The sequence below is a fragment of the Buttiauxella izardii genome, from assembly GCF_003601925.1.
GTDB classification, from domain to species: Bacteria; Pseudomonadota; Gammaproteobacteria; order Enterobacterales; family Enterobacteriaceae; genus Buttiauxella; species Buttiauxella izardii.
Genome location: NZ_QZWH01000042.1, coordinates 1 through 45,816, shown reverse-complemented (window position 1 = coordinate 45,816; position 45,816 = coordinate 1). Strand labels below are relative to the sequence as shown.

42 protein-coding genes and 6 tRNA genes are annotated in these 45,816 nt (G+C 51.3%); 16 read left to right on the top strand and 32 right to left on the bottom strand.

Going from position 1 to position 45,816, the window contains the following annotated elements; genetic code table 11:
• Positions 1–13: 13 nt before the first annotated feature.
• Both D6029_RS17220 and D6029_RS17215 read right to left on the bottom strand, forming a co-directional pair.
• Positions 14–89, bottom strand: a tRNA-Ala gene (locus tag D6029_RS17220).
• A gap of 44 nt (positions 90–133) precedes the next feature.
• Positions 134–209: transfer RNA gene (locus D6029_RS17215), tRNA-Ala, on the bottom strand.
• 221 nt (positions 210–430) lie between these two features.
• Here D6029_RS17215 and D6029_RS17210 point away from each other — a divergent pair.
• A complete protein-coding gene (locus D6029_RS17210; RefSeq protein ID WP_120065964.1) occupies positions 431–784 on the top strand; it encodes a YfeC-like transcriptional regulator in 354 nt (117 codons plus the stop codon).
• Positions 785–835: 51 nt separating this feature from the next.
• Here the strand turns inward: D6029_RS17210 and gltX are convergent, their stop codons facing one another.
• On the bottom strand, positions 836–2,251 hold the full coding sequence (gene gltX, locus D6029_RS17205; RefSeq protein WP_120065963.1) for a glutamate--tRNA ligase: 1,416 nt from the start codon (positions 2,249–2,251) through the stop codon (positions 836–838).
• 261 nt (positions 2,252–2,512) lie between these two features.
• On the opposite strand from gltX, the gene D6029_RS17200 reads away from it, so the two are divergent.
• The 5 genes from D6029_RS17200 (at position 2,513) to D6029_RS17180 (ending at position 3,355) form a co-directional block, all read left to right on the top strand.
• A tRNA-Val gene (locus D6029_RS17200) sits at positions 2,513–2,588 on the top strand.
• 43 nt (positions 2,589–2,631) lie between these two features.
• Positions 2,632–2,707 (top strand) — tRNA-Val (locus D6029_RS17195).
• Positions 2,708–2,740: 33 nt separating this feature from the next.
• A tRNA-Val gene (locus D6029_RS17190) sits at positions 2,741–2,816 on the top strand.
• 3 nt (positions 2,817–2,819) lie between these two features.
• Positions 2,820–2,895, top strand: a tRNA-Lys gene (locus D6029_RS17185).
• A gap of 115 nt (positions 2,896–3,010) precedes the next feature.
• Positions 3,011–3,355: a FlxA-like family protein gene (locus D6029_RS17180; RefSeq protein WP_120065962.1), complete on the top strand. Its 345-nt coding sequence runs from the start codon at positions 3,011–3,013 to the stop codon at positions 3,353–3,355.
• Here D6029_RS17180 and D6029_RS17175 read toward each other — a convergent pair.
• Positions 3,346–4,281 (bottom strand): LysR family transcriptional regulator, encoded by a 936-nt coding sequence (locus D6029_RS17175; RefSeq protein ID WP_120065961.1) that lies wholly within the window; start codon positions 4,279–4,281, stop codon positions 3,346–3,348. The genes D6029_RS17180 and D6029_RS17175 overlap by 10 nt on opposite strands.
• Positions 4,282–4,371: 90 nt before the next feature.
• On the opposite strand from D6029_RS17175, the gene D6029_RS17170 reads away from it, so the two are divergent.
• Positions 4,372–5,361 (top strand): bile acid:sodium symporter family protein, encoded by a 990-nt coding sequence (locus D6029_RS17170; protein ID WP_120065960.1) that lies wholly within the window; start codon positions 4,372–4,374, stop codon positions 5,359–5,361.
• Between the two features lie 132 nt (positions 5,362–5,493).
• Here D6029_RS17170 and D6029_RS17165 read toward each other — a convergent pair whose 3' ends face one another.
• From D6029_RS17165 to zipA, 3 genes are all read right to left on the bottom strand, one after another.
• A complete protein-coding gene (locus D6029_RS17165) occupies positions 5,494–5,709 on the bottom strand; it encodes a DUF3820 family protein (protein ID WP_120065959.1) in 216 nt (71 codons plus the stop codon).
• 1 nt (position 5,710) lies between these two features.
• Positions 5,711–7,729, bottom strand: coding sequence for an NAD-dependent DNA ligase LigA (gene ligA, locus D6029_RS17160; protein WP_120065958.1), 2,019 nt, complete (start codon positions 7,727–7,729; stop codon positions 5,711–5,713).
• A 69-nt stretch (positions 7,730–7,798) separates the two neighbouring features.
• Positions 7,799–8,791 (bottom strand): cell division protein ZipA, encoded by a 993-nt coding sequence (zipA, locus tag D6029_RS17155; protein WP_208642695.1) that lies wholly within the window; start codon positions 8,789–8,791, stop codon positions 7,799–7,801.
• A 230-nt stretch (positions 8,792–9,021) separates the two neighbouring features.
• Here zipA and cysZ point away from each other — a divergent pair, with 230 nt between their 5' ends.
• The 5 genes from cysZ to crr all read left to right on the top strand — a co-directional run bounded on the left by cysZ (position 9,022) and on the right by crr (position 13,878).
• A complete protein-coding gene (cysZ, locus tag D6029_RS17150; RefSeq protein ID WP_120065956.1) occupies positions 9,022–9,783 on the top strand; it encodes a sulfate transporter CysZ in 762 nt (253 codons plus the stop codon).
• A 153-nt stretch (positions 9,784–9,936) separates the two neighbouring features.
• Positions 9,937–10,908 carry a cysteine synthase A gene (gene cysK, locus D6029_RS17140; RefSeq protein ID WP_120065954.1) on the top strand — a complete coding sequence of 324 codons (972 nt, stop codon included), beginning with the start codon at positions 9,937–9,939 and terminating at the stop codon, positions 10,906–10,908.
• A 390-nt stretch (positions 10,909–11,298) separates the two neighbouring features.
• The gene (ptsH, locus tag D6029_RS17135) at positions 11,299–11,556 is read left to right on the top strand and encodes a phosphocarrier protein Hpr (RefSeq protein WP_034459025.1); all 258 of its coding nucleotides are present in this window, start codon (positions 11,299–11,301) and stop codon (positions 11,554–11,556) included.
• Positions 11,557–11,600: 44 nt separating this feature from the next.
• The gene (gene ptsI / locus D6029_RS17130; protein ID WP_120065953.1) at positions 11,601–13,328 is read left to right on the top strand and encodes a phosphoenolpyruvate-protein phosphotransferase PtsI; all 1,728 of its coding nucleotides are present in this window, start codon (positions 11,601–11,603) and stop codon (positions 13,326–13,328) included.
• Positions 13,329–13,368: 40 nt separating this feature from the next.
• Positions 13,369–13,878 carry a PTS glucose transporter subunit IIA gene (crr, locus tag D6029_RS17125; RefSeq protein ID WP_034459029.1) on the top strand — a complete coding sequence of 170 codons (510 nt, stop codon included), beginning with the start codon at positions 13,369–13,371 and terminating at the stop codon, positions 13,876–13,878.
• Positions 13,879–13,956: 78 nt separating this feature from the next.
• Here crr and D6029_RS17120 read toward each other — a convergent pair whose 3' ends face one another.
• The 12 genes from D6029_RS17120 to D6029_RS17065 all read right to left on the bottom strand — a co-directional run bounded on the left by D6029_RS17120 (position 13,957) and on the right by D6029_RS17065 (position 26,664).
• Positions 13,957–16,623: an alpha-L-rhamnosidase gene (locus tag D6029_RS17120; RefSeq protein ID WP_120065952.1), complete on the bottom strand. Its 2,667-nt coding sequence runs from the start codon at positions 16,621–16,623 to the stop codon at positions 13,957–13,959.
• A 26-nt stretch (positions 16,624–16,649) separates the two neighbouring features.
• Positions 16,650–17,954, bottom strand: coding sequence for an MFS transporter (locus tag D6029_RS17115; protein WP_120065951.1), 1,305 nt, complete (start codon positions 17,952–17,954; stop codon positions 16,650–16,652).
• 96 nt (positions 17,955–18,050) lie between these two features.
• Positions 18,051–18,905, bottom strand: coding sequence for a helix-turn-helix domain-containing protein (locus D6029_RS17110; RefSeq protein WP_120065950.1), 855 nt, complete (start codon positions 18,903–18,905; stop codon positions 18,051–18,053).
• A gap of 209 nt (positions 18,906–19,114) precedes the next feature.
• Complete coding sequence (gene cysM, locus D6029_RS17105; protein WP_120065965.1) at positions 19,115–20,026, bottom strand: cysteine synthase CysM; 912 nt, start codon at positions 20,024–20,026, stop codon at positions 19,115–19,117.
• A gap of 81 nt (positions 20,027–20,107) precedes the next feature.
• On the bottom strand, positions 20,108–21,208 hold the full coding sequence (gene cysA, locus D6029_RS17100) for a sulfate/thiosulfate ABC transporter ATP-binding protein CysA (RefSeq protein ID WP_120065949.1): 1,101 nt from the start codon (positions 21,206–21,208) through the stop codon (positions 20,108–20,110).
• Positions 21,198–22,073 carry a sulfate/thiosulfate ABC transporter permease CysW gene (cysW, locus tag D6029_RS17095; protein WP_120065948.1) on the bottom strand — a complete coding sequence of 292 codons (876 nt, stop codon included), beginning with the start codon at positions 22,071–22,073 and terminating at the stop codon, positions 21,198–21,200. Before cysW ends, cysA begins: the two co-directional genes overlap by 11 nt.
• Complete coding sequence (cysT, locus tag D6029_RS17090; protein WP_034497495.1) at positions 22,073–22,906, bottom strand: sulfate/thiosulfate ABC transporter permease CysT; 834 nt, start codon at positions 22,904–22,906, stop codon at positions 22,073–22,075. Before cysT ends, cysW begins: the two co-directional genes overlap by 1 nt.
• On the bottom strand, positions 22,906–23,922 hold the full coding sequence (locus D6029_RS17085; protein WP_120065947.1) for a sulfate ABC transporter substrate-binding protein: 1,017 nt from the start codon (positions 23,920–23,922) through the stop codon (positions 22,906–22,908). Before D6029_RS17085 ends, cysT begins: the two co-directional genes overlap by 1 nt.
• Before the next feature lie 225 nt (positions 23,923–24,147).
• Positions 24,148–25,047: a Dyp-type peroxidase gene (locus D6029_RS17080; RefSeq protein WP_120065946.1), complete on the bottom strand. Its 900-nt coding sequence runs from the start codon at positions 25,045–25,047 to the stop codon at positions 24,148–24,150.
• A gap of 105 nt (positions 25,048–25,152) precedes the next feature.
• Positions 25,153–25,728, bottom strand: a complete 576-nt coding sequence (locus D6029_RS17075) for an RpoE-regulated lipoprotein (RefSeq protein ID WP_120065945.1) — start codon at positions 25,726–25,728, stop codon at positions 25,153–25,155.
• A gap of 64 nt (positions 25,729–25,792) precedes the next feature.
• Entirely contained in the window at positions 25,793–26,239 is a 447-nt protein-coding gene (locus tag D6029_RS17070) for a DUF2919 domain-containing protein (RefSeq protein ID WP_418230273.1), read from the bottom strand.
• Positions 26,239–26,664: a GNAT family acetyltransferase gene (locus D6029_RS17065; RefSeq protein WP_064560191.1), complete on the bottom strand. Its 426-nt coding sequence runs from the start codon at positions 26,662–26,664 to the stop codon at positions 26,239–26,241. The genes D6029_RS17070 and D6029_RS17065 overlap by 1 nt, the downstream gene beginning before the upstream one ends.
• Before the next feature lie 216 nt (positions 26,665–26,880).
• Here D6029_RS17065 and amiA point away from each other — a divergent pair, with 216 nt between their 5' ends.
• Positions 26,881–27,753, top strand: coding sequence for an N-acetylmuramoyl-L-alanine amidase AmiA (gene amiA / locus D6029_RS17060; RefSeq protein ID WP_120065943.1), 873 nt, complete (start codon positions 26,881–26,883; stop codon positions 27,751–27,753).
• Positions 27,754–27,758: 5 nt separating this feature from the next.
• Positions 27,759–28,664 carry an oxygen-dependent coproporphyrinogen oxidase gene (hemF, locus tag D6029_RS17055; RefSeq protein ID WP_120065942.1) on the top strand — a complete coding sequence of 302 codons (906 nt, stop codon included), beginning with the start codon at positions 27,759–27,761 and terminating at the stop codon, positions 28,662–28,664.
• Between the two features lie 100 nt (positions 28,665–28,764).
• Here hemF and maeB read toward each other — a convergent pair whose 3' ends face one another.
• The gene (gene maeB, locus D6029_RS17050) at positions 28,765–31,044 is read right to left on the bottom strand and encodes an NADP-dependent oxaloacetate-decarboxylating malate dehydrogenase (RefSeq protein WP_120065941.1); all 2,280 of its coding nucleotides are present in this window, start codon (positions 31,042–31,044) and stop codon (positions 28,765–28,767) included.
• A 257-nt stretch (positions 31,045–31,301) separates the two neighbouring features.
• Between maeB and tal the strand changes: the two genes are divergently transcribed.
• Both tal and tkt read left to right on the top strand, forming a co-directional pair.
• Positions 31,302–32,252, top strand: a complete 951-nt coding sequence (gene tal, locus D6029_RS17045) for a transaldolase (protein WP_120065940.1) — start codon at positions 31,302–31,304, stop codon at positions 32,250–32,252.
• Positions 32,253–32,272: 20 nt separating this feature from the next.
• Positions 32,273–34,270 carry a transketolase gene (gene tkt / locus D6029_RS17040; RefSeq protein ID WP_120065939.1) on the top strand — a complete coding sequence of 666 codons (1,998 nt, stop codon included), beginning with the start codon at positions 32,273–32,275 and terminating at the stop codon, positions 34,268–34,270.
• 131 nt (positions 34,271–34,401) lie between these two features.
• On the opposite strand, the gene D6029_RS17035 is transcribed toward tkt, so the two are convergent.
• The 12 genes from D6029_RS17035 to D6029_RS16980 all read right to left on the bottom strand — a co-directional run.
• The gene (locus D6029_RS17035; RefSeq protein ID WP_120065938.1) at positions 34,402–35,445 is read right to left on the bottom strand and encodes a DUF1176 domain-containing protein; all 1,044 of its coding nucleotides are present in this window, start codon (positions 35,443–35,445) and stop codon (positions 34,402–34,404) included.
• Positions 35,446–35,592: 147 nt separating this feature from the next.
• Positions 35,593–36,168, bottom strand: a complete 576-nt coding sequence (gene nudK, locus D6029_RS17030) for a GDP-mannose pyrophosphatase NudK (protein ID WP_120065937.1) — start codon at positions 36,166–36,168, stop codon at positions 35,593–35,595.
• Between the two features lie 168 nt (positions 36,169–36,336).
• The gene (napC, locus tag D6029_RS17025) at positions 36,337–36,939 is read right to left on the bottom strand and encodes a cytochrome c-type protein NapC (protein ID WP_120065936.1); all 603 of its coding nucleotides are present in this window, start codon (positions 36,937–36,939) and stop codon (positions 36,337–36,339) included.
• An 8-nt stretch (positions 36,940–36,947) separates the two neighbouring features.
• Positions 36,948–37,385 carry a nitrate reductase cytochrome c-type subunit gene (gene napB, locus D6029_RS17020; RefSeq protein ID WP_120065935.1) on the bottom strand — a complete coding sequence of 146 codons (438 nt, stop codon included), beginning with the start codon at positions 37,383–37,385 and terminating at the stop codon, positions 36,948–36,950.
• A 10-nt stretch (positions 37,386–37,395) separates the two neighbouring features.
• A complete protein-coding gene (napA, locus tag D6029_RS17015; RefSeq protein ID WP_120065934.1) occupies positions 37,396–39,882 on the bottom strand; it encodes a nitrate reductase catalytic subunit NapA in 2,487 nt (828 codons plus the stop codon).
• On the bottom strand, positions 39,879–40,142 hold the full coding sequence (gene napD / locus D6029_RS17010; protein WP_120065933.1) for a chaperone NapD: 264 nt from the start codon (positions 40,140–40,142) through the stop codon (positions 39,879–39,881). The genes napA and napD overlap by 4 nt, the downstream gene beginning before the upstream one ends.
• Entirely contained in the window at positions 40,132–40,623 is a 492-nt protein-coding gene (gene napF / locus D6029_RS17005; RefSeq protein ID WP_120065932.1) for a ferredoxin-type protein NapF, read from the bottom strand. The genes napD and napF overlap by 11 nt, the downstream gene beginning before the upstream one ends.
• Before the next feature lie 961 nt (positions 40,624–41,584).
• On the bottom strand, positions 41,585–41,920 hold the full coding sequence (locus D6029_RS17000) for a YbbD-related protein (RefSeq protein ID WP_147365245.1): 336 nt from the start codon (positions 41,918–41,920) through the stop codon (positions 41,585–41,587).
• 190 nt (positions 41,921–42,110) lie between these two features.
• A complete protein-coding gene (locus D6029_RS22875) occupies positions 42,111–42,233 on the bottom strand; it encodes an RHS repeat-associated core domain-containing protein (RefSeq protein ID WP_418230274.1) in 123 nt (40 codons plus the stop codon).
• 93 nt (positions 42,234–42,326) lie between these two features.
• Positions 42,327–42,485 (bottom strand): hypothetical protein, encoded by a 159-nt coding sequence (locus tag D6029_RS22605; protein ID WP_208642693.1) that lies wholly within the window; start codon positions 42,483–42,485, stop codon positions 42,327–42,329.
• Between the two features lie 360 nt (positions 42,486–42,845).
• Positions 42,846–43,232 (bottom strand): DUF6258 family protein, encoded by a 387-nt coding sequence (locus tag D6029_RS16985; RefSeq protein WP_120065929.1) that lies wholly within the window; start codon positions 43,230–43,232, stop codon positions 42,846–42,848.
• Positions 43,233–43,247: 15 nt separating this feature from the next.
• On the bottom strand, positions 43,248–45,816 hold a 2,569-nt coding region (locus D6029_RS16980; RefSeq protein ID WP_147365244.1), incomplete at its 5' end, for an RHS repeat domain-containing protein.

Below are 45,816 nucleotides of genomic sequence, written 5' to 3'. Positions count from 1 at the left end.
GGGTTTCGAATTTTGGTGGAGCTAAGCGGGATCGAACCGCTGACCTCTTGCATGCCATGCAAGCGCTCTCCCAGCTGAGCTATAGCCCCACGAATGGGTTGTGTTAATCGGTCAAATCTTGCTGGTAAAGATTTGGTGGAGCTAAGCGGGATCGAACCGCTGACCTCTTGCATGCCATGCAAGCGCTCTCCCAGCTGAGCTATAGCCCCGTACCGTAAACACCTTGTCGTATCGACGGGCGGCATCATATGAAACCCATTGAATAGTGTCAACGGCAAATTCTTCTTCTGCGACCAATCGCCGAAAAAGCAAACAATCCGGGAGATCTCAATTGCTTCTCGTCCTGCGGTAGTTAATCCTGTCACAGTTTCCAGTAAAATGATCCCCTAAAATGAACCCCTAATAACCCTTTTGGAACTAAGGAAAAACTGTGCTCAAGGAACGTATGACCCCGGAAGAGCTGGCGATGATTACTGGTTATAGTCGCCAAACAATCAACAAATGGGTACGAAAGGAAAGCTGGTTAACAACTCAAAAGCCCGGAGTTCAAGGTGGCAAGGCTCGCCTGATTCACGTGGACGAGCGTGTTCGCGAATTTATTAATAGTGCGAAACGCATTTCAGAAAAGCTCGGAAACTACCAGGTAAACGACAATTCACTCGAAGGCCTTCTGCTGAAATCAATGAAACAGATGTCGATTAGCGAGCAGGAAAAGATGTCAGCACTGATACTTCGGGAAGGTATTGCTGGGGTTTTGAAACGATTAGGTATTCGCGACGAGTAAGATGATTGTAAAAAAGCCGGCATCAGCCGGCTTAATTTTTAGCTTTAGTTTTTACTGTTGCGCTTCGCGTGCAGCAATAAATTCCAGAGCCTGGTTGATACGTGCAATCGAGCGCTGTTTGCCAATAGCATGCACAGTCACATCAAGGCCCGGTGACTGTCCTGCCCCAGTTACCGCGACGCGCAGTGGCATACCCACTTTACCCATCCCGATTTCCAGCTCATCCGCTGTTGCCTGAATCGCGTTATGAACATTCTCCGCAGTCCAGTCAGTTAACGCAGCCAGTTTGTCGCGCACCACTTCCAGCGGCTGACGAGCAACCGGGCGCAGGTGTTTCTTCGCCGCGTCTGCATCAAACTCGCTGAAGTCTTCATAGAAGTAGCGGCAAGTTTCGGCCATCTCTTTCAGAGTTTTGCAACGATCGCCCAGCAGTTTCACCAGTTCAGCCAGTTGCGGGCCATTACGGGTATCAATGTTTTGCTGCTCAATATGCCATTGCAGATGCGTTGCAACATATTCAGGAGCCAGATGGTTAATGTAATGGTGGTTCAGCCACTGAAGTTTTTCAGTGTTGAATGCGCTGGCCGATTTGCTGACTGAATCGAGCGTGAACAGTTTGATCATCTCTTCGCGAGTAAAGATCTCCTGGTCGCCATGGGACCAGCCCAGACGCACGAGGTAGTTCAACAGTGCTTCTGGCAGATAACCATCATCACGATACTGCATTACGCTGACCGCACCGTGGCGTTTAGACAGTTTTTTACCGTCGTCACCGTTAATCATAGAAACGTGCGCATAAACTGGAACGGGCGCGTTCAATGCTTTCAGGATGTTGATCTGGCGCGGAGTGTTGTTGATATGGTCTTCACCACGAACAACGTGGGTGATTTCCATATCCCAGTCATCCACAACAACACAGAAGTTGTAAGTTGGAGAACCATCGGTACGGCGAATGATCAGATCGTCGAGTTCCTGGTTGCTGAATTCGATTGGGCCACGAATCTGGTCATCAAAAATCACTGAACCTTCTTGCGGGTTAGCAAAACGCACCACGCAAGGCTCGTCGGCTTCATGATGCTCATGACCGTGGCGGCAGCGGCCGTCATAACGTGGCTTGTCGCCGTTAGCCATTTGTTCTTCGCGCAGCGCTTCAAGGCGTTCTTTAGAGCAGTAGCATTTAAACGCCGTACCCGCTTCCAGCATTTCGTCGATAACCGCGTTGTAACGATCAAAGCGCTTGGTCTGGTAGTACGGGCCTTCGTCCCACTCAAGGCTCAACCAATTCATGCCATCCATAATAGCTTCGATAGCTTCTGGAGTTGAACGCTCGAGGTCAGTGTCTTCTATACGCAACACGAATTCGCCATCGTGGTTACGAGCAAAAAGCCATGAGTAAAGAGCGGTACGAGCACCACCAACGTGCAAATAGCCTGTTGGGCTTGGCGCAAAGCGAGTTTTGATTTTCATTGAACGGCCTTAATTACGCAAAAGTACCGGGAAACCGGCAAATGCCAGGGAATATTGAGTCGGGCAACATTCTACCACTGTGCGCTAATTCCTCAATGACGTTACCTTGAGTTATCAGGAATCCACATATTCTGGTGGCAAATCAATCACCCATGGACATTTACCGATCGCATTGTTTATTTTTACGACGAACGAACAAAATCTTTAGAAAAGGCGTTGACTCATTTTCAACTCTCCCTATAATGCGACTCCACACAGCGGGGGTGATTAGCTCAGTTGGTAGAGCACCTCCTTTACACGGAGGGGGTCGGCGGTTCGAGCCCGTCATCACCCACCATTCATTAGTGAGTGATTCCGCAGTGTAGCAAGAGATAAGATTTGGGTGATTAGCTCAGTTGGTAGAGCACCTCCTTTACACGGAGGGGGTCGGCGGTTCGAGCCCGTCATCACCCACCATTATCGCCTCTTGCAATAGCAGTACCGAAGTTTGGGTGATTAGCTCAGTTGGTAGAGCACCTCCTTTACACGGAGGGGGTCGGCGGTTCGAGCCCGTCATCACCCACCATTCGGGGCGTTAGCTCAGTTGGTAGAGCAGTTGACTTTTAATCAATTGGTCGCAGGTTCGAATCCTGCACGCCCCACCAAATTTAGAAAAAAGCGCCTTTAGGCGCTTTTTTCGTTTCTGACTCACCACTTTCCATTCAAGATTTACCCCTGCCTGGCCGATAACAGCTCTAATCAATCCCTCGAGGAATAATTATGAGCACCACTATCAACACGTCCACACCGTCACCTCAGGCAAGCAGTGCTTCTTCAAAAAGCTCCGGCGGCAACGATCTGGCGTCGCAAATCACCCGCATCACGCAGCAAATCACCAAACTGACTCAACAAGCGAAAGATATTGCTAACGGCAGCGGGACAACCGAAGAAAAGCAGAAGCAACAAGAGCTGATTCAAGCGCAAATTAAGATGTTGCAGGCGCAACTGGCCCAACTCCAGCGCGAGCAAGCTGAACAGGCCCAGCAAAAGCAGGAACAGCAGCAAGCGAGAGTCGAAGGGGTGAATAAACCTTCCGATGAACACCAGATTGATATCTACATCTGATCGTGATTAAACAGTGGATCGCCCAGACGAGCCGCGGTTAACTGCTGCGCCTGCTGGCGAACCACCTGCCAGATGGCTTCTGCCGCACGCGAAAGTGAGCGGTTTTTGCGCCGCACCAACATTAACTGCCGGTCAACAACGGGAATCAGCGGCCTGACAACCAGCGGCCGCCCCTGTGGCAAAGGCAATGCCAGCGCGGGAAGTACGCTGATGCCGATTCCCGCTTCCACCATCGGGAAAAGCGTCGCCGGGTGGCCAATCTGCTGCACAATGTTTGTCTCAATTCCCTGACGAAGCAATGCATCATCAATCAGCGGACGGCTTCCCGACGCGTAATCCTGCAAAACCAGATTTGCCCCTTGCAATGCTTGCCACGGAACCTGTTCCTGAGCTGCTAATGGATGATCATTGCGGCACAGTAATAAGAACGGCTCGGAAAGGACGGCCTCGCAATCCAGGTCACTTGCCTGAATCGGGTCGATAACCATGCCAAAATCCACTTCTCCTTGCCGAATGCTTTGCAGCACCCACTGTTGCGGGCGGTCATGAAGCACAAATCGAATTGCGGGAAATTCCAGCGCGGCTGCGGCAATGGACTGCGGCATTAAATGAGCGGAGATAGTCTGGCTGGCGGCGACGCGCACTGTTCCGCTTAACTGATGCCCAACGCTTCGCGTGTCCAGCAGTGTGCTGGTCAACTCTTCCAACAGGCGTTCGAGACGCGCCGCCAGTTGCTGGCCCGCTTCCGTTAACACCACTTCTCGCGTGGTGCGATCCAAGAGTTTGACACCGATTTCGCTCTCAAGCTCTTTCACGCTGTGACTGACCGCCGACTGGCTCAAGCCAATTTGCTCCCCTGCCCGGCTAAAACTTCCGGCATGAGCGACTGCGACGAAGACTTTTAACTGACGTAACGAATAATTCATTTAATAAATTCATTAATGCATTCAATAAATCAATTTTATTTCTAAAACCAATAAAAGCACAATGACTCATCAAAAGTTTGAGGAATGATGATGAAACTCTTTCGCGTACTCGACCCGTTCACACTGACGTTAATTGTGACTGTATTGCTGGCGTCTTTCTTCCCCGCTCAAGGCAGTTTTGTAGGCTTTTTTGAAGGGCTGACGACGGCTGCCATCGCGCTATTATTCTTTATGCACGGCGCAAAGCTTTCGCGTGAAGCGATAATCGCCGGCAGCAGTCATTGGCGTTTGCATTTGTGGGTGATGTGCAGCACGTTTGTATTATTCCCGGTTCTGGGCGTGCTGTTTGCCTGGTGGGCACCGGTCAAAGTCAGCCCCGAAATTTATACCGGCTTTTTATACCTGTGTATTTTGCCTGCAACGGTGCAGTCGGCCATCGCGTTTACCTCCCTTGCGGGTGGCAATGTTGCGGCTGCGGTATGTTCCGCATCGGCTTCCAGCCTGCTCGGCATTTTCCTCTCGCCATTGTTAGTCGGCATGGTGATGCACGTTCATGGCGCAAGTGGCAGTTTGCAGCAGGTTGGCAGCATTATGTTGCAGTTGCTGGTGCCGTTCGTGGTGGGCCATCTTTCACGTCCGTTGATTGGCGAGTGGGTCGCACGACACAAAAAGTGGATTGGTAAAACTGACCAAACCTCCATTCTGTTGGTTATCTACACGGCGTTTAGCGAAGCGGTAAGGCATGGGATTTGGCACAAAGTCGGCATCGGTTCACTGCTGTTTATTGTGGTCGTAAGCCTGGTTCTGCTGGCGATTGTTATCAGCGTTAATATGTTTGTCGCCAGACGTCTGGGCTTTAGCAAAGCGGATGAGATTACGATTGTGTTCTGCGGCTCGAAAAAGAGCCTGGCGAATGGTATTCCCATGGCGAATATTTTATTCCCGGTCGCCACCGTCGGGATGATGGTGCTACCGCTGATGATCTTCCACCAGTTACAGTTGATGATTTGCGCGGTTCTGGCTCGCCGTTATCAGCATGAAACGAAAGTGGCAGCCGAAGCCGCCACTGAAAACGCATAATAACATCTACCCTAAATAATTCGAGTTGCTGGAAGGCGGCAACGCAGTGAATCCCCAGGAGCTTACTAAAGTAAGTGACTGGGGTGAACGAGGAAAGCCAACGCATCAGCAACTTGAAGTATGACGGGTAAATTAGTGACGTTTTAGGGGTTTGACCAACCCCTCCAACCCTTCAGTTTTAATCAGCAAAGTGAGCCGCATTAAGTCACCAAGATGGCCCTGTGGAAACTCGTCTTTGCGTGCGAACCACAGGAAATATTCTTCCGGCACATCAATCAGCACGCGGCCTTTATACTTGCCGAAAGGCATTACAGTATTGGCAATTTCAATCAGCTGTTCTTTATCCATTTCATTCACCTAATAAGCGAATCATTTCAGCTTCATCAATCACATCAATACCCAGTTCCTGGGCCTTCACAAGCTTAGAACCGGCCGCTTCGCCCGCAATCACTAAGTCGGTTTTCTTCGACACGCTGCCCGCAACTTTCGCCCCTAAAGCGACCAGCCGAGCTTTGGCATCATCACGCGACATAATGCTTAGCGACCCCGTCAGGACAACGGTTTTACCCGCAAACGGGCTGTCGATTTCTTCTGCTTTGATAACGACAGGAGCGGGCCAGTGAACGCCTGCTTCTTCGGTTAACTGGCGGATAACTTCGCGGTTACTTTCTTCAGAGAAGAAGTTAAATACATGCGTGGCAACCACGATGCCCACATCAGGCACTTTTTGCAGTTCTTCAATAGAGGCCGCAGCAAGAGCATCCAGCGTGCCAAAATACGCCGCTAATCCTGCCGCTGTCGCCTCGCCCACTTCACGAATACCCAGCGCATAGAGGAAGCGGGCGAACGTGGTTTCTTTCGACTTCGCCAACGCATCGACAACGTTTTGCGCCGACTTCGGCCCCATGCGATCCAGGCCAGTCAGTTTGCCTGCGGTCAGATTGAAAAGATCCGCAGCGGTATGGACGTATTCCTTCTCGACCAGTTGATCGATGATCTTGTCGCCCATGCCATCGACATCCAGCGCGCGACGCGAGACAAAATGCTTGAGTGCTTCTTTGCGCTGCGCACCGCAAATCAAACCACCGGTACAACGCGCAACGGCTTCGCCTTCGACTCGTTCAACATCAGAACCGCAAACCGGGCAATGCGTCGGGAAGACGATTTCTGTGGTGTTTTCCGGGCGCTCAGACTCCACCACGCCAACGACTTGTGGAATCACATCACCCGCACGACGAATAACAACGCGGTCGCCAATTCTTAAACCCAGGCGCTCGATTTCATCGGCGTTATGCAGTGTGGCATTGCTGACTAGCACACCCGCAACCTGCACCGGCTCAAGACGGGCAACGGGCGTGATCGCACCGGTACGCCCTACCTGAAATTCCACGTCACGAACAAAGGTCATTTGTTCCTGCGCCGGGAATTTAAATGCCACCGCCCAACGCGGCGCACGGGCAACAAAGCCAAGAGTCTCTTGCAGAGCAAGCGAATCCACTTTGATCACCACCCCGTCGATATCAAAACCTAAAGTCGGGCGATCTGCCTCAACCTGGTGATAAAACGCCAGCACTTCTTCTGCTGTGTTGCACAGGCGAATGCGATCGCTAACCGGCAATCCCCACTCTTTGAACTGCTGTAAACGCCCGTGATGACTGGCAGGTAATTCACCACCTTCAAGCAAACCGACGCCGTAGCAGAAGAAGGTCAATGGGCGTTTTGCGGTAATGCGTGGATCGAGCTGACGCAAAGATCCCGCCGCAGCGTTACGTGGGTTAGCAAAAATTTTGCCGCCGGTGCGACGAGCTTCTTCGTTGATCTTCTCAAAACTCGCTTGTGGCAGGAAAACTTCACCTCGCACTTCGAGGCGACGGGGAATATTTTCACCACGCAATTTCAGAGGAATAGCGCGAATGGTACGCACGTTAGCGGTGATATTTTCCCCGGTAGTGCCATCGCCACGCGTCGCAGCGCGGATTAGGACGCCGTCTTCATAAAGCAAGCTAACCGCCAGGCCATCTAACTTTAACTCACAGCAAAAAGTCACCGCTTCGGTGCTTTTTAAGCGGTCTTGTACACGCTTGTTAAAGGCGAGATAGCTCGCCTCATCAAACACGTTATCGAGCGAAAGCATCGGTACTTCGTGGCGAATCTGAGTAAATTCGCTTAGCGGTGCCGCACCCACTCGCTGAGTCGGTGAATCTGGGGTGATTAATTCAGGATGCGCTTCTTCTAAAGAGCGCAACTCTCCCATCAGGCGGTCGTATTCCGCATCAGGGACTTCTGGGTTATCAAGCACATGATAGAGATATTCATGATGGCGAAGCGTGGTTCGCAGTTGAGTAATTTGTTGTTCGATTGTGTCCATATCGCACCATCAATAATATAAAAAACCCCCGACATGCGGGGGTTTGGGGAAACATGTTCAGGACAAATTCTAGTGGCAAGCGTTAGCTTCTACCACTTCGCGGATGCGGTCCTGATACTCACGCATTTTCTGCGGTGTCATCATACGGCGTTGGTCGTCAAGCACCACACCACCGACTTCATCAGCAATATGCTGAGCTGACTGCAGCATCAACTTAAAGTTCTGGGTCGGATCGCCATAAGACGGCACCTGCATGAAGATTGTCACACCCGGTGTGGCAAAATTCGTCATGCTCTCGGGGTCAAACGAACCAGGCTTAACCATATTGGCGAGGCTAAACAGCACCGGGCCGCTACCATCAGGACTGAGGTGACGGTGGAAAATGTTCATTTCGCCAAAGATAAAGCCCGCTTGCTGAATACTGTTTAACAGCACGTCGCCGTTAATCATGCTGCCAGCGTGCGCCGAAACGTTCAGTACAATCACCGTCTCTTTAAGACGAGCCGGAGCTTGCGGTGCCGGAGCAGGCTGTGCTGCAATTGGCTCTGGCTCAGCAATTGGCTGCTGTACCGGAGCTGGCGGAACCGCTGGCTGCGGTTGCTGTGCAATCGGTTGTTGAACAGGCTGCTGCACCGGTTGAGCAACAACAGGCTGCTGTGGCACAGGCTGATGTACTGGCGCTACAGGTGCTTCCTGGCGCGGTGCAACCGGTTCAGGTTGACGCACAGGGGCACTTTGACGCGGCTCAGCAGAAGCGTATGGCGGCTCGTATTGATGTTGAGGCGATTGTGGTTGACGAGGCATTTCTGTCTCGCGACTCACGCTTTCTGGCGCAGGGTTAGCCCGACGCACACGCACCTCACCTACTCCATCATCTTGCTCATCGTCAGCCTCGTCGCCATCCGACTCGTATTCGTCACGCTTAGACTTCATGCGCTTCATTGGACGATCACGAAAAACGGATGAACGCTCCTTACGACTCGTCCACAGGCCGTGAACCAGTAAGGCTATTATGGCGATCGCGCCAACAATGATTAATATCAGACGCAAATCCTGCATCATTATATTCTCTGTTGTTCTAACACCTTGCCACCGCGGCAAACATTTACTCACTAAGAGTATTTGCCCATCTGCTCAAGTGCAAGTGCGCACACGGTTTTCTCGGCAGAAAGATGCTCCTAAATCGATTTTTTGCTGTTTTTTCGACCATTTCCTAATAAGTTTTTCTCCTGACACTCAGTTATGATAGCCATGCACGTCAAAGCCAAGCCTAAAAAGGAGTTCGATCAGATATGGTTTCACTTTCAGGAACCGTGCCACGCAGTGGCGTTTATTATTTTTCGCAAGGCTGGAAGCTGGTACGCGAGCCTGGAATCAAACGATTCGTGCTCATGCCGCTCCTGGTGAATATCTTATTGATGGGCGGCGCATTTTGGTGGCTGTTTACCCGCCTGGATGTTTGGGTTCCGACGCTGCTTTCATACGTGCCAGACTGGTTGCAGTGGCTGAGCTATATTATTTGGCCGCTGGCGGTGATCTCTATCTTGCTGGTGTTTGGCTATTTATTTTCAACCCTCGCCAACTGGATTGCTGCCCCGTTTAACGGTTTGTTAGCTGAACAGCTAGAAGCTCGTCTGACTGGCGCAACTCCGCCAGATACGGGCCTGGTTGGCATAATGAAAGACATTCCACGCATTATGAAACGCGAATGGCAAAAGCTGGCCTGGTATCTGCCGCGTGCGCTGTTGTTACTGCTGCTTTATTTCATTCCGGGTATCGGGCAAACCGTTGCGCCAGTTTTATGGTTTTTGTTTAGCGCATGGATGCTGGCGATTCAGTATTGCGACTATCCATTTGATAACCATAAAGTGCCCTTTAAAGAGATGCGCATTTCGTTGCGTGAAAAGAAAGTTATCAATATGCAGTTTGGCTCGCTGGTCAGCCTGTTTACGCTCATTCCTTTCCTGAATTTAGTCATCATGCCGGTTGCTGTGTGCGGCGCGACGGCGATGTGGGTGGATTGCTATCGCCCAAAACACGCCATGTGGAAGTAATCTCAACAGGAGCGGCTTATGTCGCTCCTTATTCCTTCTCGCTCCTGCTTATTTCCCTTATACATATAGATATGCGATTTCCTTACTTCCGCATAACTTCTAAGCAGGTATGCTGGGCTGGTTTCCCAAATTTCATACAGTTAAGGACGGGTTATGAGCAAGATCTATGAAGACAACTCTCTGACTATCGGTCATACGCCGCTGGTTCGACTGAACCGCATCGGTAATGGACGCATCCTGGCGAAGGTAGAGTCCCGTAACCCGAGCTTTAGCGTTAAATGCCGTATCGGAGCCAATATGATTTGGGATGCCGAAAAACGCGGTGTGCTCAAACCTGGCGTTGAGTTAGTCGAACCGACCAGTGGTAACACCGGTATCGCACTGGCCTACGTTGCCGCAGCGCGTGGTTACAAGCTGACGTTAACCATGCCAGAAACCATGAGCATCGAACGCCGCAAACTGCTGAAAGCGCTGGGTGCCAACCTGGTACTGACAGAAGGCGCGAAAGGCATGAAAGGCGCGATTCAGAAAGCTGAAGAAATCGTTGCCAGCGATCCAGAAAAATTCCTGCTTCTGCAACAGTTTAGCAACCCGGCAAACCCGGAAATCCACGAGAAAACCACTGGCCCGGAAATCTGGGAAGATACCGATGGTGAAGTGGACGTATTCATTGCCGGTGTGGGTACAGGCGGTACGCTGACAGGCGTGAGCCGTTACATCAAAAACACCAAGGGTAAAACTGACCTTATCAGCGTTGCCGTTGAACCAACCGATTCTCCGGTCATTGCTCAGGCGCTGGCGGGTGAGGAACTCAAGCCAGGCCCACATAAAATTCAGGGCATCGGCGCAGGTTTCATTCCAGGGAACCTCGATCTGAAGCTTATCGACAGAGTTATCGCCATCACTAACGATGAAGCTATTTCTACAGCTCGTCTTTTGATGGAAGAAGAAGGTATTTTGGCGGGTATTTCATCCGGTGCCGCAGTGGCTGCTGCATTAAAACTTCAAGAAGATGAAGCATTTGCCAATAAAAACATTGTGGTTATACTGCCATCCTCTGGGGAGCGTTACCTGAGTACTGCCCTGTTCGCCGATCTTTTCACGGAAAAAGAACTGCAACAGTGATGCCAGGCAGGTAAGAATGTGTAAAAAAGCACCCAAATGGGTGCTTTTTTGTGGCCTTCATCAAACTTTTGGCTACCCCGGCATTGCGTAGCCCCGTCAGGTCTGGTATCTATCCAGCAAATTATTTTGATGCGCGAAATTAATCGGAATGTGAGGTAGATCTGCTGAATCGATTTAACGATTTGGTGCAAAATCACATTTCACGGCATAATGATTAATGACGAGCGAGCCGCTAAGCGCACGGTTTCATGCCAGAGCACATTTCGCGGTTCCCGAAAGCATCCTGTGTCGCGTACAGTGTAACGTCGACGCTAACTATACAGGCTAAAGTTTTGCCACCAGGCTAGACTTTAGTTCCACAACACTAAACCTATAAGTTGGGGAAATACAATGTTCCAGCAAGAAGTTACCATCACCGCTCCAAACGGTCTGCATACCCGCCCTGCTGCTCAGTTTGTTAAAGAAGCTAAAGGCTTCACTTCTGAGATCACTGTGACCTCCAACGGCAAAAGCGCTAGCGCAAAAAGCCTGTTCAAACTGCAAACTCTGGGCCTGACTCAAGGTACAGTAGTGACCATCTCCGCTGAAGGCGAAGACGATCAGAAAGCAGTTGAGCATCTGGTAAAACTGATGGCTGAACTCGAGTAAGTTCTGGGTTCTTCGTAAATATCAGTCACAAGTAAGGTAGGGTTATGATTTCAGGCATTTTAGCATCCCCGGGTATCGCTTTCGGCAAGGCACTTTTGCTGAAGGAAGATGAAATTGTCATCGACCGGAAGAAAATTTCTGCCGACAAAGTTGCGCAGGAAGTTGAACGTTTCTTAAGTGGACGCGCGAAAGCGTCTTCGCAATTAGAAGCGATCAAAATTAAAGCTGGCGAGACCTTCGGTGAAGAAAAGGAAGCTATCTTCGAAGGCCACATTATGTTGCTGGAAGACGAAGAGCTTGAGCAGGAAATCATAGCCCTTATCAAAGATAAGTTAGTGACTGCTGATGCAGCGGCTCACGAAATTATCGAAGGCCAGGCTATTGCTCTGGAAGAGTTAGACGATGAATACCTGAAAGAACGTGCGGCTGACGTGCGTGACATCGGTAAACGTCTGCTACAAAACATTCTGGGTCTGGCAATTATCGACCTGAGCGCTATTCAGGATGAAGTTATCCTGGTCGCTAAAGATTTGACTCCGTCTGAAACCGCTCAGCTCAACCTGCAAAAGGTTCTGGGTTTCATCACTGATATCGGTGGCCGCACCTCCCACACCTCAATCATGGCGCGTTCTCTTGAACTGCCAGCGATCGTCGGTACGGGCAGCGTTACCAACCAGGTGAAGAACGGCGATTACCTGATCCTCGATGCGGTTAACAATAAAGTTTACGTTAATCCAACCAACGACGAGATCGAAGCTCTGCGCGCTGTACAGCAGCAGGTTGCTTCTGAGAAAGCTGAACTGGCAAAACTGAAAGACCTGCCAGCAATCACTCTCGATGGTCATCAGGTAGAAGTATGCGCAAACATCGGTACTGTTCGTGATATCGACGGTGCAGAGCGCAATGGTGCAGAAGGTGTAGGTCTGTATCGTACTGAATTCCTGTTCATGGACCGCGATTCACTGCCAACTGAAGATGAGCAGTTCGCGGCGTACAAAGCTGTTGCTGAAGCCTGTGGCTCACAAGCAGTTATCGTACGTACCATGGATATCGGTGGCGACAAAGAGCTGCCGTACATGAACTTCCCGAAAGAAGAGAACCCGTTCCTGGGCTGGCGTGCAGTGCGTATCGCAATGGATCGTAAAGAGATCCTGCATGATCAGGTACGCGCTATTCTGCGTGCTTCTGCTTTCGGTAAATTACGCATCATGTTCCCAATGATCATCTCTGTTGAAGAAGTGCGTGCACTGAAAGCAGAAATCGAAATCATGAAGGCGCAGCTGCGTGAAGAAGGCAAAGCGTTTGACGAAACTATCGAAGTTGGCGTGATGGTTGAGACTCCGGCTGCGGCCACGATTGCTCGCCACCTGGCTAAAGAAGTCGACTTCTTCAGTATCGGTACTAATGATCTGACGCAGTACACCCTGGCAGTTGACCGTGGTAATGATATGATTTCACATCTTTACCAGCCAATGTCACCGTCCGTACTGACTCTGATTAAGCAAGTTATTGATGCTTCTCATGCTGAAGGTAAATGGACCGGTATGTGTGGTGAGCTTGCAGGCGACGAACGTGCTACACTTCTGTTGCTGGGTATGGGTCTGGACGAATTTAGTATGAGTGCCATTTCTATCCCGCGCATTAAGAAGATTATTCGTAACACGAACTTCGAAGATGCGAAGGTGTTAGCAGAGCAAGCTCTTGCTCAACCGACAACGGACGAGTTAATGATGCTGGTTAACAAGTTCATTGAAGAAAAAACAATCTGCTAATCCACCGGATGCGGCCCAATTTACTGCTTAGGAGAAGATCATGGGTTTGTTTGATAAACTGAAATCTCTGGTTTCTGATGATAAAAAAGACACCGGAACCATTGAGATTGTTGCCCCACTTTCTGGCGAAATCGTCAATATTGAAGATGTACCAGATGTGGTTTTCGCCGAGAAGATCGTTGGTGATGGTATTGCAATTAAACCGACTGGCAACAAAATGGTTGCTCCGGTTGACGGCACCATCGGTAAAATCTTCGAAACTAACCATGCTTTCTCTATCGAATCTGATAGCGGCATCGAACTGTTCGTTCACTTCGGTATCGACACCGTTGAACTGAAAGGCGAAGGCTTCAAGCGTATCGCTGAAGAAGGCCAGCGCGTTAAGAAAGGCGACGTAGTTATCGAGTTCGATTTGGCCCTGCTGGAAGAGAAAGCGAAGTCTACCCTGACTCCGGTTGTTATCTCCAACATGGACGAAATCAAAGAGCTGATCAAACTGACTGGTAGCGTGACAGTGGGCGAAACCCCAGTAATCCGCATCAAGAAGTAAGATTTAAGCGGCAGGTCATCTCCCTGCAATGAATATAAAAAACCGGAAATATTTATTTCCGGTTTTTTTTTGCCTGTATTAGTCGCGTAAATACTCCAGTTGGTATTCTCCTGAACCGACTTTTACCACACCATTATTCCCCTGTTTTTCAATCTGCAAATCATCAGCTGAAATGACATCCCGTAATGCAGCAAGTTTGAGGGTGGCATGAGTATTATGTGGAACCTTAATATTTAGCCTCACTCTTTGGCCGCTATTGCTCTCTTGCACCTGCCAATGCACGGCAATTTCACCATAGTTTGTATGTACGGCTGCCTTTACCCAGGAAAGCCCGCCGCCAATCACCGGTGAGATAATCACATGCTTAAAGCCCGGCTCGTTCTCATCAGCTTCAATTCCCGCCACCGCCCGATACAACCACTCCCCCACCGCGCCATAGGCGTAATGGTTAAATGAGTTCATATCGGCGCTCCACATCGAACCATCGGGCTTAACGCCATCCCAGTGCTCCCAGATAGTCGTCGCCCCCGCTTTAACCTGATACAGCCATGACGGGAAATCTTCTTTTAGCAGCAGTTCCCAGGCCTCTTTCTCGCGGCCGTTTTGACTCAGCGCGTGGCAAAAATAAGGCGTCCCTACAAACCCGGTCACCAGATGGCCATCATGCTCCTTTAGAAGTTCAACCAGCGTGTTCACAGTGCGTTCCTTAAACGCCGCTGGCACAAGGTTGAAATAGAGCGCAAGGATATGAGCGGTCTGGGTTCTTGCCGCAAGCCTGCCGGATGGCGTAAAGAATTCGAACTGAAAACGTTCAACGATTTGCTGATGCAGATCGCGGTATTTCTGGTGATCGTCCTCCCGCCCTAACGCTTTGGCGGCTTTGCTAAACAGCTCCGTCGAATAGGCAAAATACGCGGTACAAACGAGGTCTGAAGGCGTGGCACCAAAATAGCTCCCCTCTTTTGCATCCAGCGCCACCCAGTCGCCAAACTGCAATTTGTAGCCCCAAATCAGGTTCTGCGAGTGGACGAGCATAAATTCAATCCAGGCTTTCATGCTGTCATACTGGTTTTCCAGCACTCGGGTATCGCCATACATCAGATACAACGTCCACGGATTAATCACCGCCGCATCAGCCCAGGCCGCCGCCGAATGCGTTCCCCCCTCAGCAAGATTGATATCGTTCGCGCAATGCCCGGCGAGAATATCAGGCACCACGTGTGGCACTCCGCCCTCAGGCGTCTGGTCGTATTTCAGGTCGGTTAGCCATTTAGAGAAGAAACTGCTGGTTTGCATCAGGTAGCTGGCGGTGCGGCAAAAAATTTGTGCGTCACCCGTCCAGCCCAGCCGTTCGTCACGCTGCGGGCAGTCAGTAGGGACATCGACAAAATTCCCTTTCAGACCCCAGAGAATATTGTGATGCAGCTGGTTTAAATCGTTGTTTGAGCATTTAAAGTGCCCAACCTGCGCCATTTCCGAATGAATGACGATTGCATTAAAGTTCTCAAGCAACAGCTCGCCGGGATATGCTTCAACTTTCACATAGCGGAAACCGTGATAAGTGAAGCGGGGATGATAAACCTCCTGCTCGCCGCCATTTAAAATATACTCGACGCGCTGTTTCGCAGAACGCAGGTTATCCAGATAGACATTGCCGTCAGCATCCAGCACTTCAAAATGCCGCAGTATCACTTTCTCGCCGCGCTGGCCGCGAACTTTAAACTCAACCCAGCCACTAAGGTTTTGCCCGAAATCAATTACCGAATCGCCCTGTGGCGTGGTCATCAGACGCAGTGGCTGGAGCACTTCAATCTGTTTGACCTTGCAGGCTCCCTGCGCGGTAAGCGTTTTCTTATCATGCGCAACAATTTCCACAGGCCGCCAGTGCGACGCATCAAAATCTGTTTTATTCCAGCCGCTACGCTGCTGGCCTGCATCGTAAATTTCGCCATCATAAATTTCAGCAAATAAAACCGGCGAATCTTCGGCGCGCCAGGAGTCATCGGTTACGACAGTTTGTGTCGTGCCATCTTCATAATTGATCACCAACTGGCCGATAAACGCAGTTTGTTCCCCGTAATAATTTCTGTCACGGGTAAACCCCATATCGCCTTTATACCAACCGGCTCCAACTTCTGCGCCAATCACATTTCCGCTGGACTGGAGTTGCTCCGTCACATCGTAGGTTTGATAAAGCAAATGATGATGATAGCTACTCCAGCCAGGGGTTAATTCATCGCTCCCCACTTTGTTGCCGTTAAGGAAAAGCTGATAAATCCCTAACCCAGACGAATGTACAAAAGCAGATTTTATTGCGACGTTATTTTTTAGCGCGAACTCTTTTCTTAATAAAGTCACTTTGGAGTTAGCTTTATCCTGAACACTTTCCCCAGAAATAAAATCAGCCTGCCATGAGTTATCAACCAGGCCACTTACAAACTTAGCGACTGAACTCCATTCACTTTTCTCACCGTAATTATCAATAACTCTGCCCCGAACAAAATAAAGCGTGGAAGGATGCAAAGAAATATCATTGAGGATAATATTAGCGGAAGCATTACTGATAACCACACCGCTATCAAACAAGACTTCAGTAAAGCTTTCATCGTAACTACATTGCAATTGGTAAGAAACCTGTTCGACACATTGATGGTTGCTGTTAATCTCCCAACCTAAAACCGGAAATTGATCAACGCCACAGAGCGACAGCTCATGGTCAAGCGTAATTTTATTAACTGCCAGCATGATTTATAGTCCTTAATAAAAACCAGTTAATGAGGAGTTACCGGTGCTGCCCGAAGTTCAGATGCATCAGAATGAATATCGATAATGGTTTCACTTTCGCTGGAAAACTCATTGCGCTGCTGGCGATGGAAACACAGCCAACCAATAAACATGCCTAAAGCAATAATTGAAGAAAGAATGGTATATAAAGCAACAGGCCCGGCATCTAATAATACGGGAGTAACAAAGGCCAATAATGCACAGGATAATCGAGCCACGCCGACAATGGCACCCTGTGCCGTGGAGCGCAGCATGGTGGGGAATGATTCCTGCGACCAGACTTTCATAATGCCTTCAAACGCCATCCCGCTGCCCACTGCGGTAAATGAAATAAAGCAGAACCACGATAGCGGAGAGAAATTAAGTAATACCGGCATAAAGAAACCGCCCGCAAAAAAGAATGCGCCAATCACAAAAACCAGCATTCTTCTCGACGTATCAACCATTTTCATAAATAACAGCCCAGACAACACGCCCACCGGCATCAGCAAAAAATTCCACAGGGAATTTTTCTCTACCGAAATCCCGACCACATTCACAGCAACATAAGTCCCGAACTGCCCGCCGGTATTAGCGGCAAGATTCACCAGGGTATAGAAAAGGCACAGCGCGATAAACGGCCATAAATATTTGCCGCGTAACAGATCTTTAAACGAAGCCTTTTGTGCGCGAACAGTTGTAGCGCCCCGACGCCGTTCATCGCGAGCCACCAGCCACATGGGTGATTCAGGGATTTGCCAGCGCAACAGTAACAACACAACGGCCACGAAGCCGACATGAAGATACATAACCTGTGCGCCTAATTGCCCCCATCCTCCGACCACAGCGGAAATAGCCATCGTCGCACTGATGCCCAGCAACCACAGCAGATTGGATAAGCCAATAATCTTGCCGCGATTTTTATCGCTGGCTGCTTCAGCAATAGTGGCTAATGAAACCGGAAGATCGGCTCCGGTCGCCAGCCCAACAAATGCCGTGCCAAGCAGTAAAACCACAAACAACTTGCCGAACGTTAACATCAGCGCGCCCACAGCAATCATCGCCATGGTGACAATAAAAACTTTACGCCGGCCAAAACAGTCACCCAACCTGCCGCCGACAAGAGCACCCACCGCGATACATAACGTTAATACGCCGGAAAGAATGCCGATTTCAGCCGAAGTTACGCCAATGGCTTTCTGATAAATCACTAATGCCGTACCGTTAGAAACAATAGCCGCTGAATCAATATAAGAGGCCATACCCGAAACCACCCCGATATACCAGGGGTTAATAACTTTGACTTTATCCATAAAGTTGACTCCATTAATCACTACGTTAATTTCATTAACCACTTACCTTTCTTTAAAGAAAAAATAATGCACAGTAATGAACTAGCAGCAGAACGATTAACAAGAAATTGACTGACTTAAATGTCGTTCCTGAGAGGGCGTCCGATAAAAACGTTTCTTATAACTTTCGGTTAAGCGTGAAGCAGTCACAAAACCACATGCCAATGCAATTTCATTAACCTGCCGATCGGTAGTGCGTAATAACTCTTGCGCCTTTAACAATCGATATATCTGCTGGAACTTTTCCGGAGTTGTCCCGGTCATTTGTTTAAAAAAACGAAACATCGTGCGTTTCGCCATTCCACTATCTTCACATAAATTGTCCCAGTTAATATTTTGCGTATAGTTCTTGCGTACATAGCTGAACATTTTTTGCCGACAATTATCGGCTGTGCGATCCCTGTCTACTTTTCTGCCGAGACAACAGCAAAGCAGTGACATTATTTCCAGGATAGCGGCTTCAGCGGCAGAAAAATAAACGGCATCATAATTATCATCGCGCCGTGCGCTTAGTTCATCGGTCAATTTCACAATTCTCGCCAGTTCGCTCTCTGACAAGCAAACGTTATGATGAGTAAAATTCTTTCTGTGCAGCCTGACGACACCCAGTAATTCATCGATACTTTGTATAAACCGAAAATGCCGCTGCTTATGGAATAATAGATTTATTAGCGATAGGTTATTAGTAGATTCGTAATAGTGAATATCATTTGCCGAGACAAAGAAGAAGTCGCCCTGGCCGATTAACTGCACCTGGTCGTTAATAATATGAAAGCCACTGCCACTACGTACGATCACCAATTCATCAAAATCATGGCCATGCATATCCGCCATTTCTTGTTTATCTAACATAAACAAACAGAAAGCATGTTCTTGAGTGAGAAAGAAATCCTCCGGCTGTTTTATTTCCATCTTTTCACCTGCCTGTTATTTATTTTCGGGGTGAGGCAAATATTAAACCCCATTATTAATGTCAAGTCATTATAGGGAGATGGCAGTACACCGTAAGTCAGCGTGACATTACTATCATTTTATCTAATCAATGTGTTCCATAACTCAGACGCAAAAAAAACGGCACCTTCAAGGCACCGTCATTATGTGGCTGTAAAACTGATTTAGATTTAAATACCGGAGCCTTGCGAATAACTCTCTTCGCCAAACACACCGGTCGATAAATAACGGTCGCCGCGATCGCAGATAATCGCCACCACCACCGCACCTGGGTTTGCCTGCGCCACGCGTAATGCGCCAGCCACCGCACCGCCGGAACTCACGCCGCAAAAAATACCCTCTTCACGCGCGAGTTTGCGCATGGTTCTTTCGGCGTCGACCTGCGACATATCAATCACTTCATCAACCAGACTCGGGTTGAAGATCTTCGGCAGCCATTCTTCGGGCCAGCGGCGAATGCCTGGAATACTGCTGCCATCTTCCGGCTGTAGGCCGACGATTTTGACGGTTTTTTCTTGCTCGCGCATAAACTGGCTGACGCCGGTTACTGTTCCGGTCGTGCCCATGCTGGAAACGAAGTGCGTGATTCGCCCCTGGGTTTGCTGCCAGATTTCTGGCCCGGTGGTGCTGTAGTGCGCATAGGGATTATCAGGATTGTTAAACTGGTCGAGGACTTTTCCTTCGCCACGTTCATCCATCAAACGCGCCATTTCACGCGCGCCTTCCATGCCCTGCTCTTTGGTCACCAGAATCAGTTCTGCGCCATAAGCCTGCATCGCCGCTTTGCGTTCCATACTCATGTTATCGGGCATTAACAGCTTCATGCGATAACCTTTGAGCGCGGCAATCATCGCCAGCGCAATCCCGGTATTGCCGCTGGTCGCTTCTATGAGCGTATCGCCAGGGGAGATTTCACCACGCGCTTCTGCGCGCACAATCATCGAAAGTGCCGCTCTGTCTTTTACCGAACCTGCGGGATTATTCCCCTCAAGTTTCACCCAAATTTCACTGCCGTTATCCAGGCCGGTGCGCTGCAATTTAACCAGAGGCGTATTGCCAATTGTGCTTTCTAATGTGTTCACTTGCCTGTCCACATACTTGCCAAAAATAAGAAAAGCGGCCACGTGGGCCGCTTTTGCGTGTCGTGTTGTTCGGTAAACTTATCAGGCAGTCTGCGCCAGGTCTAGTTGGCTATTATAAGTATGCTGAATACGGTCGTTGCCATCATATAAGCGAGCATGTTGCAGGCCGACAAACAAACGCTCGCCACGCACGGGAACATGATCTTCGCGCAGAACCACGGTTAACGGTTCGTCATACCAGCCCAACGGCTGCACAACTAGCTGCATGTAATGGCCGCGCGGGCTGATTTCCAGCACCTGCACCGGCAACGGAGAATCCAGATTTGTACGGCGACTGACGTCCACTTCCCACGGGCGCAGGAATAAATCCACTGGCCCCTGGTGCGCAGGAGTAAAGCCCAGCGGCCAGCGGTGTGCGCCGACATGGAACTGGCTGCCGCGCACAACCCCTTTCATGCGGTTCACTTCACCGAGGAATTCCAGCACGAAGCGGGTCGCCGGGTCGCGCCATACCGCTTCTGGTGTATCAACTTGTTCGATGTTGCCCTGGCTCATGACCACCACGCGATCGGCGACTTCCATCGCTTCTTCCTGGTCGTGAGTCACGAACACGCTGGTGAATTTCAGTTCTTCATGTAACTGGCGCAACCAGCGGCGCAGTTCTTTACGCACCTGCGCATCCAGCGCACCAAACGGCTCATCGAGCAGCAGAATCTGCGGCTCAACGGCTAACGCACGGGCCAGCGCGACACGCTGTTTCTGCCCGCCAGAAAGCTGCGCGGGGAAGCGATCCGCCAGATGGGAAAGCTGCACCATCTCCAGCAAACGGGTGACTTTCTGTTTAATCACCGCCGCCGACGGGCGCTCGCGGCGCGGTAATACCGTCAGGCCAAACGCAATATTGTCGAACACCGTCATATGGCGGAACAGCGCGTAATGCTGGAACACAAATCCCACTTTACGTTCACGCGCGTGAATGCGGCTGACATCGGTGCCATGGAAACTAATCCGCCCGCTGTTCTGGTGCTCAAGCCCGGCAATAATACGCAGCAGCGTGGTTTTGCCAGAACCCGATGGGCCTAACAGCGCCACCATTTGACCAGAAGGGATATCCAGAGAGATATCATTCAGCACCTGGGTGCGACCAAAAGATTTCTTAATATTGGTAATATCAATGCTCATGATTCCCCTCCTGTTGCAGGCGTTTTTCCTGGCTATTCAAACGCCACTGCACCGCACTCTTTAAGAACAACGTAACGATTGCCATCAGGGTCAATAACGCCGCTGCGGTAAACGAACCGACGGTGTTGTAGTCCTGCTGCAATAATTCAATCTGTAACGGTAGCGAGAATGTCTCGCCGCGAATAGAACCGGAAACCACTGATACCGCACCAAACTCGCCAATGGCGCGGGCGTTGGTCAACACCACGCCGTAGAGCAGCGCCCAGCGAATGTTCGGTAACGTAACGCGGCGGAACATCTGCCATCCTGACGCGCCCAGCAAAATAGCCGCTTCATCTTCCTGGCTGCCCTGGCTCAACATCACCGGCACCAGTTCACGCACCACAAAAGGACACGTCACGAAAATCGTCACCAAAACCATACCCGGCCACGCGAACATAATCTGAATGTTATGCTCGTCCATAAAGCCCGCCAGCGGGCCGTTGGAACCGTAGAACAGCAGGTAAACCAAACCGGCGACAACCGGCGACACCGCAAACGGGATATCCAGCAGCGTCAGTAACAACTGGCGGCCAGGGAAGTCAAAACGCGTCACCAGCCAGGCCAGTAAAATCCCGAACACCAGGTTTACCGGCACGGTAATCAACGCGATCATCACCGTCAGCCAGATGGCGTGCAGCATGTCCGGGTCAACAATGTTTTGCAGCGCAGGCATCAACCCTTTCGAGAAGGCCTGAGCAAAAATTGAGGCCACCGGCACCACCAGCAGCAAGAATGAAATCAGCACGCCGATACCAATCAGCGCCCATTTGCCCCAGTTAAAACCGGTACGGCGATAGCTTTTCAATTCAGTTACATCCGTCATCAGTGACCTACCACGCGCCGACCAAAGCGACTTTGCAACGTGTTAATCGTGAACAGCAGCAGCAATGAAGCCGCGAGGATCACCGAAGCAATCGCGCTGGCTGCCGGATAGTCGAACTCCTGCAAACGCACGAAAATCATCAGTGAAGTGACTTCCGTTTTCCAGGCGATGTTCCCGGCGATGAAAATCACCGCGCCAAATTCACCGAGGCTGCGAGTGAATGACAGCGCCACGCCTGCCATTAATGCTGGTGAAAGCTCCGGTAAAATCACACGACGGAAACTCTGCCAGCGCGTCGCACCGAGCGTTTCCGCCGCTTCTTCGTATTCCGGGCCGAGTTCTTCAAGCACTGGCTGGATGGTGCGCACCACAAACGGAATGCTGGTGAATGCCATCGCCACCGCGATACCCAACCAGGTGTAAGTCACTTTAATGCCAAACTGCGCCAGCCATTCGCCGTACCAGCCGTTAACGGAAAACAGCCCGGCAAGGGTTAAACCCGCCACCGCCGTTGGCAACGCAAATGGCAAATCCATCAAAGCGTCGAGCAGGCTGCGGCCCGGGAATTGATAACGCGTTAAAATCCACGCCATCAACATGCCAAACGCGCCATTAAAAATGGAAGCCACACCCGCCGACAGCAGCGTGACTTTGTACGCTGCCACGACTTGCGGGTTAGTGATCACTTCCCAGTACTGCGCCAGCGTCATTTCTGAAAGCTGCATCACTAGCGCGCTAAGCGGCAGCAGTAAAATCAGGCAAACAAACAGCAAACTGGTGCCGAGGCTTAAGGTAAAGCCCGGCAACACACGCTTTGAAGCAACAGCAAACATTACTCACGCCCCTTGCCGAGCAATTTGTCGAACTCACCGCCGCTGGCAAAGTGGGTTTTCATCGCTTCCGGCCAGCCGCCAAATTCATCTTCTACGCGGAAGAGTTCGGTCTGCGGGAATTTGTCTTTCAGTTTCGCCATCACTTCCGGGTTGTTCACGCGGTAGTAATAGTCGGTGATGATGGTTTGCGCCGCCGGGCTGTAGAGGAAGTTCAGATACTCTTTCGCCGCTTTTTCAGTGCCGTTGGCTTTAACGTTTTTATCCACCCAGGCCACCGGGAACTCAGCCAGAATGTTGACCTTCGGCACCACCACTTCGTAGCCGTCTTTCTCGTACTGCTTACTGATGTTATTCACTTCGGACTCAAAGCTAATCAGCACGTCGCCGAGGTTACGCTCAACAAATGTCGTGGTTGCGCCACGGCCACCGGTATCAAACACTTCGACGTTTTTCAGGAACTGCGTCATGTACTGTTCGGTTTTGGCTTTATCGCCGCCATCGGCTTTGTTCGCCGCGCCCCAGGCACCTAAATAGGTGTAACGCGCGTTACCGGAAGTTTTTGGATTCGGGAAAATCAATTTCACGTCCGGGCGCACTAAATCGCTCCAGTCGTGGATGTTTTTCGGGTTCCCTTTGCGCACCAGGAACGCCATGGTGGAGTAAAACGGTGAACTGTTATTGGGCAGGCGGGCTTGCCAGTCGGCCGGAATCAGGTTGCCTTTGTCATGCAAAATCTGCACATCAGAAACCTGGTTATAAGTTACAACGTCTGCTTTTAAACCCTGCAAAATCGCCAGCGCCTGTTTTGATGACCCGGCATGAGATTGTTTAATCACCAGCTTGTCGCCTTTGTTTTCCGCATCCCACTGCTTCTGGAAAGCAGGATTGAGCGCGGCAAACAGTTCGCGAGACACATCATAAGAGCTGTTCAGCAGTTCTGTGGCATGGGCTGAACCCGCCAATAACGCAGAAACAACCAGCGCACTCCAGACTTTTTTAACCGACGTTATTGCCATTGGGCACCCTTATAAATGTGATAGCCATCGAACTTTATGGTTACCAGTGTATTTATAACGAGTGGCAAAGCTGTAACGGTTTTATATATCGTTTGGTGATTTGCAATAAGAAAGGGGTATAAGGTTTTTAGGCGGGATTTGTCGGGTGACGCTAACGCTTACCCGACCTACGTTAAACATGGTTTTGTAGGGTGGATAAGCGCAAGCGTCATCCACCATTTAATTCTACAAGTTCAAAAGCTTATCTAAAGACGGCGCGAAATAATAACCGCCCGTCACTGGCTTAGTGAAACGCAACATGCCATCACGCTTGCCGTCGGTTTCGCCAAACATGCTCAACAACTGCTGTTCGATGTTATGCAAACGCGCACAATAAGCGATGAAGTACAGGCCGTGCGGGCCGCTGGCGGTGCCGTATGGCAGGCTCTGGCGCACAATCTTCAACCCTTTGCCGTTTTCTTTTAAATCGACGCGAGTTAAGTGCGAAGTCTCCGGGCGCTCGTCGCCGTCGATCTCTTCATTGGCATCTTTGGTACGGCCAATAATCATTTCCTGGTCGTGAACGCTCATGCGGTTTAACTGCTTGAGGTTATGTTCCCAACGCTGCACGAACACGTAGCTGCCGCCCGCATCCACACCATCGTTGATCACCGCCACTTCACGGCGAGTTTCTTCGCCCTGCGGGTTTTCGGTGCCATCAACAAAACCGCTCAGGTCGCGTTCTTCAACCCAACGGAAACCGTGGATCTCTTCTTCAATTTTCAGCGCGTCGCCAAAGGCCACCAGTGCCGCTTGCGCCACAGAAAAGTTCACGTCATGGCGCAGGGAAAGAATGTGGATCATCACATCATGCTGCGTCGCGGGAGCCAGCCCTTTGCCTAATGGCGCAAAGTTTTTCAGCTCGGTTGCGCCCACGCCACCGCTTAAATCGCGCCATAAATCGTGGCCGAATGCCACAACCGCGCCTAAGTTTGCATCCGGGAATTTAACCTGCAACTCAGTGAGCGACTGATTAAAAGTTTTGCAGCCCTGGCGAATCGCGTCGAAATCACCCTGAATACTCGCTTCCAGCCAAACGGCGGCGCGACAATGTTCCGGCAGAATGCCGGTTTGAACACGAGACATGAATCCTCCTGAAAAAAAACACGCCACTGACCGTGGCGTTTATGTCCTTATGATACCCAAATCTGGCCGCACCTTCTTGAGAAGGCGCAAGGCTGGGCGAAATTTTTATCGACGCCAGATAATTTTGCTGACCTTCCAGTTTTTGAGCGCATCGTCAGACGGCATTAAACCTTCCGGGCCGTGCCATTCGCCACTAAACACATAGCTAATGTGCTGGCTATTGGCAGCCTTACACTCAACACCTTCGCTGTCGTCACCGGTCGCTTTCGCACATGCGCCAAAGGCTTTGCTATAAAGGTCGCTAAAGAGGGTGCCAATTTTCACGCCGCTGTCGGTTTCAATCTCGCTGTCCATGACATCGACACGGCTGACGGTGCCTTTCTCACCGTTGACGATCACCATCACGGTTTTGTCGTCCATCGCTTCAAAGAAACGGACAATTTCGCCGTTGTCGGTTTTCATGCCGCTGCGCAGACGGTAATTGTCATTCAAAGCGCTGCTGACGGCCTTTTCATCCATCGGCGTGCTGGCGTTTAACTCACCCACGCCCTTCTCGCTCACTTCAATGGATGAACCGAACCAGTTCCATGGATTTGCCGCAGACCAGTTGACGGAAGAAAGCGTCGAACAGCCGCTCAGAACCAGTGGCAACCCTAATAACATCAGGCGCAGAGTTTTCATTAGAAATTCCTTTATTAAGCATGGGTACGCGCTTTGGAGTGCAAACTTTCCCAAAAGTGCCAGGTTATTCCCGGCTGAGGGTGAAGTAATCGCGTAAACGGCGGCTGGTACACAGCCACCAGAGGGCAAAAATATCGGCAATCAGCAACGCTAAAGTGACGCCCGTCAGCACTTCGCCCTGCCACAGCAACACGAGCTGCCAGCCCAAAACAACGATTTGTGCGGCAATTAATACCCAACGCCACGCCGACCATAATCGAGGATATAAATGGCGGCGGCCACTCATCATAAATGCCAGAGCCGCAGGAACGCCGGGCAGAAGCCCAAACCAAAAATTATCGCGGTCAGGATAGAACACACCGAGAATGGCATCCCCCTGCTGGCGGGACGCTGCCGCAAGCACTAACACGAACCAGGTTCGCGCCTGCAACAGGAGGGTGCACCAGAACAAAAACGGCGTTTTCAGATTACCGTGCGTATCATAATCCGAAGGCGGATACAGCTCAGGCATTAATATTCCTGGTCTTCAATCAAACGCTTGCCGAGCAAAATCACATCTTGCTGCTCATACTCAAGCCGCTCATACATGCCAATCACCAGGTCGTTTTCTTCGCGCACCATGATTTGAATTTTTGGGCAGCCGCGTGCGATGAGTTTTTTCTCAAGGCGGCTGAGTAACGCATTGGCGATGCCGCGACCGCGAAATTCCGGGTGTACGCCGAGGTAGTAAGCCGAGCCACGATGCCCGTCATAACCCCCCATCAGCGAGCCGACCACTTCACCGCCCACTTCCGCCACTAAAAACAGATCGGCGTCATGGTTGAGTTTGCGTTCAATGTCCATTTCAGGGTCGTTCCACGGACGCAGTAAGTCGCAACGTTCCCAAAGCGTAATGACTTCTTCGAAATCATCCTGGCGAAAAACACGTATTTCCATGGTATTAGCCACCTGAAAGTCTAAAACAGTGATTATGGCTGGAACTCATCATTAAGCCAATATCTGCCGCAAGAGCAGGTAAAAAATGGCATACTTAGCGCTCATTCATTTCTTGAAATGAAAAGATAATCATTTCAAGAAAATGCTTGTCGTTTACCCTTTGCTGATACGCTATAAATGCCTATCAGCAATTTTTAAGATAAAAATATTAGCCGCATGAGCAAAATTAAATCACTGACGCACCTGACTACCCGCCGCCAGTTACTGCTTACTGGTTTGGCTGCCTTAACGTTAACGAGCCTAAATAAGGCTTTAGCCAGCTCCGAGACTAAACCTCTTAAAACCACTACTAATCACAGCAAACCAACGAAAAAATCCGGTGCCCGCCGGGTGGTAATGCTGGACCCAGGCCACGGCGGTATTGATACCGGTGCGATTGGGCATAATGGTTCCAAAGAAAAGCACGTCGTTCTGGCCATTGCTAAAAATGTCAGAAACATTCTTAAAAGCAATGGGATAGAGGCCAAACTCACACGCACCAGTGATGAATTTATTCCACTGTACGATCGCGTAGAAATCGCCCACAAACACGGTGCCGATTTGTTTATGTCGATTCATGCCGATGGTTTTACCAATCCATCCGCAGCCGGTGCGTCGGTGTTTGCCCTCTCCAATCGCGGTGCTAGTAGCGCGATGGCAAAATATCTATCAGACAAAGAAAACGCCGCCGATGATGTGGCGGGCAGCAAGGTCAAACACAAAGATCAGTATCTCCAGCAGGTGCTGTTCGACCTGGTGCAGACCGATACCATCAAAAACAGCCTGACGCTGGGCTCGCATATTCTCAAGCAAATCAAGCCGGTGCATAAGTTGCACAGCCGTAATACCGAGCAGGCCGCGTTTGTGGTGTTGAAATCGCCTTCGATTCCGTCGGTACTGGTGGAAACCTCGTTTATCACCAATCCCGGCGAAGAGAAGCTGTTAGGCACTCCGGCGTTCCGTCAGAAAATTGCCAGCGCTATCGCGTCAGGCATCATTAGCTACTTCCATTGGTTTGATAACCAAAAAGCTCACAGCAAGAAGCGTTGAACCCTATGAACTCACCCGATATTCACGCCGTAAAACAGTTCCTGCTGCAATTGCAGGACACCATTTGCCAGCAACTCAGCCAGGTTGACGGTGCCACGTTTGAAGAAGACGAATGGCAACGTGAAGGTGGCGGTGGCGGGCGCAGCCGGGTGTTGCGCGGCGGGAATATTTTTGAGCAAGCGGGCGTTAATTTCTCACACGTTCATGGCGATGCAATGCCAGCTTCAGCCACAGCACACCGCCCGGAACTTGCCGGGCGCAGCTTTGAAGCGATGGGCGTATCGTTAGTGGTTCATCCGCTCAATCCGTACATTCCCACCAGCCACGCCAACGTGCGATTTTTCATTGCAGAAAAACCGGGCTACGAACCGGTGTGGTGGTTCGGTGGCGGCTTTGATTTAACGCCGTTTTATGGTTTTGAAGAAGATGCCATTCACTGGCACAAAACCGCGCGTGACCTGTGCCAGCCGTTTGGCGATGACGTTTTCCCGCGCTATAAAAAATGGTGTGACGATTACTTCTTTATTAAGCATCGCAACGAGCAGCGTGGCATTGGCGGCCTGTTCTTCGACGATTTGAATACGCCAGATTTCGACCACTGCTTTAGCTTTATGCAGGCGGTAGGTAACGGTTATCTGGATGCGTATCTGCCGATTGTCGAACGCCGCAAAGCCATGGTTTGGGGCGAACGCGAACGCGAGTTCCAGCTTTATCGCCGTGGCCGTTATGTGGAATTTAACCTGGTGTGGGATCGCGGAACGCTGTTTGGTTTGCAGACCGGCGGGCGCACGGAGTCGATTTTAATGTCGATGCCGCCGCTGGTGCGTTTTGAATATAACTATCAGCCAGAAGAAGGCAGCCCGGAGGCTGCCTTGTATCGTGATTTCTTGCCGGTTAAGGATTGGGTTTAGTTCTCTCCCCTCACCCCGGCCCTCTCCCCAAAGGGGCGAGGGAGAAAACCGTGAAATTCCCTCTCCTGGGGGAGAGGGTTAGGGTGAGGGCGTCCCAGACTTAAAGCGGAGCCGTCTGCGCTTCAACCACCGCCAGCGCCACCATATTCACAATACGACGAACAGACGCAATCGGTGTTAACACATGCACCGGTTTCGCCACGCCCATCAATACTGGCCCAACGGTCACACCTTCGGAACTGGAAACGCGCAGCAGGTTGTAGCTGATACGCGCCGCTTCAACGTTTGGCATGATCAGGATATTTGCCGAACCTTTCAGCGGGCTGTCTGGCATACGGTCGTTACGGATGCTTTCCACCAGCGCGGCATCACCGTGCATTTCACCGTCGATTTCCAGATCTGGCGCACGCTCGCGCACCATCTCCAGCGTTTTACGCATTTTACAGGCAGCTTTCGAATCAGAAGAGCCGTAGTTGGAATGCGACAGCAGCGCGACTTTCGGCTCGATACCAAAGCGACGCACCGTTTCCGCCGCCAGCAGCGTGATTTCCGTCAGCTCTTCCGGTGAAGGATCGTCATTAACGTAAGTATCAGCAATAAAGGTGTTGCCGCTTGGCAGCAGCAGCGCGTTCATCGCCCCCGCCGCTTTCACGCCTTCACGGTAGCCAAACAGTTTTTCTACCACCGAGAAGTGCTCGTGATACTCGCCAATCGTGCCGCAAATCATGGCGTCAGCTTCACCGCGATGCACCATAATTGCACCGATTACCGTGGTGTTGCTGATCACTGCACGCTGCGCCTGTTCCTGCGTAATGCCACGGCGTTTCATGATGTTGTAGTACTCGTTCCAGTACTCTTTGAAACGCGGATCGGATTCGTTGTTGACGATCTCAAAATCGCGTCCGGCCTGCATTTGCAGCCCTAATTTCTTCAGACGCATTTCGATAACCGCCGGGCGACCAATCAGGATCGGCTTCGCCAGGCCCAACGTGATCAGCTCCTGAGTCGCATGCAGTACGCGCGCTTCTTCGCCTTCGGTCAGTACCACGCGTTTCGGATCTTTACGCGCCTGCGAGAAAATCGGCTTCATGAACAGGTTCGTTTTGTAGACGAACTCGGTCAGTTTTTCACGGTAAGCATCGAAGTCCTGAATCGGGCGCGTTGCCACACCGGTGTCCATCGCGGCTTTTGCTACCGCTGGCGCGATTTGCACGATAAGACGCGGGTCGAACGGTTTTGGAATCAGGTAATCAGGGCCGAAGGTCAGCTCTTCTTCGCCATAAGCCGAAGCCACCACATCGCTTTGCTCGGCGTGTGCCAGTTCCGCAATCGCATGAACCGCCGCCAGTTTCATCTCTTCATTGATTGCCGTTGCGCCCACATCCAGCGCGCCACGGAAGATGAACGGGAAGCACAATACGTTGTTCACCTGGTTCGGGAAGTCAGAACGACCAGTGCAGATAATCGCGTCCGGGCGCACTTCTTTTGCCAGCGGTGGCAGGATTTCCGGTTCCGGGTTTGCCAGCGCCAGAATCAGCGGCGCACGAGCCATTTTCTTGACCATTTCCTGGCTCATGGCTTTCGGGCCGGAACAGCCGAGGAAGATGTCAGCGCCTTCAATCACTTCATCCAGCGTACGCTTGCCGTTATCATCCACCGCGTAGGCCGCTTTGGTTTCCGCCATGTTTTCTTCACGGCCTTTGTAGATAACGCCTTTCGAGTCGCAAACCACGATGTTGTGTTTCTGCACGCCCAACTGCACCAGTAGGTTCATACAGGCAATGGCGGATGCGCCCGCACCGGAAACCACTAAACGCACATCAGAAATATTCTTCTCGACCACGCGCAGGCCGTTAAGCACCGCAGCGGTACAGATAATCGCGGTGCCGTGCTGATCGTCATGGAACACAGGAATGTTCATGCGTTCGCGCAGCACTTTCTCGATGTAGAAACACTCTGGCGCTTTGATGTCTTCGAGGTTGATGCCGCCAAACGTCGGTTCCAGGGCCGCAATCACGTTAATCAGTTTGTCCGGATCCATCTCATCAATTTCGATATCGAAAACGTCGATACCGGCAAATTTCTTAAACAGAACGCCCTTACCTTCCATCACTGGCTTGCCTGCCAGCGCACCGATATTACCGAGCCCCAGCACGGCGGTGCCGTTAGAAATCACCCCGACCAGGTTGCCGCGCGCGGTGTATTTGTAAGCAGCAAGCGGATCTTTTTCTATCTCAAGACAAGGTGCCGCCACGCCCGGAGAGTACGCCAATGCGAGGTCACGCTGGGTTGCCAGCGGCTTGGTTGGAGATACCTGAATTTTTCCGGGAATTGGGAATTCATGAAAATCGAGGGCACTTTGCTTCAGTTGTTCATCCATTGCTTCGTTCCTTTTTATTACTCTCAAGGTCTGTCAGGTCACGTAGTATCGCGCTTGCGCCATCTCTAAACTTTGAACGTCGCCATACTATCAACAACATTCGACAGAAATGTTAGCAAAACAGAGAGACTATGTTAGCTACCATTAACAACAATGCCAGACCTATCTGCTATGCTTTTTAGTTATGCCAACGATGAAATCTCGTCGCGAATGACATGGAGTTTTCAAGTAACAATCTGTATATCAAGGAGATAGCCATGAGTCAGCTAGACAGTATCAAGAAATTCACCACCGTGGTTGCCGACAGCGGTGACATCGAATCCATCCGTCATTACCAGCCTATAGATGCCACCACTAATCCCTCGCTATTACTGAAGGCGGCGGGGCTTGAGCACTATCAAACGCTGATTGATGATGCCCTGGCGTACGGAAGGAAACGCGGCGGCACGCGAGAAGCGCAGGTGGCGCAAGCCAGCGACAAACTGGCGGTGAATTTTGGTGCGGAAATTCTGAAAAGCATTCCAGGGCGTGTCTCGACTGAAGTCGACGCTCGTCTGTCTTTCGATAAAGAAAAGAGTATCGCCAAAGCACGCCACCTGATTGCGCTCTATGAAGAGCTGGGCATTGATAAATCACGCGTTCTTATCAAACTTGCCTCAACGTGGGAAGGGATCCGCGCCGCAGAAGAGCTGCAAAAAGAAGGTATCGACTGCAACCTGACGCTGCTGTTCTCATTTGCCCAGGCGCGTGCTTGTGCCGAAGCGGGAGTGTTCCTGATTTCGCCGTTCGTCGGGCGTATTTACGACTGGTATCAGGTGCGCAAACCGATGGACCCGTATGTGGTTGAAGAAGATCCGGGCGTCAAATCGGTGCGTAATATCTATGATTACTTTAAGCAGCATAATTACAGCACCATCGTGATGGGCGCGAGTTTCCGCCGTACCGAGCAAATTCTGGCGCTGGTTGGCTGCGACCGCCTGACTATCGCCCCGAACCTGCTGCAACAGTTGCAGGAAAGCGAAGAGCCAGTGGTTCGCAAATTGGTGCCGATGTCACAAGGCTTCCGCCGTCCGGAACCGATTAGCGAAGCGGATTTCCGTTGGGAACATAACCAGGATCCAATGGCGGTAGAAAAACTGGCAGAAGGCATTCGCCTGTTCGCTGTTGATCAACGCAAACTGGAAGATTTACTCGCCGCCAAACTTTAAAAACAACCATGGAGTGAAACATGTCATCTCGTAAAGAGCTTGCTAACGCCATTCGTGCCCTGAGTATGGACGCGGTACAAAAAGCCAATTCGGGCCACCCTGGCGCACCGATGGGGATGGCGGATATTGCCGAAGTGTTATGGAATGAATTCCTGCACCATAACCCAACCAACCCCACGTGGGCCGACCGCGACCGGTTTATTCTCTCCAACGGTCACGCCTCGATGCTGCTTTACAGCTTGCTGCATCTGAGCGGGTATGACTTGCCGATGGAGGAGCTAAAAAACTTCCGTCAGCTTCACTCCAAAACTCCCGGCCACCCGGAACTTGGCTACACGCCCGGAGTTGAAACTACCACCGGGCCGCTCGGCCAGGGCCTGGCCAACGCCGTTGGATTGGCGATTGCCGAACGCACATTAGGGGCGCAATTTAACCGCCCCGATCACGAAATTGTCGACCACTTTACCTACGTGTTTATGGGCGATGGCTGCCTGATGGAAGGCATTTCCCACGAAGTTTGTTCGCTGGCAGGCACATTGGGTCTGGGCAAACTCATCGGTTTCTATGACCACAACGGCATTTCCATTGATGGTGAAACCAAAGGCTGGTTTACCGACGATACCGCCAAACGTTTCGAAGCCTATCACTGGCACGTGGTGCATGAAATCGACGGGCATGACCCGCAAGCCGTGAAGAAAGCGATTGAAGAAGCGCAAAGCGTGACGGATAAACCGTCGCTGATTATTTGCCGCACGGTTATTGGTTTTGGTTCGCCAAACAAGGCGGGCAAAGAAGAGGCGCACGGTGCGGCACTCGGCGAGCAGGAAGTCGCGCTCGCTCGTAAGCAACTGGGCTGGAACTACCCGGCGTTTGAAATCCCGAAAGAGATTTATCACGGTTGGGATGCCAAAGAAAAAGGTGAAAAAGCAGAGGCTTCGTGGAACGATAAATTTGCCGCTTATGCCAAAGCGCATCCTGATTTAGCGGCTGAATTTAACCGCCGAATGCATGGTGAAATGCCAGAAAACTGGCAGGAAACCACGCAAAACTTCATCGAAAAATTGCAGGCTAATCCAGAAAAAATCGCCACACGTAAAGCCTCACAAAATGCTTTAAACGCCTATGGCCCAAGCCTGCCGGAATTGCTCGGCGGTTCGGCGGATTTAGCGCCAAGCAACCTGACTATCTGGAAAGAATCCAAATCCATCAAAGAGGATCTCGCCGGGAATTATATTCACTACGGTGTGCGTGAATTTGGGATGACCGCTATCGCCAACGGTATCGCTCATCACGGTGGATTTGTGCCGTATACCGCGACGTTCCTGATGTTTGTGGAATATGCCCGCAACGCGGCGCGAATGGCAGCGCTGATGAAAGCGCGGCAGATTATGGTTTATACCCACGACTCCATCGGCCTGGGTGAAGATGGCCCAACGCACCAGGCGGTTGAGCAACTTGCCAGCTTGCGCCTGACGCCGAATTTCAGCACCTGGCGGCCGTGCGACCAGGTGGAAGCGGCGGTAGCCTGGAAAACGGCAATCGAGCGGCATAATGGCCCGACGGCACTGATTCTTTCACGCCAGAACCTCGCGCAAATGGAACGCACGCCGGAGCAACTCAAAGCCATCAGCCGTGGGGGTTATATTCTGAAAGACAGCGGCGGCACGCCGGATGTGATTCTGATTGCCACCGGTTCGGAGATGGAAATCACCATGCTGGCGGCGGATAAACTCAGCGCCGAGGGGCATAAGGTGCGCGTGGTTTCACTGCCATCGACGGACATTTTTGATGCTCAGGATGAAGCGTATCGCGAGTCTGTTTTGCCCTCTGATGTGGCTGCGCGTGTGGCAGTCGAAGCGGGTATTGCGGATTACTGGTACAAATATGTCGGCTTGAAAGGCGCGATTGTCGGCATGACGACTTACGGGGAATCGGCTCCCGCCGATAAGCTGTTCCCGTTCTTTGGTTTTACCACCGAGAATGTGGTGGCGAAGGCGAAAAAGGTATTGGGGGTTTAGCCCTCACCCCGGCCCTCTCCCACGGGAGAGGGTGAAATGCAATAACCCCTTCTCCCTCAGGGAGAGGGTGAATCGAGTTACTCCTTCTCCCTCAGGGAGAAGGTTGGGATGAGGGTGGTTTTACAATACGACTACTTCGTCACCCACAGCGTCGGCCATGAAGCATTTCCATTCCACGCATCACATGTCGGTTCCTCGGCATAACGCACCAGGCGGAAGCGCTGCCCGTCAAAACGCCAGCGCGTCGCCACGCCGCAATCGCCCACTCCGCGCCCTTTGGCCAGCGTCGTCAGCTCTTTATTGGTTTCGTCATAACCGGCGTTCATCAGCTCAAGTTCGGTGGTTCCGCTCCCCGGTGTGAACGGCAGTTTTAAACGAATTTGCCGGGCGGCGAAGGGCTTCTGACGCGACACAACCCAGGCGAGATCCACCACGTTGTAAGCGCCCGCTTCACAACCGGTCATCAGCAAGGCTTTGTCATCACTGAGCGCAAACACACGTACTTCGCGGCGAGCGGGGTCAAGCGAACACTGGCTGTTGTTCATGCGCCAGGTGCCGTAATCGAGCAGGTCGCTGAGTTCTATTTGCGTGAGTGGCGTCGGGGTAGGGTTAGTCAGCGCGACTTCTTTAAGCGCTGGCGCTGGCGGCACGCTTAGCGGCGGATCGTCACCTTTCTTAATCCAGGCCGTTTCGCTTCCGACGCGCTGCTGCTGACTGTCAATAAACAGCATTGAGGCTTTCAGCCCTGTAAGCGAGATATTTCCCTGCCCTTTCGCCAGCGTAATCGCATCGGCGTTGGCGACTTTATCGAGGAAAGTGTTAATCGCATCGGCATCACTGGTTTTGAGATGGTGTGGTGTTTCTTGCCACTTGGCTAAATCCAGCGCCATCGGTTCACTATCAACCAACAAGCGTGGCGCAATCGGCGGCGCTTTAGGTTCGGCGGTGGTCATATTCCCCAGATCAATCCTCAGCGTCGCATCGGTACGCGCTCCCGCACTGCGGGTCAGAGTCATGACTAATCCTTGATGCAGCCCGGTGTTACGGGCCGCACAAAAATTTTGGTTATTGCAGGTGACTTGCCAGTCGGAAAAAGATTTTTGCGCAGGTGCCGCGAAAACGGAGCTCGCTATAGAGAATAAAAAGAGAAACAGCGAATTAATCCGAAGAGACATTGGCGACACATACCCTGAAAAGACGATGAGAAATTAATGTACAAAAACTGGCGATATCTTCGTCTGCTTAACGTTTGTGCTCAATCGGATTTGTCGGATAGATTTACTCAAAACTTCAAATCCGTAATCCACTGAATTTAAAAACTTTTAAGTCATAATCCCGCGTAATTGCAGCTGCTGTAACAGAATCACTGTTTTTCCGTCACGAATTTCACCAGTTGATACCATTTCCAGTGCGCGGGTAAACGGCAATTCGAGCACGTCGATATCTTCATCATCAATGCCGCCACCGGCGTTTTCACGTTGGGCATCGCTGTATTCGGCCATGTAAAAGTGAATCACCTCGGTCACGCCGCCCGGCGACATATACAGCTCAAAGAGTTTTTCGACTTCCCCCACTTCGTAACCGGTTTCTTCGATAGCTTCTTTACGCGCACACACTTCCGGCTCATCGGCATCCAGCAAACCGGCGCAGGTTTCAATCAGCATGCCGTCAGCATTGCCGTTAACCCACGTTGCCACACGGAACTGGCGCGTCAGCACCACGGTTTTTTTATCGCGGTTATACAGCAGCATCGTTGCGCCGTTACCCCGGTCGTAAACTTCGCGTTTGTGGCGAATGGCTTCGGATTCGTTACGGTATAGATCGTAGGTGATATTGCGCAGAATGAAGTAATTATCTGAGAGGATTTTATCTTTGATGACTTCGATTTTGATCGACATGACGTCTCCACAGCGAGTTAGGGGAGCCGATAATCATAGGCTTTGATAGGGTGGTTATCAATCTTGTTGTAAAGGCAAAATGTAGGGTGGATAAGCCGTAGGCGTCATCCACCATTTACACCTTTTGTGTCGGATGACGCTGACGCTTATCCGACCTACGAAGGGGGATCAGAAGCCGTTCTTCACTTCGCTCATATCCGGCAACTTATGCGCAATTCCCTTGTGGCAATCCACGCAGGTCTGCCCATCTTTCACCGCTTTATCATGCATTTTCGCCGCCACGGTTTTCTGCGCGGTGAAATCCATATAATCGAAGTTATGGCAGTTTCGGCACTCTTGCGAATTGTTGTTTTTCATTCGCCGCCACTCATTTTGCGCCATCGCCAGGCGGTGGTCGTCAAACTTTTGTGGCGTGTCGATTAAGCCAAACGCTTTGGCATACAACTCTTTGCTGGCCTGAATCTTACGGATGATTTTCGGCCCCCACTCATGTGGGACGTGGCAGTCCGGGCAGGTTGCCCGCACGCCACTGCGGTTGTTGTAGTGCACCGTCTGCATATATTCTTCGTAGACGTTGGCGCGCATTTCGTGGCAACCGATACAAAACTCTTCGCGGTTTGTCATCTCCATGCCGGTGTTAAAACCGCCCCAGAAAATAATCCCACCAGCGAAACCAATCAGCAGTAACGTGCCGAGCGCCAGGCGGCTCGGGCGACGCCACCACTGCCATATGCGGCGGATGATGCCGGGTTTACGGGTTGATTTATCCATAATGGCCTCTAGTTTCCAAAGCCTTTAGACGGCGTGAATGTGTTTTCGACAATCGGTGCCGCATCGGTTTGTGGAACGTGGCATTGCAGGCAGAAGTAGCGGCGCGGTGCCACGTTGGAAAGCACTTTGCCGTCGCTGTCCATAAAGTGCGTCGGGCTGACGCGCGGCGCTCCCGTCGTGCGGTAATGCTCAACGCCGTGGCATTGCAGGCAACGGTTGGTGTTTTTGGAAACCTGATAGCCGTCGACGCTATGCGGGATCATCGGCGGCTGGTTCACGTAATTCAGCGCCATACGCCCCTGCTGTTTCGGCATTTTGACTGAGCCTTCCGGCGTGCCGGAAACCTCTGGTGACTGCGTGAGATCAACGCTGTTCGCCGCCCACAATGCACCACTGACCAAAAACACCAACGCCGTCATCCATTTGAATAACATTTTCTTGTTCATGATATCCCCCTTAAACCTTCGCCAGTTTTACAGCGCATTTCTTGTAATCCGTCTCTTTGGAGAGCGGATCGGTCGCATCCAGCGTCAGGTTATTCACCAGCTGCGCGGCATCGAAGAACGGCATGTACACCAGGCCCTGCGGTGGGCGGTTGCGCCCGCGAGTTTCAACAATCGAAATCACTTCACCACGGCGCGACACCACTTTCACTTTGTCGCCACGGCGCAAATCACGCTTTTTGGCATCAAGCGGATGGATAAACAGCAGCGCTTCCGGGAAGGCGCGATGCAGTTCAGGCACGCGGCGCGTCATGCTGCCGGTATGCCAGTGTTCCAGCACGCGTCCGGTGGATAACCACAGGTCGTATTCTGCGTCCGGGGATTCTGCCGCTGGCTCAAATGGCAACGCGAAAATCACCGCTTTGCCGTCCGGCTTGCCGTAGAACTTGAAGCCTTCGCCCGCTTTCACGTATGGGTCATGGCCTTCGCTGTAACGCCACAGCGTTTCTTTGCCATCGACCACCGGCCAGCGCAAACCGCGTGCTTTGTGGTAATCATCAAACGGGGCCAGGTCATGCCCGTGACCACGCCCGAATGCGGCGTACTCCTCGAACAACCCTTTTTGCAGGTAGAAGCCCAGCTCGTGGGATTCGTCGTTAAGCTGCCCTTCCGCCAGTTCAGTGACCGGGAATTTGCTGACGTTCGAGTTAGCAAACAGCACATCGAACAGCGTTTTGCCGCGATATTCTGGCTTTTGATCCACCAGCTCCGCAGGCCACACTTCTTCAACCTTGAAGCGTTTCGCAAACTGAACCAGTTGCCAAAGATCGGATTTTGCCTCGCCCGGCGCTTTCACCTGCTGACGCCAGAACTGCGTGCGGCGTTCGGCGTTGCCGTAAGCGCCTTCTTTCTCCACCCACATGGCGGTTGGCAGGATCAGATCCGCGCTCAGTGCGCTGATCGTCGGGTAAGGATCGGAAACGATGATGAAGTTACGCGGATCGCGCCAGCCCGGCATACGTTCTTCGGTAATGTTCGGCCCGGCCTGCATGTTGTTGTTACACATCACCCAGTAAACGTTAAGCTTGCCGTCTTTCAGCGCACGGTCTTGCGCCACCGCGTGCAAACCGACTTTTGCCGGAATGGTTCCCGCAGGCAGTTGCCACATGTTTTCGGCAATCTGGCGGTGTTTATCGTTGGTCACCACCATGTCCGCGGGCAGGCGGTGGGAGAACGTCCCCACTTCACGCGCCGTACCGCACGCTGAAGGCTGGCCAGTTAACGAGAACGGCCCGCAGCCTGGCTGGGAAATTTTACCGGTCAGCAAGTGGATGTTGTAAACGAGGTTGTTGGCCCACACGCCGCGTGAATGCTGGTTGAAGCCCATCGTCCAGTAAGAAATTACTTTCTTATTCGGGTCGGCGTACAGCTTCGCCAGCGCTTCAAGTTGGTCTGTTGGCACGCCGCTCATTTCGGCGGTTTTTTCCAGCGTGTATTCCGCAACGAACGCTTTGTAATCTTCAAAGCTCATCGGCTCGGAAGCGTCAGAACCTGGATTTTTCGCCGCTTTTTCTAACGGATGCGTCGGGCGCAAACCGTAGCCGATATCGGTCACGCCTTTGCGCAGATTCACATGCTGCTTGAAGAACGATTCGTTAATGGCGTTGTTTTGAATGATGTAATTGGCGATGTAGTTCAGGATTGCCAGGTCAGTTTGCGGCGTGAACACCATGCCGTTGTCGGCCAGTTCGAAACTACGATGCTGGAAAGTCGACAGCACAGCGACTTCCACGTTTTCATTCGACAGACGGCGGTTAGTGATGCGCGACCATAAAACCGGGTGCATTTCCGCCATATTCGAGCCCCACAGCACAAACGCATCGCCCTGCTCGATATCGTCGTAGCAGCCCATCGGCTCGTCCATGCCGAAGGTGCGCATAAAGCCAACTACCGCAGATGCCATGCAGTGGCGCGCGTTCGGGTCGAGGTTGTTGGTACGGAAGCCCGCTTTGAATAATTTGGAAGCGGCGTAACCTTCCCACACCGTCCATTGCCCGGATCCGAACATGCCGACCGCTTCCGGCCCTTTCTCTTTCAGGCTGGTTTTAAATTTTTCTTCCATGATATCGAAGGCCTGATCCCAGGTGATTGGGGCAAACTCGCCTTCTTTATCGTACAGCCCGTCTTTCATGCGCAGCAGCGGCTGCGTGAGGCGGTCTTTTCCGTACATGATTTTTGGCAGGAAGTAGCCTTTGATACAGTTCAGGCCACGGTTTACCGGGGCATCCGGGTCGCCCTGGCTGGCGACAACGCGCCCATCCTGAGTGCCGACTAATACGCCACAACCGGTGCCGCAGAAACGGCATGGGGCTTTGTCCCATTTGATAGCATCTTGTTTCCCGACAACCGCACGGGCAACGCTCGGTACGCTAAGGCCAGCGGCGGCCGCCGCTGCTGCAATAGCGTTCGCTTTCATAAAGCTACGACGACTGAGTTTCATGGTGTTTCCTCACCTTGCTCATCCTGCTGGTGATAAACCAGCGACACCGCCAACACGCCCGCAATATTGCGTGCTGACTCAATTTGATTGAAAAGCACGTCACTACGCGCCGCTTCCATAACCACCACCAACTTGCCGTGTTCGGCATCACTCGCCGCGACTTCGCTGCCCGGCAGGTCGTTTAATGCGTCACTGACCGCGAGAATATTTTGGGGTTGAGCCTGAACCACCAGGCCTGCGACGTGCCAGTTAGCTTGCATTTGCGTGCCTCATTGAGATGGCTGAAACCGGGCAGCCGGAGATACAGGCACCGCAGGCGGTGCAATCGGAGTGGCTGACTGAAGGTTGTGCGATGCCCGAAATCGACGGGCGAAATGAAATGGCCTGCGGTTCGCAGATATCCTGGCAACTCCGGCATTCGACGCTGTTTTTCGCCAGGCAGTTATCGCCAATCGACAAGGTATGTTCCCAGGGCGAAAGCTCGCGTGTGAGAAACAGTTTTTCCGGGCAGGCTTGCGCGCAGGCGTAGCAAAAAGTGCATTCGCCGTTGTTAAAGTTAACTTCTGGGTAGCCGCCCTGCCCGCGTCTTAACACGCGAGTTTCACAGGCCGACAGGCAGGCATTGCAGCGAGTGCAATCCACCAGAAAATGCTGTTCGTCTCCGCTCCAGGGTGGGCGGAAAGCGGTCGCGGAGCGTCGAAAGCTCCCGGTCAGTAATCCACGTCGGGAAAAATCAGCCATAAGGCACATCCTTGCATCACAAATGCCAGATTTCAGCTGCGTGAAACTGGCAAACACTTCTGTGTTATTTCCGTAGTTTTTTACGGGTTTTTATTAGGTGATACGTTATGTGAGGAAGGGGTAGTAGAGGCATCACCCTTTAGGGGTAAATACCGGTGTGGGATCAAAAACAGATGTGGTTTGCTTAATGAATGAATAGCGCAGGAAGCATTAATAATTTTAGTCATTTAGCAAGCACGCCATGTGTACCATGCTACGTAGCATTAGTAATCAAGCGATGAAACGGGCTATGAATTCAATAAAAATTAATGATCTCATCGTGATACACCACATCCGGTGGCACGACATCCCTTTGATGTTCGAGCAAGATTACCTGTGGTTATAATTACATTTTTCTTCCAGGTAACCTGCCATAAGAATGATCCCAGCTTGAAAATAAAATAACTCACAAACTGATTGATGGCCCTAAATATAGTGAAGAATCTTGCACACATTAACATGGACGTTTTTTTTCAATATGAATAATGCCATTATTTTTCACCCTTAAAATATAACAACACCCTCAACCAGAAAAGTGTAAATAACGAAATTCACCATCCTTTTAAGTTAGATAAACTCATCTACAATTCATATTTGCAAATACACATCTGTAATCTTTCTTATAGAAACGAATTCTCATCATTCCAATGCAATCTGAAACAACTTAAAAATTAAATTATTTTCATCTCTTCCAGCAAAGCATTGAAGATTCACCTTACTTCTTTCTTGCCTGATGAATTACAATATTCATTAAATAAGATTAAGTTCTGTTTAAGATGTGAAGTATTTTTTTCATATGGAGCTCCAGTAATGACATAGGTATGAACAGCATCGCTCATCTTGGCTATGAAATAAAGATCTTCCTCGTTTCCTTGCTCAGGGACCGCCCCTGACTTACACCAATATTTCAATGTAGGTGACTTTATGTTTTTATATATTCCTCTCCTTTCACAGAAGCAGGAGTGATTAGTTTTTTTTCAAAATCTGGAGCATCAGCATCATTTAATGAAAACATAACTAAAAAACGGTCATCTTCAATATTTGCTGTAAAGGAAATATTTTTAGACTGGTTTGGGAAAAAATCAGGAAGCCATGTGTGGATCCCATCACTCTCAGGAATTTCTGAGTATGTTTTATATTTCAGAACTGTATGTCCGGTTGGTTTAAAACAGAAAAAAAACAATATAACAAATAAAATTAGCAATAATAGTGAGATTTTTTTCTTCAAAGTTAAAACCTCAAATAAGTTAATAGTCAATATAACCTTCATTTGATGTACTGGATTTAAGCACCAGCATTCGCATACCACGGCTCACAAAATGTAGTTCCTGAATATTTGATTTGCCCCCCTGGCTGATTGAGCATCTAGCCTAATGAACTCCATCCAGACTCTGAATAATCCCAAAGGGTCAACCTGTTGTATAGGATTATTGGCATATTGAAACGTATTACCCTCTCTCCAACCCAATCGGAACCTGCGTGATATACCGTCCCTGCAGTGGATCATAATAACGATGCTGGTTGTAATGCAGACCCGAATCTTCATCAACCTTCTGGCGCTGCATTCTCAGGGGCTGATGCAGTCACTGCGGATTACTGCCGTCTACCTGATTGCCCCACGGATCAAATTCGGCCCGCCAGTCGGTACCACCCTATGCATTTACTCACGCAATCGGGGTGACCAGATGATCACAGTGGTACAAGTGAACCACTGACGTTGTCGGCTCCGGCTGCGGTTTCAGTAGCGGCAGCAGATGTTCTGGCGTCAGTGGTGAGACAACCAGCCACTGCTGACTATGCTGACTCTGTTCTCCGTCGCACAACTACTGCTCCAGTTGATGCAACTGCTGCGTCACCTGCAAGGTAAAGGTAATGCCGGAGTCCTGTGTCAGGGTATCGGCCAGCGTCTGGACTGGCTCCGGAATATCCTCTTAATTACGTAACTGCGACACGAAACTGCCGGACAGGTAAACTGTGTGAATACGTTGCCCGTCACGCTCGGTCAGCACCAGCTTATCGCCCGCCAAGCCATACCAGGTCAATCGGGGCTCTTCACGGGGATGGCCCTGAGGGTTAAACACAACGGTGCGCTTGCCGATGCGACGGCCGAGGGCGTCATACAGATATTCAGCCCGGTTGGTGTCGCGGCCATCGCTCCAGCTCAGGGAGTGGCGGTACTGGTTTCAGTCAATTTTTTCTTTTAAGCTATTCTCAAGCCAAGAGTCTTCATGCGTTATTAATATTTCACATTCTCCCATTTGTTGCGGAGAGGATGGAACCTGGCCCCCCGAGTACATTTTAAACAAAAACTCCCTATCGGATATTTTAGTGAATGAATAATCAACCACATAATCATCTGGAATAGATCCAGGAGGGTTTATCTGAAAGTCAGATACATTTGAGAAAACCATATAACCATTCTCAAGATCTTCTTCATTATAAAAATTCCACTCAGCCCCCCCCTCTGGAAGTCTAGATATTGAATTTATTCTAATCCTAACAATCAATTCCCATGAGTCTATCTCAATCCCTTTAACTGCTCTGTCACCTAAATAAATTCTATCAATCATCACCTTCCCCTTTAATTAATACATTTGGCCAGAACACATATTATCAGCTGAGTCTGAATCCATTTCGTATTCAGCTGATAATGCACAATAGCATTGTGAAAATGAACCCGTACGACACGATCTTAGTGTGAACATATGCAATAATGGTTCTACGGCGCTAATTCCTGTAAGTCCTTTGATACTCATATGAGCAGCCGAACTATCCCATTTTACAACATTACCATTAGCATCGAGAGAGGGTCCTTGCCCTTTCATCTTAGGACCTGTTCCAGGTAAATGGGCGTGGACGTGTGGCGTCGATGTATTTTTATGGCCTACAGGATTCAATCTGTACGCATTTGACCCATTTTCATAAAATGTATGCGTATCTGGGCTATTAAGGTTCGAACCCGGGTATGGGCCCGTTGAGCCACCAACCGGCTCCATCATAATATTTCCCCGTGAATCTGAAATAAATCGTCCCACAGGCTGCCCGGTAATAGGGTCTATCGGGCATTGCTGATTAGCAGCCAGACCCAGTGGGTCAATACTCAGCAATGGGTTCAGTGGGTACTGATAGAAATTCATTCCCCCCTCTAACCCAATTGGATCCTGCGTAATATACCGTCCCTGAGCCGGATCATAATAACGATGGCGGTTGTAATGCAGACCCGATTCCTCATCGTATTGCTGGCCCTGCATTCGGAGCGGCTGGTGCAGTTTCTGCGGATTGTGTTCACTGAGCACATTACCCCACGGGTCGAGGGTGATATGCCAGTCGACGGTGCCGGTCGTGCTGACCAGCGCCTGCGGCGTGCCGAGATGGTCGCAGTGATACAGATGGATTTGGCGGTCACTGTCGGCCTCCGGCTCCAGCCACAGGGCGAGGTTTTCCGCCTTCAGACCGGTGGAGTTGAGGAACTGTAGCGTGTCGTCACTGAGCTGGTTTTTGCGCAACTCCTGTTCAATGACGTTCAGCCGCTGATGCAGCACCGGCGGGAAGGTCACTTCGGCGTCACGTTCGAGCTTTTCAGCCAGTGTGCTGTGGTTGTCTTCGGCTCTGGTCTGCTCCACCCGTAACAGCGGCACAAAGCTGCCGGGCTGATAAATGGTGTACTGCTGCGTGTCGCGGCTTTCGCTCAGCACCAGCCGGTCGCCGTCCCAGCCATACCAGGTGTGCTGTGTATCGGTCTGCTTCGTTTTCGGGTTCACCCGGGTGGTGAGTCTGCCCACCCGGCGGCCGAGCGGGTCGTACACATAGCGCCCCTGCGCGGTGGCCTGGCCGTCGTCATCGCGGCGGTACTGTGTCAGGCGGTGGCTCTGGTCGTAATGATAATGGTGAGTTTCATCCGGGGCGTATTCCTCACCGGTCCAGCCGGAGAGGTAACGGCGTTTTTCGCTCAGGTTGCCGTGTTTATCGTAGCGGTAGGTGTAGCGTTCATCCTGGCCGGTGCGGTTGTCTTGCCAGGTATGGCGGTCTTCCGGTGCCGGGATAAAATCGTGCGCCAGCGTCACGTTGCGGTTGCCCGCCGGGTCGGTGAGCGTGGTGAGAAGGGTGTCACCGAGTTTTGCGCTTTCCAGGCGTCCGGACGGGGAATAGGTGTAGTGCTGTTCGCCGTGGCTGGTGTGGATACCCGTTAACTGGCCGGCGGTGTTGTACCGGTAGTCGCAGTTCAGGGCCGGATGATGGGCGCTGACAGACTGTTGTGCCAGTTGCCCGCGTGGCGTGTACGTAGCGGCGGACTGCCAGTCGCCAAAGCGGCGGGTGGTTTCCCGGTGCAGGCGGTCACGGGAGAGTTCAATGAGGTTTTCATCGCCGAGCTTCACGCCCAGCAGATGGCCGGGGCCGTAGGTCTGCCACTGGATTTGCGGCAGGCCGTCATACGTGACGGCGGACTCAAAGCCGCGCGGGTCGTATTCCCGGGCCACGCTGTGCTGCCAGAGTCTGTCCCCCTGCGCGTTGTGGATGAGCTGGTGCTCCGCCGTCACCCGGCCGTTGCCGTTGTATTCATAGCGCACACAGACCAGATGGTTTTCACTGCGGTGGGCGATTTCGCTCAGCCGTCCGGCGTCATCGTGGCCGAACAGCATTTCATCCGGGGTGCCGTCGGGCTGTGGCGGGCGCTCGCGGCGTATCAGCTTGCCGTTCTCATCGTAATGCCAGTGGGTGACGAGACCGGCGTCCACGCTGTGGGTGAGCTGGCCTGTGGCGTTGTACTGATAACGATGTTCACGGCCGTCAAAACCGGTTTCAGCTGTCAGTCTGTCCATCACGTCGTAGCTGAACTGCGTGCGGGCGGCGTTTTCGTTTATCAGCCCGGTGATGCGACCTGCCGCATCAAATTCGGCCTGACGGGTCAGCCCGCCGGATGTCTGCGATAATTGATTGCCACGCGCATCGTAACGCTGCGTGGTGGTGGTGCCGTCGGGATGCGTGATGGTCAGCAGGTCACCGGCCTCGTTGTACTGGCGGGAGGTGCGGGCACCGGTGTTGTCTTCGCTGGACGTCTGGCGTCCGCGCGTGTCGTACTCATACTGAACGGACAAACCTTCTTCGTGGATGACCTCAAGCGGCTGTCCGTCACGGTTATAGCGGTACTGCGTT

Excerpts from the sequence above, each read along its gene's own strand:
- cysT (WP_034497495.1), bottom strand. The coding sequence starts at position 22,906 with ATGTTTGCTGTTGCTTCAAAGCGTGTGTTGCCGGGCTTTACCTTAAGC.
- ptsI (WP_120065953.1), top strand. The coding sequence starts at position 11,601 with ATGATTTCAGGCATTTTAGCATCCCCGGGTATCGCTTTCGGCAAGGCA.
- D6029_RS17085 (WP_120065947.1), bottom strand. The coding sequence starts at position 23,922 with ATGGCAATAACGTCGGTTAAAAAAGTCTGGAGTGCGCTGGTTGTTTCT.
- cysW (WP_120065948.1), bottom strand. The coding sequence starts at position 22,073 with ATGACGGATGTAACTGAATTGAAAAGCTATCGCCGTACCGGTTTTAAC.
- ptsH (WP_034459025.1), top strand. The coding sequence starts at position 11,299 with ATGTTCCAGCAAGAAGTTACCATCACCGCTCCAAACGGTCTGCATACC.
- D6029_RS17035 (WP_120065938.1), bottom strand. The coding sequence starts at position 35,445 with ATGTCTCTTCGGATTAATTCGCTGTTTCTCTTTTTATTCTCTATAGCG.
- D6029_RS17120 (WP_120065952.1), bottom strand. The coding sequence starts at position 16,623 with ATGCTGGCAGTTAATAAAATTACGCTTGACCATGAGCTGTCGCTCTGT.
- maeB (WP_120065941.1), bottom strand. The coding sequence starts at position 31,044 with ATGGATGAACAACTGAAGCAAAGTGCCCTCGATTTTCATGAATTCCCA.
- ligA (WP_120065958.1), bottom strand. The coding sequence starts at position 7,729 with ATGGACACAATCGAACAACAAATTACTCAACTGCGAACCACGCTTCGC.
- D6029_RS17165 (WP_120065959.1), bottom strand. The coding sequence starts at position 5,709 with ATGGATAAAGAACAGCTGATTGAAATTGCCAATACTGTAATGCCTTTC.
- tkt (WP_120065939.1), top strand. The coding sequence starts at position 32,273 with ATGTCATCTCGTAAAGAGCTTGCTAACGCCATTCGTGCCCTGAGTATG.
- napF (WP_120065932.1), bottom strand. The coding sequence starts at position 40,623 with ATGGCTGATTTTTCCCGACGTGGATTACTGACCGGGAGCTTTCGACGC.
- napB (WP_120065935.1), bottom strand. The coding sequence starts at position 37,385 with ATGAACAAGAAAATGTTATTCAAATGGATGACGGCGTTGGTGTTTTTG.
- gltX (WP_120065963.1), bottom strand. The coding sequence starts at position 2,251 with ATGAAAATCAAAACTCGCTTTGCGCCAAGCCCAACAGGCTATTTGCAC.
- cysK (WP_120065954.1), top strand. The coding sequence starts at position 9,937 with ATGAGCAAGATCTATGAAGACAACTCTCTGACTATCGGTCATACGCCG.
- nudK (WP_120065937.1), bottom strand. The coding sequence starts at position 36,168 with ATGTCGATCAAAATCGAAGTCATCAAAGATAAAATCCTCTCAGATAAT.
- cysZ (WP_120065956.1), top strand. The coding sequence starts at position 9,022 with ATGGTTTCACTTTCAGGAACCGTGCCACGCAGTGGCGTTTATTATTTT.
- D6029_RS17075 (WP_120065945.1), bottom strand. The coding sequence starts at position 25,728 with ATGAAAACTCTGCGCCTGATGTTATTAGGGTTGCCACTGGTTCTGAGC.
- hemF (WP_120065942.1), top strand. The coding sequence starts at position 27,759 with ATGAACTCACCCGATATTCACGCCGTAAAACAGTTCCTGCTGCAATTG.
- D6029_RS17180 (WP_120065962.1), top strand. The coding sequence starts at position 3,011 with ATGAGCACCACTATCAACACGTCCACACCGTCACCTCAGGCAAGCAGT.
- napC (WP_120065936.1), bottom strand. The coding sequence starts at position 36,939 with ATGGATAAATCAACCCGTAAACCCGGCATCATCCGCCGCATATGGCAG.
- D6029_RS17080 (WP_120065946.1), bottom strand. The coding sequence starts at position 25,047 with ATGTCTCGTGTTCAAACCGGCATTCTGCCGGAACATTGTCGCGCCGCC.
- napA (WP_120065934.1), bottom strand. The coding sequence starts at position 39,882 with ATGAAACTCAGTCGTCGTAGCTTTATGAAAGCGAACGCTATTGCAGCA.
- napD (WP_120065933.1), bottom strand. The coding sequence starts at position 40,142 with ATGCAAGCTAACTGGCACGTCGCAGGCCTGGTGGTTCAGGCTCAACCC.
- crr (WP_034459029.1), top strand. The coding sequence starts at position 13,369 with ATGGGTTTGTTTGATAAACTGAAATCTCTGGTTTCTGATGATAAAAAA.
- amiA (WP_120065943.1), top strand. The coding sequence starts at position 26,881 with ATGAGCAAAATTAAATCACTGACGCACCTGACTACCCGCCGCCAGTTA.
- D6029_RS17170 (WP_120065960.1), top strand. The coding sequence starts at position 4,372 with ATGAAACTCTTTCGCGTACTCGACCCGTTCACACTGACGTTAATTGTG.
- D6029_RS17065 (WP_064560191.1), bottom strand. The coding sequence starts at position 26,664 with ATGGAAATACGTGTTTTTCGCCAGGATGATTTCGAAGAAGTCATTACG.
- D6029_RS17175 (WP_120065961.1), bottom strand. The coding sequence starts at position 4,281 with ATGAATTATTCGTTACGTCAGTTAAAAGTCTTCGTCGCAGTCGCTCAT.
- D6029_RS16985 (WP_120065929.1), bottom strand. The coding sequence starts at position 43,232 with ATGATTGATAGAATTTATTTAGGTGACAGAGCAGTTAAAGGGATTGAG.
- D6029_RS17110 (WP_120065950.1), bottom strand. The coding sequence starts at position 18,905 with ATGGAAATAAAACAGCCGGAGGATTTCTTTCTCACTCAAGAACATGCT.
- tal (WP_120065940.1), top strand. The coding sequence starts at position 31,302 with ATGAGTCAGCTAGACAGTATCAAGAAATTCACCACCGTGGTTGCCGAC.
- D6029_RS17115 (WP_120065951.1), bottom strand. The coding sequence starts at position 17,954 with ATGGATAAAGTCAAAGTTATTAACCCCTGGTATATCGGGGTGGTTTCG.
- D6029_RS17070 (WP_418230273.1), bottom strand. The coding sequence starts at position 26,239 with ATGCCTGAGCTGTATCCGCCTTCGGATTATGATACGCACGGTAATCTG.
- cysA (WP_120065949.1), bottom strand. The coding sequence starts at position 21,208 with ATGAGCATTGATATTACCAATATTAAGAAATCTTTTGGTCGCACCCAG.
- zipA (WP_208642695.1), bottom strand. The coding sequence starts at position 8,791 with ATGATGCAGGATTTGCGTCTGATATTAATCATTGTTGGCGCGATCGCC.